The 50,379-nt window shown below is 61.9% G+C and carries 55 protein-coding genes and 4 tRNA genes (1 of these 59 running past the window's edge); 35 read left to right on the forward strand and 24 right to left on the reverse strand.

Going from position 1 to position 50,379, the window contains the following annotated elements:
• Together IE125_RS17695 and IE125_RS17700 are read left to right on the forward strand one after the other, a co-directional pair.
• Positions 1 to 2,418 carry the 3' portion of a hypothetical protein gene (locus IE125_RS17695; RefSeq protein WP_189445999.1) on the forward strand. It extends 9 nt beyond the left edge of the window, so the window shows 2,418 of its 2,427 coding nt (coding positions 10-2,427); the start codon falls outside the window, past its left edge; the stop codon is at positions 2,416 to 2,418.
• Positions 2,418 to 3,029, forward strand: a complete 612-nt coding sequence (locus IE125_RS17700) for a DUF4376 domain-containing protein (RefSeq protein WP_189446000.1) — start codon at positions 2,418 to 2,420, stop codon at positions 3,027 to 3,029. The genes IE125_RS17695 and IE125_RS17700 overlap by 1 nt, the downstream gene beginning before the upstream one ends.
• Positions 3,030 to 3,073: 44 nt before the next feature.
• Here the strand turns inward: IE125_RS17700 and IE125_RS17705 are convergent, their stop codons facing one another.
• Complete coding sequence (locus IE125_RS17705) at positions 3,074 to 3,403, reverse strand: YegP family protein (RefSeq protein ID WP_189446001.1); 330 nt, start codon at positions 3,401 to 3,403, stop codon at positions 3,074 to 3,076.
• 247 nt (positions 3,404 to 3,650) lie between these two features.
• Between IE125_RS17705 and IE125_RS17710 the strand changes: the two genes are divergently transcribed.
• Genes IE125_RS17710 through IE125_RS17730 form a run of 5 tightly spaced genes read left to right on the forward strand, consistent with a single transcriptional unit; the run spans position 3,651 to position 8,765 of the window.
• Entirely contained in the window at positions 3,651 to 4,820 is a 1,170-nt protein-coding gene (locus tag IE125_RS17710) for a phage tail sheath protein (protein WP_189446002.1), read from the forward strand.
• Positions 4,821 to 4,857: 37 nt separating this feature from the next.
• On the forward strand, positions 4,858 to 5,370 hold the full coding sequence (locus tag IE125_RS17715; protein ID WP_189446003.1) for a phage major tail tube protein: 513 nt from the start codon (positions 4,858 to 4,860) through the stop codon (positions 5,368 to 5,370).
• Positions 5,371 to 5,428: 58 nt separating this feature from the next.
• A complete protein-coding gene (locus tag IE125_RS17720) occupies positions 5,429 to 5,782 on the forward strand; it encodes a phage tail assembly protein (RefSeq protein ID WP_189446004.1) in 354 nt (117 codons plus the stop codon).
• 26 nt (positions 5,783 to 5,808) lie between these two features.
• Positions 5,809 to 5,940, forward strand: coding sequence for a GpE family phage tail protein (locus tag IE125_RS17725; protein WP_189446005.1), 132 nt, complete (start codon positions 5,809 to 5,811; stop codon positions 5,938 to 5,940).
• Between the two features lie 11 nt (positions 5,941 to 5,951).
• Positions 5,952 to 8,765, forward strand: coding sequence for a phage tail tape measure protein (locus tag IE125_RS17730; RefSeq protein WP_189446006.1), 2,814 nt, complete (start codon positions 5,952 to 5,954; stop codon positions 8,763 to 8,765).
• Here IE125_RS17730 and IE125_RS17735 read toward each other — a convergent pair whose 3' ends face one another.
• Complete coding sequence (locus IE125_RS17735) at positions 8,766 to 9,224, reverse strand: hypothetical protein (protein WP_189446007.1); 459 nt, start codon at positions 9,222 to 9,224, stop codon at positions 8,766 to 8,768.
• 14 nt (positions 9,225 to 9,238) lie between these two features.
• Between IE125_RS17735 and IE125_RS17740 the strand changes: the two genes are divergently transcribed.
• Complete coding sequence (locus tag IE125_RS17740; RefSeq protein WP_189446008.1) at positions 9,239 to 9,682, forward strand: phage tail protein; 444 nt, start codon at positions 9,239 to 9,241, stop codon at positions 9,680 to 9,682.
• Positions 9,679 to 10,698: a phage late control D family protein gene (locus tag IE125_RS17745; protein ID WP_189446009.1), complete on the forward strand. Its 1,020-nt coding sequence runs from the start codon at positions 9,679 to 9,681 to the stop codon at positions 10,696 to 10,698. Before IE125_RS17740 ends, IE125_RS17745 begins: the two co-directional genes overlap by 4 nt.
• Positions 10,699 to 10,725: 27 nt before the next feature.
• Here the strand turns inward: IE125_RS17745 and IE125_RS17750 are convergent, their stop codons facing one another.
• Together IE125_RS17750 and IE125_RS17755 are read right to left on the reverse strand one after the other, a co-directional pair.
• Positions 10,726 to 11,586, reverse strand: coding sequence for a hypothetical protein (locus tag IE125_RS17750; RefSeq protein ID WP_189446010.1), 861 nt, complete (start codon positions 11,584 to 11,586; stop codon positions 10,726 to 10,728).
• 460 nt (positions 11,587 to 12,046) lie between these two features.
• Positions 12,047 to 12,397, reverse strand: a complete 351-nt coding sequence (locus IE125_RS17755) for a LexA family protein (RefSeq protein WP_189446011.1) — start codon at positions 12,395 to 12,397, stop codon at positions 12,047 to 12,049.
• A gap of 227 nt (positions 12,398 to 12,624) precedes the next feature.
• Here IE125_RS17755 and IE125_RS17760 point away from each other — a divergent pair, with 227 nt between their 5' ends.
• The 3 genes from IE125_RS17760 to IE125_RS17770 are packed head-to-tail and all read left to right on the forward strand — an operon-like array spanning position 12,625 to position 14,883.
• Entirely contained in the window at positions 12,625 to 14,091 is a 1,467-nt protein-coding gene (locus IE125_RS17760) for a PAAR domain-containing protein (protein WP_189446012.1), read from the forward strand.
• Positions 14,088 to 14,474: a hypothetical protein gene (locus tag IE125_RS17765; RefSeq protein WP_189446013.1), complete on the forward strand. Its 387-nt coding sequence runs from the start codon at positions 14,088 to 14,090 to the stop codon at positions 14,472 to 14,474. Before IE125_RS17760 ends, IE125_RS17765 begins: the two co-directional genes overlap by 4 nt.
• A 7-nt stretch (positions 14,475 to 14,481) precedes the next feature.
• A complete protein-coding gene (locus IE125_RS17770; protein ID WP_189446014.1) occupies positions 14,482 to 14,883 on the forward strand; it encodes a hypothetical protein in 402 nt (133 codons plus the stop codon).
• A 159-nt stretch (positions 14,884 to 15,042) separates the two neighbouring features.
• Here IE125_RS17770 and IE125_RS17775 read toward each other — a convergent pair whose 3' ends face one another.
• Together IE125_RS17775 and IE125_RS17780 are read right to left on the reverse strand one after the other, a co-directional pair.
• Entirely contained in the window at positions 15,043 to 16,821 is a 1,779-nt protein-coding gene (locus IE125_RS17775; protein WP_189446015.1) for an ATP-dependent nuclease, read from the reverse strand.
• A gap of 101 nt (positions 16,822 to 16,922) precedes the next feature.
• Positions 16,923 to 17,555: an XRE family transcriptional regulator gene (locus IE125_RS17780; RefSeq protein WP_189446016.1), complete on the reverse strand. Its 633-nt coding sequence runs from the start codon at positions 17,553 to 17,555 to the stop codon at positions 16,923 to 16,925.
• A 111-nt stretch (positions 17,556 to 17,666) separates the two neighbouring features.
• Here IE125_RS17780 and IE125_RS17785 point away from each other — a divergent pair, with 111 nt between their 5' ends.
• The 12 genes from IE125_RS17785 to IE125_RS17840 are packed head-to-tail and all read left to right on the forward strand — an operon-like array spanning position 17,667 to position 23,019.
• Entirely contained in the window at positions 17,667 to 17,861 is a 195-nt protein-coding gene (locus IE125_RS17785; RefSeq protein ID WP_189446017.1) for a hypothetical protein, read from the forward strand.
• A gap of 21 nt (positions 17,862 to 17,882) precedes the next feature.
• Entirely contained in the window at positions 17,883 to 18,086 is a 204-nt protein-coding gene (locus tag IE125_RS17790) for a ribbon-helix-helix domain-containing protein (RefSeq protein ID WP_189446018.1), read from the forward strand.
• A 49-nt stretch (positions 18,087 to 18,135) separates the two neighbouring features.
• Positions 18,136 to 18,324 (forward strand): hypothetical protein, encoded by a 189-nt coding sequence (locus tag IE125_RS17795; RefSeq protein WP_189446019.1) that lies wholly within the window; start codon positions 18,136 to 18,138, stop codon positions 18,322 to 18,324.
• On the forward strand, positions 18,321 to 18,584 hold the full coding sequence (locus tag IE125_RS17800; RefSeq protein ID WP_189446020.1) for an Ogr/Delta-like zinc finger protein: 264 nt from the start codon (positions 18,321 to 18,323) through the stop codon (positions 18,582 to 18,584). The genes IE125_RS17795 and IE125_RS17800 overlap by 4 nt, the downstream gene beginning before the upstream one ends.
• Before the next feature lie 17 nt (positions 18,585 to 18,601).
• Positions 18,602 to 18,988 (forward strand): hypothetical protein, encoded by a 387-nt coding sequence (locus IE125_RS17805; protein WP_189446021.1) that lies wholly within the window; start codon positions 18,602 to 18,604, stop codon positions 18,986 to 18,988.
• 13 nt (positions 18,989 to 19,001) lie between these two features.
• Positions 19,002 to 19,424, forward strand: a complete 423-nt coding sequence (locus IE125_RS17810) for a hypothetical protein (RefSeq protein ID WP_189446022.1) — start codon at positions 19,002 to 19,004, stop codon at positions 19,422 to 19,424.
• Positions 19,421 to 21,787, forward strand: coding sequence for a replication endonuclease (locus IE125_RS17815; protein WP_189446023.1), 2,367 nt, complete (start codon positions 19,421 to 19,423; stop codon positions 21,785 to 21,787). Before IE125_RS17810 ends, IE125_RS17815 begins: the two co-directional genes overlap by 4 nt.
• A gap of 36 nt (positions 21,788 to 21,823) precedes the next feature.
• Positions 21,824 to 22,039, forward strand: a complete 216-nt coding sequence (locus tag IE125_RS17820) for a hypothetical protein (protein ID WP_189446024.1) — start codon at positions 21,824 to 21,826, stop codon at positions 22,037 to 22,039.
• Positions 22,032 to 22,247 (forward strand): TraR/DksA C4-type zinc finger protein, encoded by a 216-nt coding sequence (locus IE125_RS17825; RefSeq protein WP_189446025.1) that lies wholly within the window; start codon positions 22,032 to 22,034, stop codon positions 22,245 to 22,247. The genes IE125_RS17820 and IE125_RS17825 overlap by 8 nt, the downstream gene beginning before the upstream one ends.
• Positions 22,237 to 22,452 carry a hypothetical protein gene (locus IE125_RS17830; protein ID WP_189446026.1) on the forward strand — a complete coding sequence of 72 codons (216 nt, stop codon included), beginning with the start codon at positions 22,237 to 22,239 and terminating at the stop codon, positions 22,450 to 22,452. Before IE125_RS17825 ends, IE125_RS17830 begins: the two co-directional genes overlap by 11 nt.
• A gap of 10 nt (positions 22,453 to 22,462) precedes the next feature.
• Positions 22,463 to 22,744 (forward strand): hypothetical protein, encoded by a 282-nt coding sequence (locus IE125_RS17835; RefSeq protein ID WP_189446027.1) that lies wholly within the window; start codon positions 22,463 to 22,465, stop codon positions 22,742 to 22,744.
• Positions 22,741 to 23,019 (forward strand): helix-turn-helix transcriptional regulator, encoded by a 279-nt coding sequence (locus IE125_RS17840; protein ID WP_189446028.1) that lies wholly within the window; start codon positions 22,741 to 22,743, stop codon positions 23,017 to 23,019. The genes IE125_RS17835 and IE125_RS17840 overlap by 4 nt, the downstream gene beginning before the upstream one ends.
• Here IE125_RS17840 and IE125_RS17845 read toward each other — a convergent pair.
• Together IE125_RS17845 and IE125_RS17850 are read right to left on the reverse strand one after the other, a co-directional pair.
• Positions 22,985 to 23,950, reverse strand: a complete 966-nt coding sequence (locus IE125_RS17845) for a tyrosine-type recombinase/integrase (RefSeq protein WP_189446029.1) — start codon at positions 23,948 to 23,950, stop codon at positions 22,985 to 22,987. The two genes, IE125_RS17840 and IE125_RS17845, sit on opposite strands and share 35 nt — an antisense overlap.
• Positions 23,951 to 24,044: 94 nt before the next feature.
• Positions 24,045 to 24,120, reverse strand: a tRNA-Thr gene (locus tag IE125_RS17850).
• 179 nt (positions 24,121 to 24,299) lie between these two features.
• Here IE125_RS17850 and IE125_RS17855 point away from each other — a divergent pair.
• Positions 24,300 to 25,877, forward strand: coding sequence for an EAL domain-containing protein (locus IE125_RS17855; RefSeq protein WP_189446030.1), 1,578 nt, complete (start codon positions 24,300 to 24,302; stop codon positions 25,875 to 25,877).
• Positions 25,878 to 25,891: 14 nt separating this feature from the next.
• Here the strand turns inward: IE125_RS17855 and IE125_RS17860 are convergent, their stop codons facing one another.
• Both IE125_RS17860 and IE125_RS17865 read right to left on the reverse strand, forming a co-directional pair.
• Positions 25,892 to 27,415 carry an efflux transporter outer membrane subunit gene (locus tag IE125_RS17860; RefSeq protein ID WP_229809197.1) on the reverse strand — a complete coding sequence of 508 codons (1,524 nt, stop codon included), beginning with the start codon at positions 27,413 to 27,415 and terminating at the stop codon, positions 25,892 to 25,894.
• Between the two features lie 124 nt (positions 27,416 to 27,539).
• On the reverse strand, positions 27,540 to 28,664 hold the full coding sequence (locus tag IE125_RS17865) for an AI-2E family transporter (RefSeq protein ID WP_189446031.1): 1,125 nt from the start codon (positions 28,662 to 28,664) through the stop codon (positions 27,540 to 27,542).
• A 691-nt stretch (positions 28,665 to 29,355) separates the two neighbouring features.
• Here IE125_RS17865 and IE125_RS17870 point away from each other — a divergent pair.
• The 4 genes from IE125_RS17870 to IE125_RS17885 all read left to right on the forward strand — a co-directional run bounded on the left by IE125_RS17870 (position 29,356) and on the right by IE125_RS17885 (position 33,390).
• Positions 29,356 to 29,607, forward strand: a complete 252-nt coding sequence (locus tag IE125_RS17870; RefSeq protein ID WP_189446032.1) for a hypothetical protein — start codon at positions 29,356 to 29,358, stop codon at positions 29,605 to 29,607.
• Positions 29,604 to 29,807: a hypothetical protein gene (locus IE125_RS17875; protein ID WP_189446033.1), complete on the forward strand. Its 204-nt coding sequence runs from the start codon at positions 29,604 to 29,606 to the stop codon at positions 29,805 to 29,807. Before IE125_RS17870 ends, IE125_RS17875 begins: the two co-directional genes overlap by 4 nt.
• Before the next feature lie 146 nt (positions 29,808 to 29,953).
• Positions 29,954 to 30,430: a hypothetical protein gene (locus IE125_RS17880; protein ID WP_189446034.1), complete on the forward strand. Its 477-nt coding sequence runs from the start codon at positions 29,954 to 29,956 to the stop codon at positions 30,428 to 30,430.
• A gap of 473 nt (positions 30,431 to 30,903) precedes the next feature.
• The gene (locus IE125_RS17885; RefSeq protein WP_189446035.1) at positions 30,904 to 33,390 is read left to right on the forward strand and encodes a bifunctional diguanylate cyclase/phosphodiesterase; all 2,487 of its coding nucleotides are present in this window, start codon (positions 30,904 to 30,906) and stop codon (positions 33,388 to 33,390) included.
• Between the two features lie 118 nt (positions 33,391 to 33,508).
• Here the strand turns inward: IE125_RS17885 and IE125_RS17890 are convergent.
• The 6 genes from IE125_RS17890 to IE125_RS17915 all read right to left on the reverse strand — a co-directional run bounded on the left by IE125_RS17890 (position 33,509) and on the right by IE125_RS17915 (position 37,798).
• Positions 33,509 to 33,584: transfer RNA gene (locus IE125_RS17890), tRNA-Thr, on the reverse strand.
• A 26-nt stretch (positions 33,585 to 33,610) separates the two neighbouring features.
• Positions 33,611 to 33,685: transfer RNA gene (locus IE125_RS17895), tRNA-Gln, on the reverse strand.
• A gap of 8 nt (positions 33,686 to 33,693) precedes the next feature.
• Positions 33,694 to 33,769, reverse strand: a tRNA-Phe gene (locus IE125_RS17900).
• A 114-nt stretch (positions 33,770 to 33,883) separates the two neighbouring features.
• Positions 33,884 to 34,156 (reverse strand): oxidative damage protection protein, encoded by a 273-nt coding sequence (locus tag IE125_RS17905; RefSeq protein ID WP_189446036.1) that lies wholly within the window; start codon positions 34,154 to 34,156, stop codon positions 33,884 to 33,886.
• 50 nt (positions 34,157 to 34,206) lie between these two features.
• A complete protein-coding gene (gene mutY / locus IE125_RS17910) occupies positions 34,207 to 35,292 on the reverse strand; it encodes an A/G-specific adenine glycosylase (protein WP_189446037.1) in 1,086 nt (361 codons plus the stop codon).
• A 118-nt stretch (positions 35,293 to 35,410) separates the two neighbouring features.
• Positions 35,411 to 37,798: an AsmA family protein gene (locus tag IE125_RS17915; protein ID WP_189446038.1), complete on the reverse strand. Its 2,388-nt coding sequence runs from the start codon at positions 37,796 to 37,798 to the stop codon at positions 35,411 to 35,413.
• Between the two features lie 282 nt (positions 37,799 to 38,080).
• On the opposite strand from IE125_RS17915, the gene hisB reads away from it, so the two are divergent.
• The 4 genes from hisB (at position 38,081) to hisF (ending at position 41,038) form a co-directional block, all read left to right on the forward strand.
• Entirely contained in the window at positions 38,081 to 38,674 is a 594-nt protein-coding gene (hisB, locus tag IE125_RS17920) for an imidazoleglycerol-phosphate dehydratase HisB (protein ID WP_189446039.1), read from the forward strand.
• Positions 38,675 to 38,735: 61 nt separating this feature from the next.
• Positions 38,736 to 39,377, forward strand: a complete 642-nt coding sequence (hisH, locus tag IE125_RS17925; RefSeq protein WP_189446040.1) for an imidazole glycerol phosphate synthase subunit HisH — start codon at positions 38,736 to 38,738, stop codon at positions 39,375 to 39,377.
• A gap of 114 nt (positions 39,378 to 39,491) precedes the next feature.
• On the forward strand, positions 39,492 to 40,268 hold the full coding sequence (gene hisA, locus IE125_RS17930) for a 1-(5-phosphoribosyl)-5-[(5-phosphoribosylamino)methylideneamino]imidazole-4-carboxamide isomerase (protein ID WP_189446041.1): 777 nt from the start codon (positions 39,492 to 39,494) through the stop codon (positions 40,266 to 40,268).
• Positions 40,265 to 41,038 (forward strand): imidazole glycerol phosphate synthase subunit HisF, encoded by a 774-nt coding sequence (gene hisF / locus IE125_RS17935; protein WP_189446042.1) that lies wholly within the window; start codon positions 40,265 to 40,267, stop codon positions 41,036 to 41,038. Before hisA ends, hisF begins: the two co-directional genes overlap by 4 nt.
• A gap of 109 nt (positions 41,039 to 41,147) precedes the next feature.
• Here the strand turns inward: hisF and IE125_RS17940 are convergent, their stop codons facing one another.
• The 3 genes from IE125_RS17940 to IE125_RS17950 form a co-directional block, all read right to left on the reverse strand.
• Positions 41,148 to 41,915 carry a DUF3298 and DUF4163 domain-containing protein gene (locus tag IE125_RS17940; RefSeq protein ID WP_189446043.1) on the reverse strand — a complete coding sequence of 256 codons (768 nt, stop codon included), beginning with the start codon at positions 41,913 to 41,915 and terminating at the stop codon, positions 41,148 to 41,150.
• A gap of 93 nt (positions 41,916 to 42,008) precedes the next feature.
• Positions 42,009 to 42,599: a YjaG family protein gene (locus IE125_RS17945; protein ID WP_189446044.1), complete on the reverse strand. Its 591-nt coding sequence runs from the start codon at positions 42,597 to 42,599 to the stop codon at positions 42,009 to 42,011.
• 186 nt (positions 42,600 to 42,785) lie between these two features.
• Positions 42,786 to 43,088: an MGMT family protein gene (locus tag IE125_RS17950; RefSeq protein WP_189446045.1), complete on the reverse strand. Its 303-nt coding sequence runs from the start codon at positions 43,086 to 43,088 to the stop codon at positions 42,786 to 42,788.
• 108 nt (positions 43,089 to 43,196) lie between these two features.
• Between IE125_RS17950 and IE125_RS17955 the strand changes: the two genes are divergently transcribed.
• Positions 43,197 to 43,892, forward strand: coding sequence for a type 1 glutamine amidotransferase (locus tag IE125_RS17955; RefSeq protein WP_308430164.1), 696 nt, complete (start codon positions 43,197 to 43,199; stop codon positions 43,890 to 43,892).
• 3 nt (positions 43,893 to 43,895) lie between these two features.
• On the opposite strand, the gene mnmH is transcribed toward IE125_RS17955, so the two are convergent.
• The 4 genes from mnmH to IE125_RS17975 all read right to left on the reverse strand — a co-directional run bounded on the left by mnmH (position 43,896) and on the right by IE125_RS17975 (position 48,140).
• On the reverse strand, positions 43,896 to 44,981 hold the full coding sequence (gene mnmH, locus IE125_RS17960; protein ID WP_189446046.1) for a tRNA 2-selenouridine(34) synthase MnmH: 1,086 nt from the start codon (positions 44,979 to 44,981) through the stop codon (positions 43,896 to 43,898).
• Complete coding sequence (gene selD, locus IE125_RS17965) at positions 44,978 to 46,021, reverse strand: selenide, water dikinase SelD (protein WP_373297443.1); 1,044 nt, start codon at positions 46,019 to 46,021, stop codon at positions 44,978 to 44,980. Before selD ends, mnmH begins: the two co-directional genes overlap by 4 nt.
• A 117-nt stretch (positions 46,022 to 46,138) precedes the next feature.
• Complete coding sequence (gene radA / locus IE125_RS17970) at positions 46,139 to 47,515, reverse strand: DNA repair protein RadA (RefSeq protein WP_189446048.1); 1,377 nt, start codon at positions 47,513 to 47,515, stop codon at positions 46,139 to 46,141.
• A 163-nt stretch (positions 47,516 to 47,678) separates the two neighbouring features.
• A complete protein-coding gene (locus IE125_RS17975; RefSeq protein WP_189446049.1) occupies positions 47,679 to 48,140 on the reverse strand; it encodes a copper resistance protein NlpE N-terminal domain-containing protein in 462 nt (153 codons plus the stop codon).
• 205 nt (positions 48,141 to 48,345) lie between these two features.
• On the opposite strand from IE125_RS17975, the gene hisC reads away from it, so the two are divergent.
• A complete protein-coding gene (gene hisC / locus IE125_RS17980) occupies positions 48,346 to 49,398 on the forward strand; it encodes a histidinol-phosphate transaminase (RefSeq protein ID WP_189446050.1) in 1,053 nt (350 codons plus the stop codon).
• Positions 49,399 to 49,419: 21 nt separating this feature from the next.
• Here the strand turns inward: hisC and IE125_RS17985 are convergent, their stop codons facing one another.
• Positions 49,420 to 50,160, reverse strand: coding sequence for an SDR family NAD(P)-dependent oxidoreductase (locus tag IE125_RS17985; protein WP_189446051.1), 741 nt, complete (start codon positions 50,158 to 50,160; stop codon positions 49,420 to 49,422).
• Positions 50,161 to 50,379: the final 219 nt, after the last annotated feature.

The following is a 50,379-nucleotide window of genomic DNA, read 5'->3' on the forward strand; positions in this document are numbered from 1 at the left end:
GTCTTCACTATCACCGACGCCGGCCGCGCCGCGCTGGTCGACCCGGACAACAACGGCACCAACGCCGTCGTCATCGCCGAGGTCGAGCTGGGGTCCGGGCGTTACGCACCAACGAAGGATCAAACCGAGCTCAAGGCGCCAATCAAGCGCGTCGACACCATCGCCGGCAAAACGGTCTCCGACGACACACTTCACGTCACCGTGCAGGACGAGACGAATGATGCCTATCAGGTCGGCGAGATCGGCCTGTTCACCGATGCCGGCGTGCTGTTCGCGGTCTACTCCCAATCAGACTGGATCATCGAGAAAGCCGCGCCGGCCACGCTGCTGCTCGCCACCGACCTGGTCATCGAATCGCTCGATGTCTCGAGCATCACTTTCGGCGATGCCGCGTTTCTCAATCCCCCTGCATCCACCACAGTCAAAGGCGTGCTGGAACTCGCCACGCAGGAGGAAGTCGACGCCGGTACCGACCGGTTGCGCGCGGTCGTTCCGCGAACCCTGAAAGCCTTCATCGACAAGGTGCTCAAGGCCTACGCGACGGTGAAACAGCTCACCGATCACGCGGCCAGCCGCGACCACCCCGCCGCCAATACCAATAACCAGGGCATGGTCGAACTCGCCACCTACGCCGAGACCAAAGAGGGGCAGGACAATGCCCGCGCCGTCACGCCGGCTGCAAACAAGGCCGCACTCGACCAGCACCGTACCGAGATCGGCGCACACGATGCCGATCGTATCTCGCTCGGCAGCCTCGCCAAGCTGGGCGATCCAAAGACCGTGCAGGCCGCGCTCGCCGCACTGGGAACGGCCGCACTGGTAGATGAAGCCTCGTTTCGAGATGCCAGTAATCTCAACACCGGCAAGATACCCAAGGCCCGACTATCAGGCAGCTACGATATCGACGTGTCGGGCAGTGCCGGCGACGCTTCCAGGCTCGGTGGCCAACCGCTTTCGGCGCTGGTTCGCAACAACGTCGATGCCATGCAGTCCCTGAGCGGACCGCTAACCGTTAACACCAGCGGGCATTTCGACGACGGCAATGATTACGGCATCAGAATCGTGGCCTTCGAGCCCACCCTGCTACTGTTCGACAAGTCGACGAACGCTGGCATGGGCGCGCTGTACTACAACGGCGGCAGTCTGGTCGTGAAGGTCGATGCCGACGGCGACAGCGTCGACGATGTCAGCGGATGTGTGAACGCCTTCCAGTTCGCCGAGAACTACGCCCGGGCGTTTGGCTCGCTCGGCGTCGGCGGTGCGGTACCAGGCGGCTCATTCGACAACGGTAGCGCCATTGCTTTGGCTGATAACGACTCGGGTATCCGCGGCGCCGGCGATGGCAAGATCGAAACTTGGGCCGACAACCAGCGACAGGTAGTCGTCACCAAAGGCGTCGTTCGCGTCGATAATCAGCTCGTTGTCTCTTCCGCGCTGACCGCCGACTCCAGCGGCATCAAGTTGGTTACCGATCTCGCGTTGGCCAACAAGAACATTACCGGCGTCAACAAGATCGTCATCAATGATGACGGTTTTGGCGAGGGGTTCATGCTGCCCAACTGGGAGTTTTCGGAGAGCGGTGGATCTGCCTACGTCAGGGACAGCAAGAACAGCCATATCGTCATGGAATTTGCGCCCAATTATGTGAGAGCGGTAGACGGACTGGCCGTTGGTACTGCCGCAACAGCCAGCAAAACGTTCTGGAATGGTGCCGCTGTCGCTCTTGGCGATGATGATTCCGGCATTCGCGGAAGCGGTGACGGCCAAGTAGAAATCTGGGCAAATAATGATCGCAAGGCCTATTTCACGTCCGATCTGGCAGTGATCTATCCCGAGTTGGTGATATCGAGTAGCAAGATCCGGCTCGGATCCGGCGGCACCACGAATTGGGACGGTATCGTCTACGACGAAGGCGACAACACCCTGGCGTTCTATGCCGATCAGGAGCCCGGCAAGGACACACCCCGCGTATTGCTCGGGCCCGGTTGGGTCGAAGCCGGCGGCGACAGGCTGCTGAAAGAGAGAGATTACGACGCCACGAAGATCACCAATGGCGGCGCCCGACTCTCAGTTTCGAGCGGCGGCAACGTCGACTATCACGATGGCAACGACTATCGATTCCGCATCCGGCCCAATGGACGCATCGACCGAGCCGATGGGGGCATCGACAGCAACCTGATGAATATCAGTGTGGGGGGAGTGGGCACTTACGCACTGCTCAACAACAAAGCGAACAAGCGCTTGCAGCCGGGCGACACCATCGGCGGTAGCAATCTCGAGTACACGTCTCTACGCCCCGTCGACAAAGGGCTTTCCGGCGAAAGCCCCAGTGGGACATGGCGCTGTATGGGCCATACCTATGACGCGGACGCCAGCTACGCCGAAGAGCGCGCGTCACTTTTCGTGAGGATCTCCTGATGAGCGATACCCAAATGGCTGAAGCGATCGAAGAGACCGTGACGTTGCCAAACTGGCGCAACCCGGTCGCCAATCCCGATGGAACGATTGATTGCGAGATCGAGCACGGGCGGTTCGGCTGGATTCCGTTCACCGCCTCGGCAGCCGATGTCGAGGCCCTCGGCCCAGCGCTCCACGACGCCATCACCCTATCTGGCCAGGAGATTCCCAACCGCGTTACGCCGATTGGAGAGATCGCCGACCGCAAACGCGCCAAGATAGAAGCCGCCCTCTCAGCCGCACTCGCCGCCGGTATGGCCTACACGCTACCCGACGGCACCGAGGACGTAATCCAAACCCGCCCGGACCAGGACGAAGCCAACCTTTTGGGCCTGGCCATCGAGGCCCGCGACCGACGCACCGCCGGCGAGACCGGCGCGGTCATGTCTCTGCGTGCGAAGTCCAATGCCGTCTACTCGCTTACACCCGAACAGATGATCGCGCTGACCGATGCCGCGAAAGAGTTCAAGCAAACGCTGCTGGCGAAGTCTTGGCAGCTCAAGGATGCAGTCAGCGTCGCCGAGACTGCGGGGGATCGAGAAGCGATCGAAGCCGTGAGGTGGGGAGAGTGATAGGAACCGGACCAGCCGCCACTGGTCCGGTTAGCTGAGCCAGCTCAGGTGTTGTCTTTCGTTGGGCCCTTGCCATTGGTCTTGCAGGACTCGATGCCGTTATCGCGTCCCGCGGTCGAGGTATACATCTCGCTGGTTCCGATGACCTGCCCGTTCGCCGCCTTCAAATTGAAATAGGGGCTGTTATCCCTCGCGGTCTTCTTCTCGTAGCGAGCATCGTTACCGCTGTTGGTTCGACATGACTCGATGCCGTTCTCGGCAGCGCCTTTCGACTCATAGGACTCACTACTCAGAATCGTTTCGTGATTGCCCGCCTTGAGGACGAAGTGATATTTACCGCTGGCTTTCTTATCGAGGACGTAATAACCGGACATGCTCTACTCCCGTTACTGGTTTCGAAGATGAACAAGGATCCCGATGCATCTGGAATCTTCGCCACCCAAGCAATACGCCTCAGCGTTACACAGTGCAATGCAATAAATAGTCTGTAGCGCTCCCCCCTCGACCCGACATCTGTAAGCCCCCGACTGACAGACCCACCCGCTGGCCGCCCTCTCCCACGCGGGGCAACGTGTCGGCACGTCCGCATGGACCTTTCCGCACACCGCCCAGGAGCCGCCCATGGCCGATTACCATCACGGCACGTCAGTCACCGAGATCAACGAGGGGACGCGCACTATCCGCGTCGTGTCGACGTCGGTCATCGGGCTGGTCGCCACCGCCGACGATGCCGACGCCGTCACTTTCCCGCTCGACACCCCCATCCTCATCTCCAACGGCACCACCGCGCTCGGCAAAGCCGGAACCTCTGGCACTCTCGCCCGCTCGCTCGATGCCATCTTCGACCAGACCACGCCGGTCATGGTGGTTGTCCGCGTCGCTGAAGGCGCTGATGCCGACGAGACTAAGGCTAACGTCATCGGCGGCGTGAACGAATCCGGCCGCAAGACAGGTATCCAGGCGCTGCTCGCCGCGCAGGCCCGCTTTGGCGTCAAGCCGCGCATCCTCGGCGTGCCCGAGCTGGACGACCAGGATGTCGCCGCCGAGCTCATCAGCGTCGCCCAGAAGCTCCGCGCGTTCGCCTACGTCTCCGCCTACCAGTGCACCAATGTCGAAGAGGCGTCGATGTACCGCCAGGCATTCGGCGCGCGCGAGGCAATGGTCATCTGGCCCAACTTCACCGGGTTCGATACAGAGACCGAACAGACCCGCGACCTCTCCGCCGTCGCTCGCGCCCTGGGCCTGCGCGCGAAGATCGACCAACAGACCGGCTGGCACAAAACGCTCTCGAACGTGGTCGTGAATGGCGTCACCGGCCTGAGCGCGGACGTCTATTGGGATCTACAGGATCCGAACACCGACGCCGGCATTCTCAACGCCGCCGACGTGACGACGCTCATCAATCGCGACGGCTTCCGCTTCTGGGGCTCACGCACTTGTACCGACGACCCGCTGTTTGCCTTCGAGAACTACACCCGCACCGCCCAGGTATTGGCGGACACGATGGCCGAGGCGCATCTCTGGGCCATCGACAAGCCCATGACCCCCAGCCTCGCCCGGGACATCATCGAAGGCGTGAACGCCAAGTTCCGTGAACTCACCCGCCTGGGCTACCTGCTCGGCGGCCAGGCGTGGTTCGACACCGAAGTGAACACCGCCGAATCGCTCAAGGGCGGCAAGTTGTACATCGACTACGACTACACCCCCGTTCCACCGCTCGAGCACCTCGCCCTGCGCCAGCGCATCGTCGACCGCTACCTCGCCGATTTCGCGTCGCGCGTCGATGCCTGAACCGGCTCGTCATCGGGAACCGTAAGGAGAAAGGAACATGGCACTACCCCGCATCATGAAGGACTTCAACGCCTTCGGTGACGGCAACAACTGGCAGGGGATGATTCCCTCGCTGACGCTGCCCGAGCTGGCGCGGCGCATGGTCGAGTACGAGGGCGGCGGCATGGATGGCCCCGTCGAGGTCGACCAGGGCCAGGAGCTGATGACGATGGAATGGACCGCCGGTGGGCTGCTCGTCGATGGCCTGTTCGATTCGTTCGGCTCCCCCGTGCACGACGCAGCGATGCTGCGCATGACCGGCAGCTACGAAAGCGACGAAACCGGCGAGGTCATCCCCGTCGAGGTCGTGGTTCGCGGTCGTCACAAGACCATCGGCATGGGCGAGGCCAGCAAGGGCGACAACAACACGATCAGCGTCACCACGACGATCAGCTACTACAAGCTCACCGTCGACGGCGAGGAGATCATCGAGCGCGACGTCCCGGGCTACGTGTTCAAGGTGCGCGGCGAGGATCGCCTCGAGAAGCGGCGCCGGGCACTCGGCCTGTAATTCACCGATACGCAGCCCGACCGACGGTTGGGCTTACCCCTGAACCTGGAGCGACAACATGACCGAGAAGACCACCACCGCCGACATCACCGACACGGCCGCCGAACAGGAAGCCGCCAAGAATCCGAACGAGACCATCATCACGCTCGATTACCCGCTCAAGCGCGGTAGCAATAGCGTCAGCGAGATCACCGTGCGCAAGCCGCGCTCCGGTGCCCTGCGTGGCGTCTCACTGACCGACGTACTGCAGATGGAAGTGACCGCCCTCAACAAGGTGCTGCCACGCATCACCGAGCCCGCGCTCTCCGAGACCGAACTGCGCGACATCGATCCGGCGGATCTCTTCCAGCTCGGCGGTGCCGTCACCGGTTTTTTGCTGCCACGGAAGTACCGCGAGGAAGCGAGCGAATAGCGCTCCCCGATCGCGTCGATGACGCCATGGCGGACCTCGCCATGGTGTTCCACTGGACACCGAGCGACATGGACGACATGCCGCTCGAGGAACTGACCGAGTGGCGAGAGCGCGCCCGCCTCCGCCACGAGCCCCCCAGGACAACCCCGCAACGATAGGACGCCCACCGATGGCCGGAGATCTGAAACTCGACGTCATGCTCCGCGCCATCGACAAGGTGACCAAGCCGCTCAAGAAGATTGCCAAGGGCACCGGCCACACCACCGACGCGCTGCGGGAAAACCGCGAGCAGCTCAAGACGCTCGAACGCGCGCAAAAAGACATGCGCGGGTTCCGCGAACTCAAGCAGCAGTCGCAGGAAAGCGGCCGCGCGCTGAAACAGCAACAGGACGAGATCCGCGATCTCTCCCGCCGGATGAACGAAGCCGGCGCCGATACCCAGGCGCTCGGACGCAAACGAAAGCAGGCCATCAAACAGGCACGCACGCTTTCCCGCCGCTACAAGGATGAGCAGCGCCGCCTGCGCGACCTACGCTCGAGCATGACCCGCGTCGATGGCGTGACCGGCAGCTACAGCGACCAGCAGGCCGAGCTTCAGCGCAGGATCCGACGCACCAACGATCAGATCCAACAGCAGCAACGCGAACTGCGCGAGGTGGCACGCCGGCAGAAGGCCGCGACCGAAGCGACGGATCGATACCACCGCACCATCGGGCGCTCCAATGGCATGCGCAGCGCCGGCATGACCGGCATTGGCGTCGGCGGTGGCGGCGTCTTTGCCCTGAGCGCCCAGGCACTCAGCGCCGAAGCGTCCGGGGCAAAGCTCGCCGCACAGTTTGGCGAATCGAGCGATCTCGGGCTCGACTATCAGGACGTCATCGCCGAAGTCTACGGCGCCGGCCGTGGCGCGGACATGCAGCAGGTCACCGAGGGCGTCGCGGCCGTCGCCGCGGCCTTCGGCTCGCTGGACGATATCGGCCGAACCGGCCTGACCGATCTCACTCGGCGCGCGCTAACCCTTTCGGATGTCTTCGGTACCGACGTCGCCGAGTCGGTCCAGACTGCCCAGCTCATGGTCAGGAACGGGCTGGCCAAGGATGCCAACGCCGCCATGGATCTGCTCGGTGCCGGCTTCCAGCGCGTCTCCGTCGAGATGCGCGACGAGCTACCCGAGATCCTGCACGAGTATTCGACCAACTTCCGCGCGCTGGGCTTTGACGGTAAGCGGGCAATGGGCCTGCTCGTCGACGCAGCCGGCCAGGGCAAGTTCGCTCTCGACAAGACCGGCGACGCGCTGAAGGAATTCACGATTCGCGGCTCGGACATGAGCAAGGCCAGCGTATCCGCCTATGAATCGGTGGGGCTGAACGCCCAGGCCATGTCCGATGCCATCGCCAGCGGCGGCACCTCGGCACGCGATGCCCTACGGCAAACCGCCCAAGCCATTCTCGCGATCGAGGATCCAGCCAAGCGCGCCAACACCGCTATCGCCCTGTTCGGCACGCCCATCGAGGATCTCTCCGTCGACCAGATCCCGAGATTCCTCAAGGGACTGGCCGGCACCGGCGAGGGGCTAGGCGACGTCACCGGCACCGTAGACAAGATGGCTGACGCGCTCGGCGACAACGCCATGTCAGCATTGAAGCGTGTGCAGCGCGCGCTTTCCGGTGAGTTGATCCGCGTCCTGCGCGACGTCCGCGACCAGATCATCGACGTCAGCGATGCCGCGGTGGGATGGATGAAAGATAACCCCGAGCTGGTCTCGATCATCATCAAGGCCACCGCCGCTATCGCCGCGCTCGTCGCGATCTGCGGCGGGCTGACGCTCGTCATCGCTTCACTGCTCGGCCCCTTCGCCGCCTCGCGCTGGGCACTCGAGATGCTCGGCTTGCGCGCCAAGGGCGCCGAGTCGATGCTCGGCAAACTCGCCAGGGGTGGCATCACGGCACTTGGCGGGTCGCTGAAGTGGCTCGGCCGCATCGTTGCCGTGGTCGGTCGGGCATTCCTGCTCAACCCGATTGGCCTCGCCGTTACCGCCATCGCCGGCGCCGCGTATCTGATCTATCGCAACTGGGATGGCATCTCCGCGTTCTTCGCTGATCGCTGGCGCGACGTCAAAGCGGCGTTCGATGAAGGCGTCGGCGGCGTAATGCGCCTGCTGCTCAACTGGAACCCGCTCGGCCTCGTCTACAAGGGCATCATCGCCATTCTGCGTAAGCTGGGCGTCGAGGTGCCGGACAGCATCGCTACCCTAGGCGACGCTATCGTCAACGGCCTGGGCGCGGCGTGGAAGGGCATCACTCGGCTCTGGGACTGGTTCAAGCAGGCACCCGGCAAAGCCATCGGCTACGTGGAGGATCTCATCGGCGACTGGGATCTGATGGGCCAGCTCGAGCAGAAATGGGACGAAGCGATCGCCTACATCAAATCGCTGCCATCACGCATGTGGAGCGCAGGCAAGGACGTTGCGGCCGGCCTCGGCGAAGGCATCAAGAGCGGCGCGTCAGCCGTCGCGGATCGCGCGGGCGACATGGCCGACGGCGCCATCCAAAAAGCGCGCGAGCTGCTTCGGATCAACTCGCCGTCTCGCGCATTCCGTGAGATCGGCGGTCACACCGTCGAGGGGTTCAATCAGGGGCTGGACCAGAAGCGGGACGAACCGGTGAAGCGAGTTGCCGAGATCGCCAGGCGTGTCACCCACGCCGGCGCCGGAATCGCCCTCGGTGCCGCCGCGCTACCCGTTGCCGCCATGCCAGCCATCGATGCCGGTCGCGGCATCCCGGTGGATACTCGCCCGCCCGTCGCCGCGCAGGCGGGTGGAGACGTCCAGATCACCATCGGCGACATCAACGTCCACCCCGCTCCGGGCATGGACGAGCAGGCGCTGGCACGTTACGTCGCTGCCGAGGTTCAGCGGGCGCTGGCAGAAGCCGAGCGCGCCTCTGCATCTCGCACCCGGCGCAATCTCTACGACAACGATTGATCAGTGATAGCGAGGAGGTTTGGTGCGGATGAATTGCGGTGGCTTGGAGGCCTGAATTCTCTTCGCGCGTATTTGAGCTCTGAGGGCTTGGAGGATGAACGCGAGCGTATTGATAAGTGACGCGAGCAGCGCCGAGAAGAGCCCTGCAGCAAGAAACCATGTGGAATCACTCTTGAGATTCGAAAGCGGCGCGAGCAGGAAGGCCAAGAACACCGCGAGGATCGCAAACACGAACGCATCCTGCGCATGCTCGTCGCTCGGATCACGCAAAAGGAAGCCGAACACCGCACCGATCAGTAGGAAGAAAGGTTCCAGTGTGTTTGACCTCGCAAGGCGAACCACATACTCCCGGTCTCCCCCAAAATCGGCAATCAGCACGATACCAAGGCAGAAGAAGAAGAAAACGAACGTCGCTTTCCAGCTTAGAACTGGCTTGCAGTTGAGTATCCGACCCAGCATTCGAGGTTCCCATTATGATGATGGTTTATGGCATGTTCGTTTTCTCGTTATCGACCGCCGCCTATCAAGACTTCAGGCGCCAGACGCAGTGGCGAAACTCCAGCCTGTCGCGGATCGGCAAACGTCCCGCGATCCAGTTCCTCGGCCCCGGTACCGACAGGATCACCCTCGCCGGCGAGCTCTACCCCGAGTTCACCGGTGGCCAGGCGAATCTCGATCAGCTCCGCGCCATGGGCGAACAAGGAGCCGCGTGGCCGCTGATCGAGGGCACCGGCCGCATGTACGGGCTGTTCACCATGGACTCGATGGACGAGGGCAGCGACCGGCACTTCCGCGACGGCGCCGCCTCGCACATCACGTTCTCGCTATCGCTCTCACGCATCGATGACGACCAACGCGAGCGCCTGGGCACCATCTCCGGCGCGGCCCTACGCGCGGTCACCGGGGCGCCGTCATGAGCAACGTCGGTCGCCCGGCTCGCACGCCTGATTATCGCCTCGCCATCGGTGGCGAGCAGGTCACCCCGCGCCTTCGTGGCCGGCTGCAGCGGCTGACGCTGACGGATCGCCGCGGCCTTGAGGCCGACCAGCTCGACCTTGAGCTGACCGATGACGACGGCCAGCTCGCCCTCCCCCGTCGCGGCGTCGAGATCCACGTCGCCATCGGCTGGGTCGGTGAGCCGCTCACCGACCGGGGGACGTTTATCGTGGATGAGGTCGAGCATTCCGGCGCACCGGATCGACTTTCCATCCGCGCCAGTAGCGCCGACTTTCGCGGACAGTTTCCGGTAAAGCGTACGCAAAGCTGGCACCGCACCACGCTCGGCGACATCGTGACCACGCTCGCCAAGCGTCACGGCCTCAATCCCTGCATCTCGCGCGAACTGGATACTGTCAGCATCGCGCACATTGATCAGACCGACGAAAGCGATATCAACTTCCTGACCCGTCTGGCCGAGCGACATGACGCCATCGCCACGGTGAAAGCGGGGAATCTGCTGTTCATCCGCGCCGGCCAGTCGACCACGGCCAGTGGCCTCGAGATCCCGCCGATCATCATTCGCCGGGAGGACGGCGACCGACACCGCTACAGCGTGACCGACCGCGACAGCTACTCCGGCGTCATCGCCGCATGGCACGATACCGACGGTGCCGAGCGTCGCGACGTCATCGCGGGGTCCGACGAAAATCCCAAGCGCCTGCGACCCATCTATGCAAGCAAGGAAGACGCCCTCGCCGCTGCCAAGGCCGAGTGGCAACGCCTGCAACGAGGTATCTCTGAATTTGGCCTGACACTCGCGGAGGGGCGGCCAGACATCTACCCAGAGACGCCGGCACGATGCGTCGGGTGGAAGCGCGCGATCGAAGAGACCGAGTGGTTACTCACCGAAGTGCGCCACGACATAGGTGATAACGGCTACATCAGTAGCCTCCAGTTCGAAACGCAACGTCAAGAGGTTTTAGAAAACCCCTAAGATGAAAAACTGCGAGGTGTGAAATGCCTACTGACGCTTTTCTTTTGCCCTGTGTTCGCGGTGCTGCCATATCGTATGGACTTTACGGTGTAGCCAGCCACTCCATCCAGGAATCGCCCGTGAATAAAGCTCATGACTTAAAAAATCTGTTTTCGGAATGGACTGATCGTAAGAGCCAATAATTTCCGGGAAGTCTGCAAAAACTTTTCGCGTAATTTTTCTCTTCGCGATATCTCGATAGACAAAAGCCGCTCGGCGATAAATCTGCCGCTTTATCTCTTTCTTAGCATCGACATTACATGCACTCGCGATCTCGTAGGCATGCTGCATGATATCTTCATGCACTATTCGGCATAATACTTTCGCACGTTCGATATCTCTTCTATTTTTTGCGGCCCCCATTCGGCCATAGCCTACATTGGCAATGCGTGTCCACAACAGCATTTCGGGAGAGACCACTCGGAAGCGAATAGGTGTACCTCGATAATCCCATTCAATTTCAGCCGAGGACTTTACTAACTCTTTTGCAGTGGCGCCGTAAACGTCTCCCATCACATCAACTGTATAATTATAGCCAGCTGATAAGGACGTGTGCGGTACCTGGATTAGCGCTCGATTTGGCGTGTGGTCGCCGAGTTCTGAAAATCTAGCAGCCCCGTTCCACGATCTTGCAAGGATCTTTATGCTTTCTTCATCGTCAGTGACAATATCCAAATCCGAAGATGTCAGCACCTGATCTTCTCGCACGGTAAACGTGCCATCACCGAATAGAAAGTGCGCCCAAAAAGAAATCGCCTGGCCCCCTATCAGGACCAGGCGACATTGATCTTCAGGCGCCAACTCAGATATCAGTTCCAAAGCTACATCAAGCTGTTCTCTAGCCGACATCCATTTTCTCAGCCAATTTTTGCAACACTACCTCGGCGCACAACGCGGGCATGCTCACGAGCACCATGAAAATATGAGCTGCTACTCGCGGAGCTAGCATCCTGCCGTAGTTCCTGTTTCCGCAAACGTTCTTTCTCCTGCATCCGCAGGACAAAGCAATCACGATGCTCAAGACTCACTTGGGAAACCATAGAAATCACCGAAAAATCAATGAGTTGACCAAATTCTACTTGGTTCACCCCTTCGTAGACTGGCGCTTGCGCCAGTCTACGAAGGGGTGAACCAGTAGTCAATCACTCCGTCACACTGTGAAATACTAAGACGCTGCGTGCGCTACAGCAACCTCTATCTCTAATCCTGTCGGTGCACGGCGCTGTCTATGAGTTAGAGACGTAGTATGTAACCTGGCGGTCCCTCCTCTATGGAAGCATAGGGGACAGCCTAACGGACTCTTAACGCCCTACATCACATACCGTCTCGCCTGGCTCACCACCACGCCCAGCAACACATCATCGCGGACAAATACAGCCTCCCGGCCATGCAACGGTATCAGGCGCAGCCGGCCACCGATGCGCCACACCCGGGCCACCAAATGCCGGCCCTCCAGCTTCGCGATCGCCAGGTCATCATTGCTGACCATCCGGCTCTCGTCGGCAATGAGCACATCGCCTTCGATCAACGACCCTTCGAAACCGGCTTCCTCGCCCAGCTCGACCGCGAAGCAGCTCGCCGGAAAGCGCGCGAGGTCGTAACCAAAAAGCGCCGGATGTCCCAGCCCCATCATCAGTGGTCCCAAGTACTGCACCTGCATTGCTCGCTCACACCCTTTCTCATGGTTCTTCTGTGAAACACAATATCACTGTATATCCAAACAGTTAAAAGAGAAATCCAAGCGGGTGCGGATGGCAATGAGAGAGCCGATGTCGGATGCTCGCGTAGGAAATCGACCATTGCCCCAGCCTGCGGCATGCCGCGCTTTGAGGCTGGCTCCTGGCTTGTAATAGACTCGCCGATAGCGATTCAAATAAGGGGAGCCTAATGTTCAAGCCCGGCGACGGTATGATCCGTCTGGGGGACGCCACCAGCCACGGCGGCAAGGTAATCACCGGTCAGCAGAACTACGTGGTCCACGGCAAGCCGGTAGCAGTCGTCGGTGACAAGGTAACCTGCCCCAAGGATGGCCATGGCAGCATCTGCACCATCGTCGAAGGCCACCCCACACTGCGGATCAACGGCAAGCAGGTTGCCTTCCATGGCTGCCACACCTCCTGCGGCGCCGCGCTCGTCTCCTCGATGAGTGGAACCCACATGATCGGCACCGAGGAGGCGAAGAGCCCTCCGGTTCCCCAGCCCGCGTTCTCGCCGGCCGCGGCGGCAGCCGGCAAGGTCATGAGCAACGAGACTGCCGAGAAAGAGAGCCAATCGAAGATCGCTCCGGGGTTCCACGTCGTCCGCGAGGCTGGCTATCGCGACCAGATCAAGCAGGATCTACTCCCCTCGCCCTCTGCCGAAGTCGACGCCATGTTCGAGCGGCTCAATACCCACCTGCCGGACTACGTATTACCCGGCTCGCTGATTGTCCTCAGCGACCCCGAGAACCAGATGTGCATGGCCGAGGAGCAAACGCTGCAGGATCAGGCCCGGCTCGCTCAGCAGACCGTCCAGCAGCTCAAGCCCGCGCAGGCCCAGGTGATGATCGACAACTGGGGCGCGATGATGGAGATCGCGAACGAGAAGGCCGCGCCCGCTGATGCAGAACGACAGGCCAGCATCAGCGAACAAGCCGCTGACGCAATGGGTACCGCATCCACCGTCGGAGGTGTAATCACCGCGGCACTTGATCCTCTTAAATCGGCATCCGCCGATGCGCTGGATGATTTGGCGTCTCTATGGGAGAAAGGGGCGAAGAACGTGGATCAGGCTCTGACCCGAATCATTGCTCCCGCCCAAAAATTCATGGACCAGCCTTTCGATCTCGCCGAAGAAGCTCGGGATCTCAAGGCCAAAATTGGCGTGAAGGGAGACAAGATCCTGCACAGCGTCACCCAGGCACTTGAGGGCTTCAGAAAAAACGGGATACCAACAGTTGGGGAAGGCATTCGCGAAGCCGGGAAATGGGCTGGCACGCTTGATATGACCAATTATGTGCTGATCGCGCTCGACTACGCATCGACGGACCTCACTATCCAGAACGCTTGCAACGACGTTGCATCCAACAAGTCATGTCGGCAGGTACAGTTTGAGGAATATGGTGCCTTCGCTGGACGAACCGGCTTCGCGGCTGCTGGGGCTCAGGCAGGTTCAAGGCTTGCTGCAAACAGTGTTTGTCTTGCAGTAGGCTTACATCCCGTGGGCAGGCTTACCTGCACGATTGCCACGATCGGTGCAGGTGGCGCCGGTGCCTATATAGGGGGTGCGGAAGTGGGCGGCCCCGCAGGCCGCTATGTTGGTGCCAGTATCTATGAAGTCATCTATGGCGATGGTGATTCCAAGGGAACCAAGTGACCGACTTTAATCTGTGGGAAATTCTCGTGATCTGCGGTGCAATTTGCGGCGTCATGACATTTCTATTGGCCGTAGCAGGGCTGCTGCTGGCGCCCATTATCATCGACAGAGCCGACAATGCGCTGTCAGTGCTCTTGCCGAAAAGCGAATCACTCTTCAAGGGATGGCCTGTGTCGATTGGGAGACTGGCCACATATGGACGCTTGCTGCTCCTCAGGCAGTGGTATCAGAAGCGTGTGTTCGAAGGCCGACCAGATAGGGTTGCAGCAGTCGAGTCGGCACCAGCATGGATAAAAGGCGTCACCAAGTGGATCTACGCCCCCTTGATGCCGCTGTGCGCGTTGACGCTGGTGTTTGTGGGCTTAATGAAACTGACAGAGTGAAGGCGAAATGAACGTCGCTCACTCGTCGTGGGAAATCATTTTTGCATTCGGTTGCGCGTTCTTCGGAGGGCTGGCTTTCCTGCTGGGCCTGATCAGTATCATTCTCGCCCCCCTTCTGATCAATAAAGCCGACGACCACTTCTCCTGCTTCACACAGAAAGACGAGATCCTCTTCAAGGGCTACCCAGTATCGTTCGCGCGTATGGGCCGCTACGGCCTGATGCTGATGTCGAGGGCCTTTCCCCGCGCAGCAGCTCGAAACTTCAATAATCGCCCCGATCGACGCCAGGCGATTGCGCAATCTCCCCGGTGGCTGCGCTTGGTGCTGATGTGGATCTATGGGGGGTTCGGTGTTGTCGCGATTTTTGCAGTGCTATTCGGCTTTGCGATGAGTATCACCGGGAAGTGATCAACTATAGACGCAGTGGTCTAAAGTGTGGACCACTGCATCGCACGGCGCCACGTTTATGGCGTGGCGCCGGCGGATCATCGATGCGAAGCTCGCCGATGCGGTGAGCGAATCAGGGGTAGGTGCTGTATAGGGAGAAGCGGCTACACATAAATAGAACTATTTCTCGTCTATCCAAGATATGAAACGACATATTCCACCTGGATCAGGACAGGTCGCTTCTACCCCGTGCGTCCTTAATTTTTCCATATAGCGAATCAGGCCCAGTTCGTCTTTACTATCGTTTCCAATATGGTGTTCAATCGAGCCTAGTGGCCAAACCCAGATATTATATTCCAAAAGCTTGTCATGAATGCGCTCAATGTGCTCTGACGCACCGTCAGTTGTAGCAAGAATGTGATAAGCTTCCTCCGCCGTGCAGGGCGCTTTTTTGCTTTTGGGATGTCCTTTATCATCCAGCAGTATCGAGCCACGCGTTTCCAAATCTTTTAAAATGGCAAGAAGCGCTTTGTAGCTAACGTCCTCCGAGCTTAGAAACTCGCTTGCACTTGCCAGCTTAAAAGCGAAGTCTAAATCGGCCACAAATTTGGATGGGATATCCATGGCACTTAAGACTCTATGCGCTTTTGGAATAAGATCCTTCCCCGCTAGACCAGTAATACCTATGTGATTAACACCAAGCACTTTCCCGTTAAAAAACCGGTATAACAAAGGGATAAGGCGCTGCTCAGTTTTCCCCTCTACTACTAAGACTTTTTCAGAGAAAAAAATCTGAGTAGCTTGGCTCAATGAATAAATCACTTCTTGCAGATGTTCGGGCTTATTAACAACCTCATGCACCGCCTCAGTTAGAGGCTTGCGAACGTAAGTACCAAGATCTGCAGACTTCCTAACTAATACAACTGATGGAGCGATTGACTTGTCAATCAGTTGACCGGAGTGCGTCGAATAGACAACTTGGTAACCTGACTCCGCCAGTATCTTAAATGCTTCGAACAAAACATCTATAGCAAATGGATGAAGATAAAGCTCGGGCTCATCTATCAAAAGCAATCTCGGTGCCGGATTGTCTTCGTTTTGAGAGGATGCACGAATATCAGCTAGCAGCTTAATCAAAGCCATTTGAACGGACCTTTGTGACCCGTGTCCATAATACTGAATTGGCCGACCTATCTCGGCGTCATCCTCATAAATCTTGATAGTGCCAGACCCGAAAAGTTCTTCCATATCTGGGACTGGTATATCCAACTTGACACTTACTCTTGGAAAAAAGCTAGCAACGCTCGCATTCATCCTTTCATCAATTTCATTTAAAGCTGCAAAGCGGTCCACTCCCTCTGCAGATAGCTGTCCCCGCACCACTCCCAAAGAGCTATCAACTTCCTGCTGATGCCGATCTATTATTGAGCCTGACACCTCCTTGAGCAACTTACCAATGGTAGAAGAGGTCTTGGCTTTAGACGCATCCGCTGCAGCGTCATCCATTGCATTTATACGAATAACGTCTGGAAACAGCCTCTTGATAGCGGCATCAATGCCACTAGGATTTTCGTCCCAAATCTCTTCTTCTGGATTATACAAGGCAAGCTTATTGGCTGTAGCCTTAGTACCGGGTTCCTCTTGACTCCTTTTTATCAAGAGCTTTTCTTGGTTAATATACTTTTCAACCCTTCTACGATGTGTATCTCCCAGCCTTGCAAGCGACTGATTTGAAATATTCTTTATCTCAGCAAAAACCACTACGGCAGAATCTTTTTTATTGAAGTCCTGTTCACTTAAAGAGCCGTTAGAAACTAACCACTCGATCGCATTTAGGATATTAGATTTACCAGCATTGTTGTACCCAACCAGCGACGAAAGCGGGCCTAGTGCAACACGGCACTCTTGAGAAAAAGATCTATAGTTATCAATCGACACGCTAGAAATGAAGGATGTCATACTGCCCCCTCGTACCCGGGTCTTCGCCCGATAATCAGTTTATGGATTGTCGATTCGTTGTAGACCCATAAATCTGTTTTTGTAGAAATGTAAATCTCCGCTCAAAAAACCCTACCCACCTTCCGCCACGCCTGCCCAATGATCTCCACGTCCTCGGGCTGCACCAGCTCCCGCTCATAGGCCGGATTGTCACTGATCAGTATCCACGCCCCGCCGGCGACGCGCTGCACGCGCTTTAGTCGTAATTCATCGCCCATACGGAGTAGGAAAACGCCGTCTGGCGTTCGGCGCGCGCGGTTCACCAGCACCTGCTCGTGGTCGCGGATCGTGTCGCCCATGGAATCCCCACGCGCGGTCACCCCGACCACCTGGGCCGGATCCACGGCATCCGCCTGGAACAACTCGACCGGCAGGTAGAACGTCGACTCGATCATCTCCGCGTCAAACAGGCGACCCGCCCCCGCTGCGGCCTCTATGTCGTACATCGGCACGGGTAACGTCCCTTGAAGAGAACCGTTCGGTATACCGAACTCTCCGGAATCCCCAGTCTTACCGGTAACTTCTCCGGTCAAAACATACTGAATATCGACGCCGTGTTCGGCTGCGGCGATCAGGTAATCAGACTTCGGAAGCCTTTGATTACTTTCGTAAAGCATCTGCGTTTTCTTGGTGACACCGACCAGCTCACCAAAGCTGGTCTGACTATGCCCCAATCGGTCTCTTTGCTCGCGCAAGCGATCGCCCGGCGTCCCCATTCGGTATATCACCTCTTGACATGGATACCGTTCGGTTCCATTCTGATTGCACTTAGCGACTTAGCGTGACACTAACCCGGAGCTTACCCCATGGACCCCAAGCCGTCGAAACCTACCCGCAGTCCGCGCGGCGTCGAGAAACCGGTCGCCATGCGATTGATGCCCGCCGAGCGAGGCGAGCTGGAGCGAATCGCCGGTGAGGAAGTCCGTTCCGCTGCCGCGATGGCTCGCATCATTTTCCTGCGCGGGCTTGCCCACTATCGGCAAGACAGCGCCTCCGCCTGATCTGCAAAAGGAATCGCTGCCATGTACCAGGACCCGAAACGCATTCGTCAGCGCTGCACCGTTTACCTCGATCAGTACGAGGCCGACATCATCACCGCCATGGCCAACTACCTCGGCGTTTCCAAGGCCGAAGTGATGCGCCAGATGCTGATGAAGGAAGCCCAGGAAACCCTCGGCATCGATCGCGGCAACGGCACTCACAGTGTCACCGCTCAGGCGTCCTGAGACCAGCGCCGCAACCAGCACCACATCCACCGTGCAAAACGAGGTGCCCATGCCCGAACAGACCATCGATATCGATGAACCACTGGAGCAGACGCTCGAGGAAGTTCGCCAGCAACAGGGTCTGTCGAGCAGAGAGCAGGCTGCGGAGTTTCTGCTGCGCTGCCGTCTGCGCAAGGGAACCCAGTCACTCACGGGCCGGGGAAGAGCCATTTACGCCGTCGAGGGAGAAACGCGTTGACCGATCAGGCGCGACCACGCAACACCTGCCCGCACTGCGGCAGCGTCGCTCGCATCCGCTACTCGGCGCAGATCACGCCCGTCTTTCGCGAGGGCGCTATCGAGTGCCAGAACCTCGAATGCGGCTGGCGCGGCAAGTTCCGCTACGTCTTCACCGACACGCTGACCCCGAGCCTGATACCCAACCCCGAAGTCGATCTTCCCATCACGCCGCACGCGCGTAGATCGCTGCTGGCCCAACTGCTACCCGAAGCCAACTAACCGACCGGAGCAAGCCAATGACACTGGCAACCCTACCCGCTGGCCGCATGGCCGGCCGGGCGCCTCAACTCGACCCGAAAAACGCCGCCACCGGCTATCTGCTGCGTTATTGCAAGGGGCTGGACCGGGCCAGCGCGCTCGAGCATTGCACGCTGTTCCTCATGAGCGAGAACGCGATGAGCGAGTCATCCGCCGAGCTCGCCGCCATTCACGCCAGCGCGGAGCTGGAATCGCTCAATCAGGTGGCATGGCTCGACCTCGATGTCAGCACTACCGATGTCGTCGTGCTGCGCACAGCCGGCGGCGTGCCGATCCCGTTCACCGTTGGCGATCTACTCGCCGCTCGTGAGTTCGCCCGAGACCGGGGCGCGCTGCGCACCGTCAACCAGCGCCCGCTGCAGTAATCCGGAGGTGATCATGGCTGCCGCCCAACCCCTCGCCAAGACTCAACCGCACCTGTCGGTCGTCCAACCGGATGGCCGCGCGGGCTTCGGCGCCCTGCGCGCCGAGCTTCACGCCCGCACCGAAGACAGGGATCTCGCCGAGCTGTGGACCGAGCTGGCAACGCCGGAACGCAAGACCGTGCTGGCCAGCGCCCGCATGGAACCGCGCGATGCCACGCGAAGTGTCGAACACATGGCCAAGTGCGACCGCGATGCCATCCGCGCCGCGATCGGCCGCATGAGCCGCTACGCCCAGCAGCTCCAGAACCGCCTGGAAGAGAGCGGCCGCCCTCACCCGAGCCGGGAGCTCGCCGCCAACGCCCGCCGCGCGCTAAGCGATGGTGACACCCGCGCCGTTCTGCACTGGCTGGATCTGATCGAGCGGGGTGCGAAGTGAGCGCGCAGGAACAGTCCCTCACGTTTGGCACGCCGGAATGCCACCGGTGGCGGCAGGCGTTCTTCGATCGCCTGCCATCACTGGCCGAGCCGCTGGCTGCCGGGTTCGTCACCATTGCTCGCCGCCACGGCAACGCCAACGGTAACCAGTGGCTGAGGCGTCAAACGGCCGCATTGATCGAGCCAGAGCACATCTTCCGCCGTTTCGAGTTCATCGCGAACGATCTACGTCGGGCGTTTGTCGAGATCCGCCGCCAGGGCGACACCACCATCGAGGGCCTGAAGGCCGGGTGTGTCTGGCTGGCCGATGTCGAGAAACGCCTGACGGTCGGCTCGCTCAACGCGACACACGATGACGATGTCCTCGTGGACTACGCCAGGGCGCAGGCGTTGGGCGTCGAGGACGTGCGCAACAAGCTGATCGGCAACATCGCCAACCACAACCGCCGGCTGCGTCTTGGCCTGCTGCCGCCTTCTCGCCGGCTGCCCGCGCCGCAGGGTGAGACGGTCTCGGCGAAGGCTCGTCACATGGCGCTGATGATCGCTCGGGCACCCAACCCGCTGACGCCGCCGGCGCCAAGCATCCCGCTGCTCGCCGTCTTCCGCTGGGAGCGCGCGCCGATCATGACCATCGCGGTCGCCGATGAAATGGCGCTGTCTCAGGCCCGCGAGCGCGCCCGCCTGCACGGCATCACCCCGCCGAGCCCGAAGGCCAAGCGCGCCGAGCAGATCGCGCGGCTGGGGTGTGACAAGTGGTGGCGCCGCAAGCTGCGCCGCATCACAGGCCGTCGTATCGAGCAGGTCATGCGGGAGGCTCGCCGCGTGCATAAACGCGCGGGTATCTACTGCAGTGATCTCACGCTGGAGCGCCGTCGCAGCCAGAAGGTACGCAACCGCGCTCTGCTGGAAACCATCGAGGCGATCAACCAGAACGACCAGACCTACACTCTCGCCGAACTCGCCGAGCTGGGGCTCGCCAACCCGGACCATCGTCGGGCGGAGCTGATGCTGCGCATCCGCGATACGGAAGTCGAGGCCACTCGCCTCGGCCACGTCGGCCTGTTTTTCACGCTGACCACGCCGAGCCGCTTCCACGCGGTGCTGGCAGGGAGCTCGAAGCGCAACCCGAAATATGACGGCAGCACGCCGAGAGACGCCCAGCAGCACCTACAAAAGCTGTGGGCACAGGCGCGCGCGTCACTGGCCCGCGATGGCCTTGGCATCTACGGCATTCGCGTCGTTGAGCCACACCACGACGGAACGCCCCACTGGCATCTGCTGGTATGGGCACAGCCGGACCACGTCGAGGCCGTAACGGAGACCCTGCGGGGCTACGCCGAGGCGGAATCCCCCGAGGAGCTCTACGACCGATTCGGCGCCCGCACCACCGCGCGATTCAAGGTGGAGCGGATCGACCCGAAGCGCGGCACCGCCGCCGGCTACGTGGCGAAGTACATCTCGAAGAACATCAACGGCGAGCAGTTCGCTAGGGCCGGGGTCGAGGGCGATCACCTCGACAGCTACGGCCACGATCTCGCCGATACCGCCCCGCGCATCGAAGCATGGGCGGCGACGTGGGGCATTCGACAGTTCCAGTTTCTCGGCCTGCCGAGCGTCACCGTCTGGCGAGAAGTGCGCCGCCTCACCGAGAAGCAGGAAGACGAGCTCAAGCGCTGGGAAGAAGCCACCAAACCACGCACCTCCATCGCCAGCATTCTGCACCAGATCCGCGACGCGGCCCTCGGCGGTCATTGGGACCAGTTCGTGCGACTCATGGGCGGGCCGAACACGCCGCGCAAGGAGCAGCCGATCAAGCCGTGGTCGATTCCCGCCTACCGGCTCGACAGCGAGGGCGACGGATTCAGCCACGCCACCGGCGAGATCAATCGCGGGCTCATCCAGCGCGGCCGCTACGGCGACGAGATCACCGTCCCCAAGGGGCTGGTAGTGAAGGACCACAAGGGCCGCACGGCGGAGTACCTCACACGCCTGTATCGCTGGGAAGTTCGGCCCAGGCGCGGCGTCGCGGCAGGCGGTTTTTCGGGAGGCGGCGAAGCCGCCGACCCTTGGACTTGTGTCAATAACTGTACGCGGACCCACGTCCGCCGCCTCATCACCCCGACCGAGCCGGACCCGGAAACGCTCGCCGAGCAGGTAAAGCGCTTCAAGGAGTGGCGCGCCAGCGAGGAAGTCCGCGCCGAGATGGAGTCGGTCGCCGAGGAAACCCGCTTGATCCAGGAACAGACACGCCAGCGGCTCGAGCACGACGAAGCCGGCCGGCGCCTATTGGCCGAACGCGGCTACCCCGTACCCCCGCCGGCGCCCTGGGCGGGCGCCGGGGAATTTTTCCCGGAAGGGATCTGACAACAACCGCGCCACGCAGGCGCTGAAGGAGAGACGATGCAAACCCAGCAACACACCGATCGCGCGGTACCGCGCGGCACGCTACAGGACGCCGGCGAGGTCGCCGTGCTGACGCGTAATGCCGGCGAGACACATCACCGCTACGCCATGGTCATCGCGTTCGACAGCGAGGAAGCCCTGCGCAAGGCCGTCACCAACCATCGCTGCGCCTATCGCGACAGCCAGCAGGTGGAGGAGCTCAACCATGGCTGATCTCGCGGACAACGCCGGCAACGTCATCGAGCACCACCTGAATACTGCGCTCGCCCGCCATCGCCTTCCGACCGGCGTGACCACCGATCCCGAATGCGAGGACTGCGGCGCCGAGATCCCTGCCGCGCGCCGCAAGGCCGCGCCGTGGACCCGGACCTGCGTCGAGTGTCAATCCATCCGTGAAGCCAGGGGGCGCCATGTTCGGTGAACGCATCAAACGCCTGACAAATATCGCTGCCCTGCTGATCTTCGCCCTCGCGATCGGCGTTGCTCTTCAGGCCGGAATCGCGCTGGCCTCTCGCATCATGCCTCGCATTGAGGTGATCGAGATCCATGCGACCGATCGCGCCGAGACGGCGGACATGACCATCACCGATCCGCACCCGGCGATGCCGGGCCGGTATCAGTACTGAGAGCTGAACGATGGCTGGCAATCATCACGCCCGCGCCGCGGGCATCCTGTGCCGCGACCCGGTGTTCCGGCTCTACCTCGACCGCCGCGCCCGCGTCAGATTCAGCGCGGACGTGCCGGACGGCACACACACCGAACAGGACGCCGGCGACTGGCTCCGCAAGGCCTGCCAAGTCGGCAGCCGATCGGAGCTCGATACCAACCAGCAAGCCGGCGCGACGTTCCGGCTGATACAGAACCGCTTCAATCGATGGCGAGCTCGCCGTCCAAAAGAACAAGGAGCCCCCTCATGATGAGACATCACCAGGCAGAGATCCTCTACGCGTCGGACGTGGCGCAGCTGATGGGCAAATCCCAGCAGGCGGTTACCAACCTCATCAAGCGGGAGAGCGACGCACTGCCGCCGGGCAGGTTCAAGATCGGGCGCCTTTGGGCGTGGAAACGCTCGCGAGTAATGGACTGGCTCGAGAACCTGGATGCCGAGGAGGCGACAGTGCCAGCAGAGCCGCGCCGGCGCCCTGGCCGACCTCGCGCTACCCCAGCTTCTCCGCGAGCGCTGAGGGGTTGAGGTGGGTATATCGCCTGAGCATCCGGAGATCCTTGTGGCCGGTAATTGCCGCAACTTCCATGATGTTCAGGCCCTTCTCAAACAGCCGCGACGTGGCCTCATGCCGCAGGTCGTGGAAACGAAGCCCCGCCACTCCAGCGCTTGCACAGCTCTTCTCAAAGTAATGCGTCACCGTGTCCGGTCGCAGCGAGAAGAGCTGGCCATCCATTCGAGCGGGTAACTCGGCAATCGCTGCTCGAGCAGCCCGCGATAACGGTACCGCCCGGCTCGTGCCATTCTTCGTCTCGGCCAGGTAGGCTACGCTCCCCCGCACGTCCGACCGTTTCAGCCCTATCAGCTCGCCCCGCCGCATGCCGCTCTCGACGGCCAGCGTTATCAATCGCGGCATCTCGCCGTGAAGCGCGCCTGCTGCCTCCATAAGCCCGGCCAGCTCATCATCCGTTACGCGGCGCTCTCGGTCCTTGTTCAGTTTCGGCTTGCGAATCTTCGCGCACGGATTGTCGACCGGCATACCCCACTCCTTGATCGCGATAGTGTAGAGGTGCGATAGCAACGCCAGATCACGGCGGACCGTCGAACCTGACGCAACCTCGAGACGCTGGTCGCGATACAGCGCGACATCTGATGAGCGAAGCGTCGACAGCGTGAACCGACCAAGATCTCGCGCGAGGATCGCGAGCCGCGACCGCTCGTTCCGATAGCTCTTCTTGTGGACTGAGATCTCGCGCTCATATCGACCGAGCGCATCGCCAATCGTGAGTGCATCAGCCTCGCGCGTGTCGACGAACCGTGCCTGGCTCATCTCGGTCTCGATCTGCTTTGCCCACCGTTCGGCTTGGGCCTTCGTATCAAACGTGGCGCTGAGCTGGGGATAGCCTTTCTTGCGGACGATCGCTCGCCACGAACCCGAGCGTTTTTGAAACGTAGCCATGGCTCTACCTGCGGAGATGTACCGCGAGTGTGCCAAATACTGGATAAAAAGGAAGTGTTTCAGGAGGAAATCGGGCTACAGCCCTTGATGTGCCTGGTGCCGGTGAGAGGATTCGAACCTCCGACCTACGCATTACGAATGCGTTGCTCTGCCGACTGAGCTACACCGGCCAGGCGGCGCCTATCATAATCAGCTCGCTGCCGCGGGACAACCACGAATACGTGCCGCCGGGTGTCGATCTGAGCCGGCGCGCGCGCCGCAGCTGAAGGCCTGACGCTTTTGCGCGACGGCGCTGGCCTGCATTAGCGAGACGTGATATCCGTGACGCACCGATGACCAGGCCGACGACATGCCTCTACCTCAATTGCGCCGGCGGCGGCGACCCTTTCACGCCCTGCTGCCCTGGCTGGCAGCGCTGATCCCGCTGCTGCTGGGCCTTCCTTTCCTCTACTGGCAGGCCTCGCAGACCTTGAAGCGCCAGGCGCAGGACAACGTCGACGAAACACTGACCAAGATCGAGCAGATCTTCGATTATGCGCATACCGCGACCGAAAGCGTGGCCAGCTGGGTTGGCGCTCGCTGCGAGGATGCGGTGCTGCCGCTGCGACAGCGCAGCATGGCGACGCCCTACGTGCGCTCGCTCAATCTCGTGCAGAACGGCACTATCTACTGTACTTCGCTGCGCGGCGACACCCATGAACAGGAGCAGTTGACTACCTACACCGGTGGCACGCTGAGACTGATGATAGGTAACCGGGTCACGCCAGCACGCGCCGTGCTGATTCTGCGCCATGCGACACCCGCGGGGAGCGTGCTGGCCGGCATCGATAGTCAGTATCTGAGCAATGCCCTGCAGCTGGCCAGCCAACCCGTGCCGCTGACGCTGCGCATCGGCGAAACGCGACTGAGCGCCAATGGCACCACCAGCCGGGTGCGTCCGCGAGACGCCTCCTCGCTGCTGGCCGTGGAAACCTCCTCGCACTATCCGTTCTCGATCACGGCGGCGCTACCGGCGAACGGCGCCTGGCACTTCATCTGGCGTCATTTCACGCCAACCTTCGTGCTCATCGTGGCGCTCGGCGGCATTTGCGGCCTGGCCACGAACAGGTTGAGGCAGCGGCGCAATTCGCCGCTTCGCGAGATGCGCCGAGCACTGCGCGAGGGCGAGTTTCGACCGTTCTATCAGCCGATCGTGGATCACGGCGCGCGGCGCTGGAAAGGTGTCGAAGTGCTGATGCGCTGGGATCACCCTAGCGAGGGAATGATCCCGCCGGACCAGTTCGTGCCGCTGGCTGAACGCGGCGGGCTGATCGTGGAGATGACTCGCGAGCTGATGCAGCAGGTCGGCCGAGAGCTCACTCCTCATGTCGAAGCGCTGCCGAGCGATTTCCACATTGGCATCAATGTCTCAGCCGAGCACTGCAACGGCTCGGCCCTCATCGACGACTGCCGGGATTTCCTGTCGCGCTTCCCCGGCGGACAGATTGCGCTGGTCCTGGAGCTGACCGAACGAGAATTGCTGGTGCGAAGCGAGCATACCGATCATCTCTTCGCGCAGCTTCATCAGCTCGGCGTGCGCATCGCACTGGACGATTTCGGCACCGGCAACGCGAGCCTGGCCTATCTACGCCAGTTCCGCGTCGACTATCTGAAGATCGACCGCAGTTTCGTCCAGATGACCGACGACGACGCGCTATCGCAGCATCTGCTGGATACCATATTGACGCTATCCAGCCGGCTGGAACTGGATACCGTCGCCGAGGGTGTCGAAACGACGGCACAGCGCGACTATCTGACCCGCCATGGTGTGCGCTATCTGCAGGGCTTTCTCTACGCGCGCCCGATGCCGCTGGCGAATCTGCTGGAAACCCTCGCCCATCCGCCAGCGGCCGACATCCCCGAGCACGCCACCCACGAGCCAGCCTGAGGCGTTGCCGCTGCTCAGCGCTCCGGGCTGTCCACCACGGTGGGGGCTGACGGGTTGGGCGCGTCAGGGAAGCCGCTGCTGCGGTGAGGCACGGTCGGGTCGAGCGAGAGCCCACCGCCGAGCGCCTGGACCAACTGTACGGAGCGGTCCAGCCGCTGACTGTTCAACTGCGTGAGGCTCTGCTCGGCGGTCAGCAGCTGCTGTTCGCTGCTGAGTACCTGGAGATAGTCCGCGAGCCCGGCGCGATAGCGCTCCTCGGAGAGCTGGTAAGCGCCACGCGCGTTGTCCACGGCCTGCTGTTGACTCTGACGCTGCTGGTTGACCGACTGCAGCGTGGTGATGTCGTCGGCGACTTCGCCCAGGGCGGAGACGATGGTCTGGTTGTACTGCGCGACGGCCAGATCGTAGTCGGCGTCGGTACTGTCGAGGTTGGCGCGCAGTTGGCCGCCTTCGAAGATCGGCAGAGAAATCGCCGGCGTCACGCTGCCGGACTTGGCCGCCTCGCTGAAGAAATAGTCGCCCAGGACGGACTTGAAGCCGGCCATCGCCGACAGGTTGATGTTGGGGTAGAACTGCGCCTTGGCCTGCTTGATCCGCTGCGAGGCGGCTTCGACCCGCCAGCGGGCGGCGACGACATCCGGACGGTGCCCGATCAATTCGGCCGGTATCACGCTGGGCAACGCCAGGATCGCGGGCGATAGCGCATCCGGTCGGGGAATGTCCTGACCTCGGTCCGGACCCTTGCCGAGTAGAATCGCCAGCGAGATGCGTTCACTGCGAATCGACTGCTCGGCAGACTCCAGCGATTGCCGCGCATTGGCGACGGTGACGCGGGACTGTAAGCTGTCCGACTGGTTGTTGAGCCCCGCTTTCATCAGCTCGTCGTTGATGTCGTTGATGCGCTCCGCGCGGTCGAGCTGGCGCTGTGCGACATCGCGCATGGCATAGGCATCGGCCAGGCTGACATAGGCCCGTGCCACGTTGACCGATAGCGTCAGCTTTGCCGCCTGGAATTCGATCTCCTGCGCGCGGGCCGAACCCAGCGCCGCTTCCCAGGCGGCACGGTTGCCGCCCCAGAGATCCAGATCGTAATTGAACGAGAGCAGCGCCGAGCGCGAGGTCGAGTAGAAGTTGCCCTGCCCCATTGGATCGTCGACTTCGGAAACCCGAGAGCGTGATATCTGCGCCGAGGCATCCACGGTCGGCAGCGTGCCGGCTCGCGCGGCGGCAATGGCCGCGTTGGCGGAGCGAAGTCGCGCCTGGGCCACGGCAATGTCGGGCGAGTCGCTGAGTGCTTCCTTGACCAGCGAGTCCAGCTCGGGGTCACCAAGCTGCCGCCACCAGTTCTGCTGGGGCCAGGCGGCCGGCGTGACCGGCGAGTCACCGATCACCTGAGCGGCACTCAGTCGGCTGATCGGCGTCAGCGTCTGATGCGGCTCGATATCGCCATAGCTGGCGCAGCCAGCCAACACGCCTGTCGCCACAGCGACACTGCACCATTTGAGCGCCGCCAACCCCATCGAATTCGACTCGGACATCCCTGTTCTCTTGCATCCATCAACGTTTATCGCCTGTCGGTCACGATAAGACCCGACACAGGCCAATTTAATTAGCATTCTAACAACATGCGAGGCATCGGCATAGCCGCGTCATGGCGGATGATCACTCGTCGCCACGGGCTCGCGACCGATCCGTCCGCGCCTCCTGATGAGCGAGTGTCTGCCGCAAGGTCTCGGCATCGTCCGTCTCCTTCTCGTGACGAAACAGCGACCAGGCCACGATGAACAGTGCGGCGATCAGCGGCCCCAGAACGAAACCGTTGATACCGAGCAGCGTCATGCCGCCGACAGTCGAGATGAGAACCACGTAATCCGGCAACTTGGTCTCCTTGCCGACCAGCGGCGGCCGCAGCAGATTATCGACCAGGCCGATCACGACCACCCCGACGAAGACGAGAATCAGCCCGCGCGTATAGTCACCGCTGAGCAGTAGATAGGCGGCAACGGGGACCCAGACGATCGCCGAACCGATCGCCGGCAGCAGGGAAAGAAAGGCCATCATCACGCCCCACAGCAGCGCCCCCTCGATACCCAGCGCCCAGAACGCCACGCCGCCAATCGCGCCTTGCACGACGGCGATGATCACGTTGCCCTTGACCGTGGCTCTCACGACGGCAGTGAACTTGTCCGTCAGTTTGTAGGTATAGGCATCGCTGAGCGGTGCCGCTTCGCGAATCCGCCGACCCAGCGAACGCCCGTCACGGAAGAGAAAGAAAAGGAGGTAGAGCATGATGCCGGTACTGACCAGGAACTGGAGCGTGTTCTGGCCGATGCTCAGCATGTGCGTGGCAATGATCTGACTCCCCTGCTCCAGCGCCGAAGCGAGGCGGTTACTCAGATCGGAGAAACTGCCGATACCGGCGGTGCCCATCCAGTCCTGGACCGTGGGCGGGAGAGAGTCGCGCAGGCTTTGTATATAGCCACTGAAGTCGATCTCGCCGTTGTTGATTCGCTGATAGACGCTGGCGCCCTCGCGCACCATACCCATGAAAATCAGGCTCATCGGGATAATGACGATGAACACGCAGGCCATCACGCTGATGAACGCAGCCGTGTTGCGTCTGCCGTGAAGGCGGGACTCCAGTCGTCGATGCATAGGCTGAAATAGAATCGCCAGAATGACGGCCCAGAGGATGGCACCGTAGAACGGTAGCAATAGCCAGACGAAGGCGATCGACACCAGCGACAGCAGCAGAATAAAAGCCTTGTGTTGGCTCAGCGGACTCATGCGAGGGTTCCGAATCGGCAGGACAGTGCGCTCAGCATAGCGGCCCTGACGACTCAGCGTTCAAGGAAGTGATACCAACGGCGAGAACACTAACGACAATATCGGTCACCGTTAGCACCCGGGCATGACGAAAGCGCATCGAGCAGACGCGGTACAAAAGTCCGGTGAGGAAAGACCGGCGGCCAAACCATGACAACCACCATGGTTGCGGCAAAGCCATGGAAAGAGAGCGCCAAGCCTCACGGCTAGGCGCCGGTTCCGCAGCCGTCCTGGCGCTGACCGAGCCTCCTGCTCTACCATCCGTGGGTTGCGGCAAGTTCCCTTGCCCGCATCGCCAGTTTCTCGACAAAAGATGACAGAGTCTTGTCAGTAAGAGCGCGGTGTGACGCGGAATGCGACTCTCGGTCGCACCGTTACAATAATTTTCAAAAAATCCCGACACCCTCAGCGTCTTGCGTTTCAACATGTTACTGATTAGGTCTTAACACAAGATAATAGACTGGGCGCGGCCTACTGGTACAACCCTTGTACAGATAAAACCGATGTGCCAACATTCGATTGTCGGGCCGGCAAGGAGTGCCGGTAACCGTGACAAGGAAGCCACGTCGCCTCTCATGGCGAAAAGTCATAAACGGCGAGGATGCCGGATGATCCAGTCGCTCGGATCATCTCAGCCAAGGAGGGCTGATTCATGCCACACACGATTTCCTGCACACGTTGCGGTCACGCACAGATCGCACCTATCGACAGTGCTGACGACTGGGACGAGATCAACTGCAGCGAATGCGGTGATTTCCTCGATACCGTGGGTCATTGCCGGGAGCGTCTACTGCCTGCCTATCACCTGCAGACGCTCAACCAGAGCCGCGCGCTGATTCTGCAACTGGCGCGCGAGAACCAGGCGCTGAACGATCACCCGCTGTCACAGAGGATCAGCGCATGATCAAGGTCACGCTTGATCTCACCTGCTCGGTCTGCGGCCATCAGCAATTCTATCTGCCCGTCAGACACGAGGAAGGTGCCAACGTAAGCTGCGCCAACTGCACTGCTTTCAAGTGCAAGACGCTGGATCTCGAGAAGGCGCTGAAGGCTATCGGCCGGCCGAGCCGGATAGCGAGCCAGGCAGAGAGACCTGCAGCCTGACAACTGTCAGTCATCGTTGAAAACGCCCGCCTCCGCGGGCGTTTTCGCGTGTTGCCCACCTTGATCCGCTTGCTCTCGATCAAGGCGCTCGGCGCCGGTCATCGATACGGTGGATCGCAATCTTCCAGCAGAACGGGTTTCCAGGCATGGCCGATATCGAGCAATTGAAGGCACGCATTCGCGAAGAGGTCGAGGCATCACGCCAGCGGCAGACCGAATTCACACAGCAGCTGATCAGGCAGCGGGACCGGCTGACGACACTGCTCGAACAGATTATCGACTGGGTCGACGCACTGGACATTGACCAATTGGAGATTACCCGTCGTTCGCTGACACAAACCGTCGAGCGGTTCGGCGAGCCGCACTCGATAACACTCTCCACGCTGGAAATCTCCTTCGGCGCCTGCAAACTGCACGTCAAACCCGAAGAGCAGTATTTGACTGGCCATCGCACGCTGATGTACAGCACCGCTGACGAGGAGGACGTGAAAGAGATCCTGCACGCCGAGGAGAATTATTACTACGCCGATCTACAGTTTGGACAGAAACGCCACCTCTCGCAGTATTCACCGCTGATCGCGGAAAACTTCTACAAGCTCCTGTTCGCCTGGCTGAGAGTGTGATCGGCGGTCACGCAGCCTCGGATACCCGATCAAAAAGAAGGCCTCGAGATAACTCGAGGCCAAACCGTTTCGCGGGAACCGAAACTTTCCGTAGCGTAACCCATTGAGTTCCTTGCCCATCCGCCGTCGAGGTGCCGTTTACCTTGCCAATTCGTGAGATCCACTCAGCGTAGCCACCCGCGCTCTGCGCTCGTCGTCAGCTCGCCGATCAAGGCTCTTGCCAATCGATCCTTCATCTGTCCATCCTCTCGCCTGCCCCCCCCTACCCCGCGCCCGTTCCATCCGCCAGCCTCTCGATGATCGTCTGCGGAATATCGCTGCGACCAACGTTAGGCGACACTGTTGAAACAGCAAAAGTCTCGAGACAAATCGCCGTATTCGGCTAAAAATGCTTAGGAATTGAACGATAACAAAATGTAACATTAGCAAAACCGCAATCCCCGAGAGCGTGAGTGCTCTCGAAGGACAACCACATGTTCGACCGTTGGAATCTCTGGCTGATCGCGCTCTCCTATGTCGTTGCGACATTGGCCTCGTTTACTGCGCTGGAACTCACTCGTCAGGTCCGGCACGCCGCCGTGGCCATCATGCGCCGGATCTGGCTCTGCTGCGGCAGTTGCGCCATGGGTCTCGGTATCTGGTCGATGCACTTCGTCGGCATGCTCGCGTGGAAGCCCGCGGACGCGATGAGCTATCAGGCAGGGCTGACGCTGATCTCGCTGCTGCTGGCCATCGCCAGCTCGGCCCTGGCATTGAGACTGGCCGGCGACAGCAGAACCCGATCGTGGATGCTGTTGCCCGGTGGCCTGGTCATGGGGGCCGGCATTGCGCTCATGCACTACACCGGGATGGCGGCGATGGATATGGGCGGCATGGATTGGGCTTACGACGTGCCGATTTTCATCCTCTCGATCCTCATTGCGATCGTGGCCGCGACCGCGGCGCTCTGGCTATTTCGCGTCCATAGCGAGCGCGCGACACAGAGTCAGTGGCACTACCGACTGCTTTCGGCCGCCGTCATGGGCTTCGCTGTCTGCGGCATGCACTACACCGGCATGGCAGCCATGCAGATGGAGGCACATCCGTTCATCGTCGAACAGGCCGCGGCCGACTCCGACACGCTCTGGTTGGCGGTGTCGATCGGTACCGCGACGCTCATGATCCTCGGCTTCACGCTCGTTCAGCTCCTCGCCGATGGCAAGCTCAGCGCGCAGATCAAGATGGGGCGTGAACTGCAGCAGCTGCTGGACAGCACCCATCGCACGCTCGATCTGGAACGCCTGCAGGGCCGCGTGATGCTGAACGCGATCGACGATGGTGTGCTGACCATCGACCAGCACGGTGTCGTTCAGCACGCCAACCCGACGGCGCTGACGTTGATCGGTGTCAGCGAGGAACGCGCTATCGGGCAACCATTCGGCCGTCTCTGCCGCTTACGCCACGAATCTGAAGACCGCGCGATCCCCGATCCGCTCTCGCCAGTGCTCGATCACGGCAAGGTCGTGCATCTCTATTCGCAGATCCAGCTCGAATCGTGGGACCAACACCAACATTATATCGACCTCAAGGCTTCGCCTTTGCGTGCGGCTCACGCCGAGGTGATCGGCGCCGTCGTCATCCTGCGAGATATCTCGTTTCGCCGAGAGATGATGGATCAGCTCGAGCACCAGGCCATGCACGACAGTCTCACCGGGCTGCGTAACCGTCGCGCACTCGACCAGGAGATGCTGCGCTACCGCCACCGACTGGATAGCGATAACGACTTTCTACTTTTCCTCGACCTCGATCACTTCAAGGTGATCAACGACAGCTGCGGTCACAGCGCCGGTGACGAAGTGCTGTGCGATTTCGCCAGGCTGCTGCTCAGCCACTTCGAGGCCAAGGATTTCGTGGCGCGGCTCGGCGGCGACGAATTTGCCGTACTGATCAACGGTCGGCTGATCGAGGCCGTACTGGGCAACGTCGAACGGCTGCGCCATGCAGTGACCGCCTACACTTACGAGCACAAGGGGCGTCGCTACGGCCTCGGCGTCAGCATCGGGCTGGTGGCAATGAATCGTCGCTTTCGCACCACCGAAGAAGTGATGATCGCAGCCGATCGCGCCTGTTACAGCGCCAAATGCGCCGGCCGCAACCGACTGAAGGTCTACGAGGAGGGCGATCGTCAGGCACTTCAGCGCGAGCACGAAGCCTTATGGATGCCGCGATTGAAGGAAGCCCTGCGCAACGACAGGTTCGTGCTTTACGCCCAGCGTATCGATCCCGTGACGGCCGACGCTACGCAAGAGCAGCCCCATCAGTATCATGAGATTCTGCTGCGCTACGTCGATGATCAGGGCCACCATGTGCCACCAGGCGTCTTTCTGCCGGTCGCGGAGCGCGGCGACCTGATGCCGGAAATCGATCGTTGGGTGATTCACCACACATTCATTCTGCTGTCGAAACGGCTGGAAGCGCTATCCGGGCAAGAGCGATTTGCCATCAACCTTTCCGGCCAGAGACTGGGCGATGACAGTTTCGCTGCCTGGATTATCGAGCAACTGAGTCTGTTCAGCATTCCCCCCTCGATCATCTGCTTCGAGATCACCGAGACCGCCGCCATTTCAGGATTCGACAGCGCACGCCGGTTCATGGAAACGCTCAGCCATCACGGCTGCGACTTCGCGCTGGACGACTTCGGCAGCGGCATGTCGTCATTCGCTTATCTGGCCGCGCTACCGATCAAGCAGATCAAGATCGATGGCTCCTTCGTCCGTGAGCTGGTCGACAACGACGTCAACCGCGCGATCGTGTCGTCGATCAGCGGCATCGGCCGAAGTCTAGGTCTGAAGACGATCGCGGAATTCGTCGAGGATGACCAGATTCTGGCGGGCCTGCGGGAGCTGGGCGTCGACTTTGCTCAGGGCTATGGCATCGACCGCCCGAGCGAGGCCAGCTACCGGTTCGGGGAAAGCTCGTAGGTGCAGCCGGCTAGTCATGAACGGCCTTTGGCCACGCATGCCGAAAAACCACACACAAAAAAACCGCCCATTGAGGCGGTTTCTTTTTCAGGTTAACCCTGAGAATCTAGACATTCGATGGTGCCGACACCAGGAGTCGAACCCGGGACCTACTGATTACAAGTCAGTTGCTCTACCAACTGAGCTATGTCGGCAAGGTCGACGCCTAGAACATTGGCGATGGCTGGGGTAGCAGGATTCGAACCTGCGCATGCCGATACCAAAAACCGGTGCCTTACCACTTGGCGATACCCCAGCATTGGATGGTGGCCAGAGACGGAATCGAACCGCCGACACGGGGATTTTCAATCCCCTGCTCTACCAACTGAGCTATCTGGCCCTCGCCAACGGGGACGCATTAAACCAGTAAGCCGTTTGGGGGTCAAGCCTTTTTATTTCAAAAAGATGTGGACCACTGGCGATCCGATCTCCCGGGGCAGAGCCTGCGTGAAACTCACTGGCTGAACGGGACGTAACCCTCGGCCTGATCGGTATCGCGATTGTCCAGAAAACGCTCCATCTGCTCCATGAGGTAAGCGCGCGCCTCAGGGTCGAGCATGTTCAGGTGCTTTTCGTTGATCAGGCGCGTCTGCTGGGCCTGCCACTCTTCCCAAGCTCGCTTGGAAACACTCTGTTGAATCTCCTGCCCCTTGGCGCCAGGCAGTGGCGGAAACGGCAGTGCCTCGAGTTCCTGTTGATACTTGCGGCAGAAAACGGTCTGCGCCATGAAAGCCTCCTTGGGGGGCAAAGTGATCTAGGTGAACGTCATACGTCGCGCTAATCGGCTAGCGTAGCGCGCTGCGCGAGCTTCGCGAGCAGCGACTTGACCGGCGCGGCCAGACCGACGTCTCCCGGCTCGGCGGGGTCGATCCAGATCCGCCCGGGCTCGCCGACCGCGCCGGTTGCACGATCGTCGGAGATTCGCGCCGGCCGCGGGGTGATCTCCAGGCGAAAGTGCGTAAATGTGTGCGTGAACGTCTGCCACGCTGTGGCGAGATGCGCGCCGTGGTGACGCTCTGCGAGCCACGCCTTGAGCGCGTTTTCATCGTCGAATTGCGGAAAGCCCCACAGGCCTCCCCAGAGGCCGCTGGGTGGGCGCTGCTCGAGCAGAAAGCGGCCGTCATCATCCTGCAGGAGCAGCATCTGCGTGCGTCGGGTCGGCAGCTCCCGTCTGGGCTTACTGCCCGGGTAGCGGCGCTCCTCCCCCGCGGAATGCGCGAGGCAGACATCCTCGAACGGGCATAGCAGGCAGCTCGGCTTGCCTCGCGTGCAGATCATCGCGCCCAGGTCCATCATCGCCTGGGTGTAGTCGGGCAAGCGCGTCTGGGGCGTGTAACGCTCCGCCAGTGACCAGAGCGCCGCCAGCACTTCGGTCTTGCCAGGCCAGCCGTCGATCGCATGCAGCCTGGCCAGTACGCGCTTGACGTTGCCGTCGAGAATCGCGGCTCGCCTGCCGGTGCTGATGCTGACGATCGCCCCTGCCGTGGAGCGCCCGATGCCCGGCAGCGCCGTCATGGCGTCGAGGTCGTGCGTCGGGAATTCACCCTCGTGTTCGTCGACCACGACCTGGGCCGCCTTGTGCAGATTGCGCGCTCTCGCGTAATAGCCAAGCCCGGTCCAGAGGTGCAGTACGTCGTCCTGCGGCGCGCCAGCCAGCGTTCCGACGTCGGGAAAGCGCGCCATGAACCGCTCGTAATAGGGTATGACCGTAGCGACCTGCGTCTGCTGCAGCATGATCTCGGAGACCCAGACCCGATAGGCGGTCTTGTCGAACTGCCACGGCAACGTCTTGCGCCCGTGCGCATCGAACCAGTCGAATACGCGTTGGCGAAAGGCGTCAGCCGAGAGGGCGATCTCTGCCAAACGGCACCTCTTGTGAAAACGGGAAACATGACAAAACGAGAAGTGTGATAACGCAGGCTCGAATCGGGAAGACAGACGCCGACATCACATCGGCATTCTGAGGGCATCAGAATCGAAACTACTGAAACAAGTCGCGAATCTTGTTGCCAATCTTCTCGGATGCACCCTCTCCCAGCTTGTCGTCGATTTTCTGGCGGGTCTTGTCGTCGAGCTTGTCATCGAGCACCTCGTCGACACGATCACCCGCCTTGCGCTTGGCTTCGCTGGTCGCCAGCGACCCGAGCGACTGCTGAAACGCCTCGCGATCGAATCCGCACCACTGTCCGGGAGCGTCATCGAGGCTTCCCTGGCAACGAATCGGGAAATCGACTTTCGCCAGTCTCGGATTGACGCTGCAGGCGGCCTGATCGGCGGTGTCGACGAAACGCGCCGAAGCACGATAGTCGATGCGGCTAGTCACCAGGTTGACGTCTCCCTTGCCGCTGACCGCAATGCCGGGAATGGCGACCTCGAGATCGTCATTGTGAGCGACACCGTCGGTGACTGTCACACTGGCCTGGAGCCGGTCGAATGCGGTGTCGTCGCTCCACTCGCGCTGTGACTGCTTGCCACTCAAGGTGGCCACCGCCGTGCAGAGCTGGCGCGAGATGTTGACGTCGAGCATGGCGCCATCGGTCACCTTGAGTGCCGCCTGCCCGTCGAGGTTCTGTTTCAGGCCGTCGAGCGTGTTGGTACGCGAGTCGAAGTCTCCCTGCAGGTTCAGCGTGCCACGCAGCGGCGACATCTTGCCGCTGACATCGGCGTAGAGCGGCGCAAGGTCGACGCCCTGGAAGCGCTCGGTGAACGAGAGCGCGATCGGTGTCTGCCCCAGATCCAGTGCGCTCGACGCCTTCAATGATCCGCCGTAGAGGTTGGCGGAGAGCGAGTCGATGCGCTGCCGACCGCCGCTGCCGCTGCTTTTCAGATCGACATCGGTCAGCTTGGCGCCCTTCGCCGTCAGCGAGTCGAGAGCAAGATGCCCCTCCTGGCGAAGCGATGAGAGCCAGTCGACAGGCAGCAGCTGCGCGCCCTCGGCCGCCGCGACAGCGGGCGCGATACCGATCGTCTGCAGCCAGGCCGTGCTCTTGTCAGCGGCGGCCGCGTTCTCGCCCTTGCCGTCAGCGCTATCTGCCGGTGGCAGATAGCGATCGAGATCGAGCCGGTCGCCGACCAGGTCGAAGTCGACCGCGCGACCGTCGAACGCGGCTCCCACCGAGCCCTTGAGATGCGTCTGGTCGAGCGTGAGATCGAGATCATCGAAGGCGATCCGCTGTCCGTTACCGCTGAACGAGCCAGTCAACGACAGCGCGCTCAATGCCTGATCGTCGGCGCTATTCGGCGCGATGCCGAACCGGGTCAGCCAGTCGCGCAGCGACAGCGGCGCGAGCGCGATCCGACCCTGGTAGGTCGGCGCACTATCGAGATCGGCAACATCGACGTTACCGCTGAGGTCGAGGCCATCGTCGCCGGTCAGCGCGAGATCGTTCAGCGCCGCCGTATGCGCACGCAGATCGGCGACGACGTTGGCCTTGAGGTCGAGTGAAAGCGGCGCCTCCTGCATCGCGGGATGATAGAGCGAGGCGCCGAGCTGGAGTCCATTGGCGCGATACTGCTGCACCTGCGTATCGGCGACCAGGGTCGCGACCTTCAGATTGAGACGCTGGGCCTGTTCGGCCAGCTCGGGCAGCATCGCCTGGCCATCCAACGTGACGCCCTCGAAGGTGTAGCGGCCGGCGGCGAGATCCATGCGCATCTGACTCTTCAGCTGAACCTTGCCGTTGAGCTGCGGCTCGGTACCGTCGACATCGAACGAGAGCTGAACCGGGAACGCGGACTGCGGGCTGACATTGCTGCTCTTCAGGCCCAGATTCGCCAGCGTGACATCCAGCGCCCGCTGACGGTCGACGTAGTGCACTTGGCTATTGGCGACCTGGACGTTCGCGATATCGAAGGCCACCGGCTGGCTCTCGCCCTGCTTCAACCCCGGCCCTTTCGAGGCTGAGGGCTGCGACACGTCACGACTTTCTGGCGAGTCCTCACGAGACTCGCTCTGCGCCAGTCGGTCCAGCAGCACCTGCCAGTTGCCGCGCCCCTGATCATCGCGAGCCAGATTGAGGCGCATCCCATCGAGAATCAGCCCATCGACGGAGACATCGCCGGTCAGCAGTGGCGCGAAGGCCACGCTGATCTCCGCGCGGTCGAAGCCGACAAAAGGTGCGCTCTGATGCGACTGCTCCGGCAGCCATGCCTGGGCATCTTCGACGCTGACGCCGATGCGCGGGTAGAAGGACCAGGAGAGCGGGCCATCGAGACTCAGCTCGAGACCGCTCTGGGCCTTGACCGCCTCGATGATGCGCGGCTTGAGATCATTGGGATCGAAAAAGGTCGTGATGTAGACCACCGCCACGACGACGAGAATTCCCAGGACACCGACCGCCGCCAACAGCGCTCTGACCAACCCCTTCATTCGCCCCCTCCCGCTTCGATGCCGCGAATCGTGCCGCTGCGCGGTTGTGCTGATGGTGCCCCATCCACCCGGAATCCTTTCCCGATCGACGTGGATTCACCTGATGATCTGTCGTGCTGTCCGGCTTCCGGCATGCCTTGAATGCTCTCCCTGACGGCGCCGCGGCCGGCCCTGGCCGCGCGGTTCGGATATCGCCTGCAATGCCCGCCATTGTAGCGGATGCCGGGGCCGATTCTCTATAATGGCCGATTCTCGCCAATCGCATCGGGGGACTCCCAACGCATGTCCGAGCGCATCGCTACGGTGTCACGCCAGACCAAAGAGACGCAGATCACGGTGACGGTCGATCTGGACGGCAGCGGCCGTCTGGAATGCCAGACCGGCGTCCCGTTTCTCGACCACATGCTCGATCAGGTAGCTCGCCACGGCATGATCGATCTCACCATCGACGCCAAGGGCGACCTGGAAATCGATGCCCACCATACCGTCGAGGATCTCGGCATCACGTTGGGGCAAGCGTTCGCCCAGGCGATCGGTGACAAGCGCGGCATCCGTCGTTACGGTCACGCCTATGTGCCGCTCGACGAAGCCCTGTCACGCGTGGTGATCGACTTCTCCGGCCGCGCCGGGCTGTTCATGAACGTCGAGTTCACCCGTGCCAGTATCGGCAATATCGACACCCAACTGTTCTGGGAGTTCTTCCAGGGCTTCGTCAACCACGCTCAGGTCACGCTGCACATCGACAACCTGAAGGGCTTCAACGCCCATCATCAGGCCGAGACCATCTTTAAGGCATTCGGCCGGGCGCTGCGTGCCGCGGTCGAACAGGACCCGCGCATGGCCGGCCAGATGCCATCGACCAAGGGCAGCCTATGAGTACTGGCCCGGTCCCGATATCCGCGAACCTGCCATCCACGACGCCAGCGAGGACCGCACGATGACGATTGCCGTAATCGATTACGGAATGGGCAACCTGCACTCGGTCGCCAAGGCGCTCGAGCATGTGACCCACGAAAACGTCATGATCACTCGAGATCCGCGTTCGATTCGCGGCGCCTCGCGCCTGGTGCTGCCGGGACAAGGCGCGATTCGCGACTGCATGGGCGAACTCCAGCGCACCGAACTCGAAGGGCTGGTGAAATCACTGCTGAGCGAACAGGCCAAGCCGCTGCTGGGGATCTGCGTCGGCCAGCAGATGCTGTTCGAGCGTAGCGAGGAAAACGGTGGCGTCGAGTGCCTCGGCTTTCTACCCGGTCGGGTCCGGCACTTCGGCAAGCATCTGACCGCAGCCGACGGCGAACGCCTGAAAGTCCCGCACATGGGCTGGAACCAGGTGGCGCAGCATCACGATCATCCGCTCTGGCATGGCATCGACGACGGTGCGCGTTTCTACTTCGTCCACAGCTATTTCGTGGAAGCGGCCGAGGATGCCGACATCTTCGGCACGACCGATTATGCCGGTGCCCAGGCGCATGTCGTGACCGGGCGCGGTACGGTATTCGCGGTGCAGTTCCATCCCGAGAAAAGTGCGAAGGATGGCCTGCAGCTGCTGGAAAATTTCGTGACCTGGACGCCCTAACGTCAGGTTCGGCCCGTACCATTCACGGGCTTTCATCTTTTCATGCGCTCGCACGAACGAGCGCCGTGCCGGAAAGGCCAGATCGCCCCGGTACGATGCAGAGGATTCGACGACATGCTGGTGATTCCCGCCATCGATCTGAAAGACGGACAGTGCGTGCGCCTGAAACAGGGCCGCATGGACGACGCGACGTCCTACGGTGACGACCCGGTCGCGATGGCGGCCCGCTGGGTCGAGGCCGGCGCGCGCCGCCTGCACCTGGTCGATCTCAACGGTGCCTTCGAGGGCAAGCCGGTCAATGGCGACGCGGTCACCGCCATCGCGCGCGCCTACCCCGACCTGCCGATTCAGATCGGCGGCGGCATTCGCAGCGCGGAGACCATCGAGCACTACCTGGCGGCCGGGGTGAGCTACGTCATCATCGGCACCAAGGCGGTCAAGGAGCCGGACTTCGTCGGCGAGATGTGTCGCCGCTTCCCCGGCCACGTGATCGTCGGTCTCGATGCCCGAGACGGTTTCGTGGCGACCGACGGCTGGGCGGAGGTCTCGACCGTCAAGGCGGTGGATCTGGCCAAGCGCTTCGCCGATGACGGCGTCTCCTCGATCGTCTACACCGACATCGCACGTGACGGCATGATGCAGGGGGTCAACGTCGAAGCGACCGCCGCGCTCGCCCGCGACGGCGGTCTGCCGGTGATCGCTTCCGGGGGCGTGACGGATCTCGAGGACATCCGCGCGCTGGCGAAGGTGGCCGACAGCGGCATCATCGGCGCCATTACCGGCCGAGCCATCTACGAAGGCTCGCTCGACGTGGCCGAGGCGCAGGCCCTGAGCGACACGATCCAGCGTGACGGCACCCAGGACAAAGCCGAGGGAGGCACCGCGTCATGAGTCTGGCCAAACGCATCATTCCCTGTCTCGATGTCGACGCAGGTCGCGTGGTCAAGGGCGTCAACTTTGTCGGTATCCGCGATGCCGGCGATCCGGTCGAGATCGCCAAGCGCTACAACCAGCAGGGCGCCGACGAAATCACGTTTCTCGATATCACCGCCAGCCACGAGGATCGCGACACGACCGTCGAGATGGTCGAGCGCATCGCCGGCGAGGTCTTCATCCCGCTGACCGTCGGCGGCGGCATTCGCCGCTGCGAAGATATCCGCACCATGCTCAATGCGGGTGCCGACAAGATCTCCATCAACACCGCTGCGGTCACCAATCCCGACTTCGTGCGCGAAGCCGCCGAGCGCTTCGGTAGCCAGTGCATTGTTGTCGCGATCGACGCCAAGCGCGTCAGCGGCGACGACGAGCCGCCGCGCTGGGAGATCTTTACTCACGGCGGTCGCCGCCCCACCGGCCTGGATGCGGTCGAGTGGGCGCGCAAGATGGTCGACTACGGCGCCGGCGAGCTACTGCTGACCAGCATGGATCGTGACGGCACCAAGGTGGGATTCGACATCGGCGTGACTCGCGCGATCAGCGACGCAGTCGAGGTGCCGGTGATCGCCTCCGGCGGGGTCGGCAACCTCGATCATCTCGTGGCCGGCGTCAAGGAGGGCGGCGCCGATGCGGTGCTGGCCGCCAGCATCTTCCACTTTGGCGAATACACGATTCCCGACGCTAAGCGCTACATGGCCGAGCACGGTATCGAAATGCGCCTGTAGACGCCTGCCCATCGATGCGAAAACGCCGCCCCGACGCTGACCGGAGGCGGCGTTTTTCTCGCCAATAGAGGGTGCTCGAGAGCGTGGCCGGGCTCGAGCCGGGCTTCGCTCAGGGCAGATAGCGCGACTTGAATACCCCCTCCAGATCCCCGTAAGGGATGGTCAGCACCGGCTGCCCGGTCGCATAGGGAGCGAGGTCGTAGACCTGATACTTGACCACCAGGTCATCCTCGAGCGGGGCCGCGTTGTCGGAGACCGAAAACGGCCACTGCACTTGCGATAGACCGCGCGCCTGATCACTCGAGAGCCAACGCTTATGCGCGCGTGCCAGCGCCGCCTCGTAGGCCGGACGTTGTCCGGGTAGCAGCATGTCATCGAGATCGACAGGCTGCCGGGTATCGCGATCGATCACCAGATACTCCGTCAGCGGCAGTCCGTGCGCGCCGCCGCTGAAAAGGTAGCCGTCGAGCTCGATGACCAGCAGATCGTCATGATCGGCGATCACCTTCGCCTTGAGGTCGGCCTCGTAGGGCGGCAATGCCGGAGAGTCCTGGTGGGCTTCACGCGAAGCGGCGAACACTTCATTGGCGAAGGCCTCGAAATCGTCGGCCTGACTCACGTTGGGTGAGTCGCTGAGACCGCTCGCGAGCGAGAAGAGCCGCTGCTCCAGGGCGCGGGAGAGCTCGGGGTCATCGGGAAAGCGAAGATAGGCCGCGTTGACGTTGGCACAGCGATCTCCCTCGCAGCCGGGCTCATGGGCGCTCCTTACCACCGGCTCGGTGCGCAGCGAGTCACCGGCCCATCCTTCAAGGGTCTGGCACCCTGCGAGCAACAGCGCCGTCATGGCGAATGCCGTCGTCGTCAATGTCCGCTGCATGTCGTTTCTCCTTGAAAACACACCTATCTTCCCTGAGCCAAGCTTATCAGCGTAGCCGGTCTCCGGCCGATCGCTACCCGAACCAGCCGCGCCTCAGGCCAGCGTCAACCCCAGATTGCTGATGCCCTGGTTGCGCCCAAGCGTTCGCAGCGCGTCGAGATGCTTGAGCTGTGGATCCTCCTGGATCGCCTCGAGCACCGCTGTCTGGAAGTCACGCTCGTCCTGCATCAACTCATGCTCGCGGAACAGCGCGTTGAGACGCTCGGCGTCTTCGCTGCCCTCGGTCATCTCGATGAAGGCCCTCACGCCATTTCGCGACACCTGACTGACATCGAGAACAGATTCGGGCGCATCGCCGCGCAGCGTATCCAGCAGCGTGGTCAGCGCCATGATCGTCTCGGTTGCCCGACGCGCGCCGAAGCTGTCGTCGGCTTCCGGCGGCTCCGCTGCGGCGAGTTTCTCCGCCTGCTTGTCGAAGTCGATCTTCGCCGACTTGACCTTGAGCCGCTCCCACACCAGGTCCAGCACGTTGTTCAGGACGCGCGGATCCCCGCTGCCGCTCATGCTGGCATACAGGGCGTAATTGGGCACCAGACGCTCGGTCAGCGCCGCCATGAAGGCGATGCTCTGACGCGTGTCGAGATGGCGTAACTGGGCGTTGAAGCCGCCCCCAGCTTGAGACATGAACGCTCCGATACGAGGGATCTCCCTCTGTGATGGCTTGAACAGCGTCTTGCGGTGACAGACGCTTGCAATGATGAACTTCCGCCGTGACGGACGCTCTTGCCCCGATTGCGCCTCGAGACGACAGAACTGCGCGATGACGAATTACGCCAGCGGCCACCCGGCAGGCATGCACGTACGCTGACGCTAATCCGGCCAGATCAGATGCGCAGGCACCCTGCCGCTGGCATCGAAGATGACTCCCTCGGCGCGCAGTGCCGCGTGCTGACGTGCTGCGCCACCGTGATCGGCGATACGCCGCGTCGCGCCGATGACACGATACCACGGCAGCAAGTGTCCCTCGGGGAGCTGCCGCATGGCGGTCCCGACAAGACGCGCTGTCGCCCCCTCGGTCATCGAGGCGATACGACCGTAGGTAGTCACACGGCCGACGGGGATCTGCGCGACCACGGTGAAGATCTGCTCGAGGATTTCCGCGCGAATGGCCATGAGACTTCAGCCCCCCCTGTCTGTTTTCGACCACATCCGTATGCCACCACACCTGTTTGGCTACCACAGCGCCTGAAGAGTACGGGGGCCGAGGTTGTGGAGACGCGTGTGCGCCCCCATCATGGCAATATCATGCATATCTATTTTCTTCAGCATGGCCCGCTGCTCGGCGCCGGCCGCTTCGCGGACTGGCTGACCGGCATGGGCCACAGCTTCAACCACTGTCGCCTCGACCTGGGCGAACTGCCGCCGCCGCTGGCCAACTGCGATGCGCTGATCGTGCTAGACGCGCTCGCACCGCCCGAGTCGGCACTGCTCAAGCGCGAATGCAGGTTGATCGAGCGGGCCCTCAAAAGCAACAAGCCGCTGCTCGGTGTCGGCTTCGGCGCCGGACTGATCGCCGAAGCGCTCGGCGCCATCTTTTCGCCCGCCGTGCAGCCGGAGATCGGCTGGCAGACGGTAACCCTTGCCGACGAGAGCCCGTTCGATCTGCCAGAGCAGTTCGAGGCCCTGCAGTGGCATCGCGATATCTTCGGCCTGCCCGACGAGGCGCTGCCGCTGGGCGGCACCGTCGGCGCGCCGGTCCAGGGCTTCGCCTGGGATCTCGGCCGCGTCGTCGCGCTCCAGTGCCACCTCGAACTGACGGCTCAGGCCACCGTCGCGCTCTGCGACCACGATTTACCCGCCGCCGGCAAGACACCTTACGTTCAGACCCGAGACGAGATCCTGCGCGAGCCCAAACGCTTCGATCGTCAGGCGGCCCTGCTGGATCGCGTCATGACACAGTGGCTCGGCGGCCACTAGCGCCTAGCCAGCGTGGTCGCGCTCCCACTGCCGAGCCACTTCGAGACAGCTCTCCCAGTCCCCCACGTGGAGCGTCGGGCGCGGCTGGTTGTCGATCTGATGGCGATACATCGGGTCGTAGTACTCTTGCAGCAGCGGCGCCAGCCACGCTTCATGGGCAACACTGCCCACGCCATCGCGATGGGCATCGAAGGCTCGCTGCTGCGCGGCGACCAGGCGCCCGAGACGCTCGCTACCGAGACGCTTACCGAGCCGCCTGAGCGCGCCGGAGAGCTGCTTGCGAAACAGGAGCTCGCCGAGATGATCGCCATAGTCACGCCGATACAGCGCACGCAGATCGTCGATATAGTCCTTGCGAATCTGTTCCAGACGCCACTCCAGCGGCATCTCCACGCGGATGCAGGGCGCGGCCTTCATCGCCTGCCAGAAGGTGGCCGGAATCGCCAGGCGGCCGATACGCTGTGACTCGTCCTCGACCACTCTGGCCCGAGGCAGGCGCATCAGATCGAGCGCCAGACCATGTTCGAAATCGATCTGGGACGGCCCGACCAGAGGATGCTGGCCGAACGCGGATCCCTTATGACGCGCGTGTCCCTCGAGATCGACGCCACTGGCCAGTTCGTTGACCAGCGCCGTCTTGGCACAGCCGGTCAGCCCGGCGATCAGCAGTAAGGGGGCCGCGCTGTGGGCCTCGAGCGCCTCGATGAGGCGGTTGCGCATCGCTTTCCAGCCACCGCGAATCCGCGGCAGTGGATGCCCGCGCGCCGCGAGCCATTGCTGCGAGATTTTCGATCGCATGCCGCCGCGAAAGCAGTAGAGAACGCTCTCCGGATGATCGCTGATGGCACGTTCCCAAGCGGCAAGACGCGCCTCCCGGCGCTCGCCGGAGACAAGCTCATTACCCAGGTCAACCGCCGAGGCCTGCCCCGCCTGCTTGTAGCGGATCCCGACCTCGCGCCGCTCGGCATCGTCCATCAGCGGCAGATTGACCGCCCCCGGCAGCGCGCCGGCGGCAAATTCGATCGGCGCTCGGACGTCGATCAGCGGCCGGCCGAGCAGGGACAGCTCGGCCTCGATCCATTCGCTCAACCTCTCACCTCGATCAGCGCATCGCCGCCGCGGGTGCTGACACACTCGCCGAAGGCTTCGAGCTTAAGCTGGTACTGACGCCCGACACGTTCGACGTCGTCCGCCCAGGCGGGGTCGACCGCAATCAGCAGGCCCCCCGAGGTCTGAGGATCGCAAAGCCACTGCCAGTGCGCCGCATCCATCTCCGGCAACGCCTTGCCGATCGCTTGCCGGTTGCGGCCCGTGCCACCGGGTACCGCACCCTGGCGTCGATAGGATTCCGCTTCGGCCAGCCGAGGCAGCTTGGCAAAGTCGAGCTTCGCCATCACGTGACTGGCGGCGCAGATTTCGCTGAGATGGCCGGCCAGCCCGAAACCGGTGACATCGGTCATCGCATGCACTCCCTCGATCCTGGCTAGGTCGCGACCGATCTCGTTGGCGATCAGCATGGTTTCCCGCGCGAGTCCCTGATGGCCCGGCTGCAGAAGGCCCTGCTTCTCTGCTGTCGTCAGCATGCCGACGCCGAGCGGCTTGGTCAGATAGAGCAGATCACCCGGCTTGGCACCGCTGTTGAGCTTGAGGTGCTCGAGATCGACCAGGCCGTTGACCGATAGACCGAAAATCGGCTCCGGCGCATCGATGGAGTGGCCGCCGGCCAGGGCCAGGCCGAGCTCGCGGCAGACAGTCTGTGCGCCGGAGACCACATCGCCGGCCACCTCGCCGGGAAGCTTGTCGATCGGCCAACCCAGAATGCCGAGCGCCATGATCGGCTCACCGCCCATGGCGTAGACGTCGCTGATCGCATTGGTCGCGGCGATACGACCAAAATCGAACGGATCGTCGACGATCGGCATGAAGAAATCGGTCGTGGAGATCAGCCCCCGTCCGTCGCCCAGGTCATAGACGGCCGCGTCTTCGCGGCCCTGATTGCCGACGATCAGCTGCTTGCTGTTGGCACCCGGCCCGGCCTTGGCCAGAATTCGGTCGAGCACGTCGGGGGCAATCTTGCAGCCGCAACCGGCGCCGTGGCTGTACTGTGTCAGGCGAATGGCGCTCATGATCCACTCCTCGTCTCGAACGGTTGGCGACAGCGCCGGCATCGGCGCGCCTTCATAGGCCACCAGTGTAACCGACGACGCACGTCGACTCAGCGTCACGATCACGTAAAGATGCTGACGTCAGAGCGCCTCCAGCGCCTCGGCCAGCTTATCCACTGCGACGACCTGCATACCCGCGGGCGACTGCTTGGGCGCGTTACCGCGTGGCACGATGGCACGCGTGAAACCGTGCTTCGCCGCCTCGACGATGCGCTCCTGTCCGCTCGGTACGGGACGTATTTCACCGGAAAGCCCGACTTCCCCGAAGACTACCAGTTCCCGCGGCAGCGGCCGGTTCTGCAGGCTGGAAACCACGGCGAGCAGCACCGCCAGGTCGGCGCTGGTCTCGAGTACCTTGACGCCACCGACCACGTTGAGAAAGACATCCTGGTCGCCCGTGAACAGGCCACCGTGCTTGTGCAGCACAGCCAGCAGCATGGCAAGCCGGTTGTGATCGAGACCGACCGCGACACGTCTCGGATTGCCGAGGGCCGACTCATCGAGCAGCGCCTGAACCTCGACCAGAATCGGGCGAGTGCCCTCCCACACCACCATCACCAGACTGCCGGAGGCCTGTTCCTCGCCGCGCGACAGGAAAATGGCGCTGGGGTTTTTTACCTCCTTGAGCCCGAGCTCGACCATCGCGAAAACGCCCAGCTCGTTGATCGCGCCGAAGCGGTTCTTCTGTCCGCGCAGCGTGCGAAAGCGCGAGTCGCTGCCGCCCTCCAGCAGCAGAGAGGCATCGATCATGTGTTCGAGCACCTTGGGGCCGGCCAGCGTGCCGTCCTTCGTCACATGACCGACCAGCATCAATACCGTATTGCTCTGCTTGGCGAAGCGCGTCAGCGCGGCGGCGGACTCTCTGACCTGAGCGACACCACCGGGCGCCGAGCCGATATCTTCGAGATGCATGGTCTGGATGGAGTCGATGATCAGCACTTCGGGGCGCTCGCGCTCGGCTACAGCCAGCAGCGTTTCGACACTCGTCTCGGCCAGCATCTTGAGTCCCTGAGTCGGTAGCTGCAGACGGTGCGCGCGCATCGCGACCTGAGACAACGACTCCTCGCCGGTGACATAGAGGACCCGTTTGCTCTGCGCCAGACGACACGCGGTCTGCAGAAGCAGCGTCGACTTGCCGGCACCGGGATGGCCGCCGAGCAGTACCGCCGAACCGGGCACCAGGCCGCCGCCGAGCACCCGATCGAACTCGACGAACGTCGAGCTGAAACGCGGGACTTCGGTCAAGTCGACGCCGGAAAGATCGACGACGTCCCGCGTCAGGGCACCGGCATAACCACTGCGCGCCGAGGAAGGCGATGACGCAGCACCGGGGCGGGCGCCGCTCAGGCGTATCTCGGTCAACGTATTCCACTCGCGGCAGTTGCTGCACTGCCCCTGCCACTTGCTGTACTCGGCACCGCATTCGGTGCAGACGAAGGCACTTTTCGCTTTGGCCACGCGGTCCTCTCTTGATGCAGTCGGTCGTCGATGCGCTCGGTCGTCGCCGGCCATTCACCGGGACGATCGAAATGGCTCAACGCGGGATATCAAAAACGAGATCGGCGATCGACAACGAAGAGGGGCGGCCGAAGCCGCCCCTGAGGTGCTGACGACGCGCCGTTTACTGGCGGGTCAGACGCAGCATCTCGCCGTTTTCGAAGCGACGGCGCTGCGGGTCGATCAGCTCGAGCGTGCTGTCATCGATCTTCTGGAAGTAGTAGATCTGGCCTTCGCCGTTCGGCGTCAGCTCATAGACCGTAGCCTGCGGATCGACGGCGGTACCGGTCATCGTCTCCCACTGGCCCTGGTACTGCTCGGGGTCCGGATTCTGCGGATGATTCTGGTAGTCGGCCTCGAGCGTGAAGGTGCGCTCGGCAGCAGGCGAGGACTCGGTCCCGTTGAGGTTGACGGTCAGATCGATGCCATCACAGCTACGGCAAGGCAGGGTGCCCTCGTAGGTGGTCGTGGTCGCAGCCGCGGAGCCGGTGTCGGCCGCACCGGACTCGGTCTGCGTACCACCGCTGGCACAACCGGCCAATACGGCTACCGTGGCGGCGCTGGCCAGCAACGTCCTGATCTGCATATTGGTTCTCCTTACACTTCTGGGCCATACAGGCCGCTTGGGCGGCCACGTGCCTACAGGATAGCGGTAACTCCAGCGCCTGACACCCCATTCGTCGCCGAAGACGGATGGCCAAAGCACTGGCTCCCACACCGGCAGCCGCTTGCACGCCCGCAGTGAAGGCGCCACTATGGCTGCCCATACCCGCCGTACGCCCCGAGAGATCATGAGTCAATTCTGGAGCCCTGCCGTTCGCGCGCTCACCCCTTACGTTCCGGGCGAGCAGCCACGCGAGAAGCTGATCAAGCTCAACACCAACGAGAACCCCTACGCGCCGTCGCCTGCGGTCGAGGGCGTGCTGCAACGATTCGCCGTCGATCATCTCCGCCGCTATCCCGACCCGGAATCCACCGCGCTTCGCCAGGCGTTGGCCGAAGCGCATGGCGTCGAACCGGAGCAGGTCTTCGTCGGCAACGGCTCGGACGAAGTGCTGGCGCTGGCGTTTCAGGCATTTTTCTGCCAATCCCGGCCGCTGCTGATGCCGGCAATCAGCTACAGTTTCTATCCGGTCTACTGCAAGCTATACGACATCGCCTACCGCACGCTGGCCCTGGATGACGACTGGCGAATCTCGCTGGACGCCTTCGAGGCGGATAATGGCGGCGTCGTCTTCGCCAATCCCAACGCCCCGACCGGCCATGGGCACCCGCGTCAGGCAATTGCCGCCCTGCTCGAGCGGATTACCGAGAGCGTCGTACTGGTCGACGAGGCCTACGTCGATTTCGGCGGCGAGAGCGCCGTTCCGCTGGTCGATACCTATCCAAACCTGCTGGTCACAGGAACGCTGTCGAAATCGCGCAGCCTGGCGGGACTCAGAGTCGGCTACGCGATCGGCTCGAGCGAGCTTGTCGAGGGGCTGCAGCGAGTGAAGAACTCGTTCAACTCCTACCCAATCGACATGCTCGCCAGTGAGATAGCCATCGCCTCGCTCAAGGACACGCCGCACTTTCAGGCAACCTGCCAACAGGTCATCGCGACGCGCGAGTGGGTCCGTCAGCAACTCGAATTGCTCGGTTTCGAAGTCCTGCCATCGCAGACCAACTTTCTCTTCACCCGCCACACGAGACATGCCGGCGAACATCTTTTCGGCGAACTGCGCGAGCGTAAAATCCTGGTGCGCCATTTCAACAAGGATGGTCTCAGCGACTTTCTGCGCATCTCCATCGGCACCGACGATGAGATGACGAGCCTGGTCGAGGCGCTGAGGACGATCGTCTGATCGAAAGACCCTGCGTCCCCGCTACCAGGGGACCGGCTTTCCTGCCCAGTCCCAGAAACTGCCGCTCTCCTCGGGGCGGCGTTTCGACATGACGTCGGTCAGTCGTGCGGCAACGAAGTCCGGCGTGAAAAGCTTGCCCTCAGGCACGCGTGCCTGAAAGGGTTTCGAGAGCGCCGTGTCGGTGGTACCTGGATGCAGACAGAGCACGATGGCGCGCCGATTCTCTCGCTTCAGTTCGATCGCGGCGGTCCGCATCAGTTGATTATGCGCAGCCTTGCTGGCCCGGTAGCCGTACCAGCCGCCGAAGCCGTTGTCCGCGATGGAGCCCACCCGTGCCGACAGGCTGGCGGCGATGACAGGATGCGAGCCTTTCAGTGATCGATGCAGCGCCTTGATCACCAGAATCGGCGTTACGGCATTGACGTGAAACAGGGTCGCCAGGGCTTCGGGATCGAGATGCTCGAGACGCTTCTCCGGCCCGATATTTCGCTGGCTGTCGTGAAGCATTCCGATGGCATTGAAAAGCAGATGTATCGGCTCTCCGCCGACGGCACTGGCCAGCGCAGTGCGCCCACTCTCAGTCGTCAGATCGGCCCTCAGCGTTTCGCAGCGAGCGTCATCATGGTCGAAATGACGTCGAGACACGGCAATCACGCGACCGGGACGCTCGCTTTTCAGTAGATGCTCTAACATGGCCCGCCCGATACCTCCGCCGGCACCGGTGACGGTGGCGGTAAAGGAATCCGGTAACTGTCCCAGCATTGACTATCTCGTCGTTCGGGTTTTCGACAGCATAGAACAGGATAGCGGGCATGCACTCGCTCAACTTATCCACAAGCCGTTGAATTCGACGCATCGTTGGAAAGCCCGCATAGATGACGCCATCGATAGCCATTGGCGGCTCGTGGCTCGTATCGTTTTTCTTCCGGACAAGAAAAAACCCCAGCCTTTCGGGCTGGGGTTCGGGATAGATGCCTGACG

It is taken from the genome of Salinicola rhizosphaerae, from assembly GCF_014652715.1.
Taxonomy (GTDB): domain Bacteria; phylum Pseudomonadota; class Gammaproteobacteria; order Pseudomonadales; family Halomonadaceae; genus Salinicola; species Salinicola rhizosphaerae.

Bases quoted from the DNA above. Each gene is read 5' to 3' on its own strand.
- IE125_RS17830 (WP_189446026.1), top strand. From the start codon at position 22,237: ATGTTCGGTGAACGCATCAAACGCCTGACAAATATCGCTGCCCTGCTG.
- IE125_RS17870 (WP_189446032.1), top strand. From the start codon at position 29,356: ATGCCACACACGATTTCCTGCACACGTTGCGGTCACGCACAGATCGCA.
- IE125_RS17790 (WP_189446018.1), top strand. From the start codon at position 17,883: ATGTACCAGGACCCGAAACGCATTCGTCAGCGCTGCACCGTTTACCTC.
- IE125_RS17785 (WP_189446017.1), top strand. From the start codon at position 17,667: ATGGACCCCAAGCCGTCGAAACCTACCCGCAGTCCGCGCGGCGTCGAG.
- IE125_RS17725 (WP_189446005.1), top strand. From the start codon at position 5,809: ATGGCGGACCTCGCCATGGTGTTCCACTGGACACCGAGCGACATGGAC.
- IE125_RS17820 (WP_189446024.1), top strand. From the start codon at position 21,824: ATGCAAACCCAGCAACACACCGATCGCGCGGTACCGCGCGGCACGCTA.
- IE125_RS17700 (WP_189446000.1), top strand. From the start codon at position 2,418: ATGAGCGATACCCAAATGGCTGAAGCGATCGAAGAGACCGTGACGTTG.
- hisB (WP_189446039.1), top strand. From the start codon at position 38,081: ATGTCCGAGCGCATCGCTACGGTGTCACGCCAGACCAAAGAGACGCAG.
- IE125_RS17710 (WP_189446002.1), top strand. From the start codon at position 3,651: ATGGCCGATTACCATCACGGCACGTCAGTCACCGAGATCAACGAGGGG.
- IE125_RS17735 (WP_189446007.1), bottom strand. From the start codon at position 9,224: ATGCTGGGTCGGATACTCAACTGCAAGCCAGTTCTAAGCTGGAAAGCG.
- hisH (WP_189446040.1), top strand. From the start codon at position 38,736: ATGACGATTGCCGTAATCGATTACGGAATGGGCAACCTGCACTCGGTC.
- hisC (WP_189446050.1), top strand. From the start codon at position 48,346: ATGAGTCAATTCTGGAGCCCTGCCGTTCGCGCGCTCACCCCTTACGTT.
- hisA (WP_189446041.1), top strand. From the start codon at position 39,492: ATGCTGGTGATTCCCGCCATCGATCTGAAAGACGGACAGTGCGTGCGC.
- IE125_RS17730 (WP_189446006.1), top strand. From the start codon at position 5,952: ATGGCCGGAGATCTGAAACTCGACGTCATGCTCCGCGCCATCGACAAG.
- IE125_RS17840 (WP_189446028.1), top strand. From the start codon at position 22,741: ATGATGAGACATCACCAGGCAGAGATCCTCTACGCGTCGGACGTGGCG.
- IE125_RS17885 (WP_189446035.1), top strand. From the start codon at position 30,904: ATGTTCGACCGTTGGAATCTCTGGCTGATCGCGCTCTCCTATGTCGTT.
- IE125_RS17860 (WP_229809197.1), bottom strand. From the start codon at position 27,415: ATGTCCGAGTCGAATTCGATGGGGTTGGCGGCGCTCAAATGGTGCAGT.
- IE125_RS17875 (WP_189446033.1), top strand. From the start codon at position 29,604: ATGATCAAGGTCACGCTTGATCTCACCTGCTCGGTCTGCGGCCATCAG.
- IE125_RS17745 (WP_189446009.1), top strand. From the start codon at position 9,679: ATGAGCAACGTCGGTCGCCCGGCTCGCACGCCTGATTATCGCCTCGCC.
- IE125_RS17760 (WP_189446012.1), top strand. From the start codon at position 12,625: ATGTTCAAGCCCGGCGACGGTATGATCCGTCTGGGGGACGCCACCAGC.
- IE125_RS17950 (WP_189446045.1), bottom strand. From the start codon at position 43,088: ATGGCCATTCGCGCGGAAATCCTCGAGCAGATCTTCACCGTGGTCGCG.
- IE125_RS17740 (WP_189446008.1), top strand. From the start codon at position 9,239: ATGATGATGGTTTATGGCATGTTCGTTTTCTCGTTATCGACCGCCGCC.
- IE125_RS17825 (WP_189446025.1), top strand. From the start codon at position 22,032: ATGGCTGATCTCGCGGACAACGCCGGCAACGTCATCGAGCACCACCTG.
- IE125_RS17705 (WP_189446001.1), bottom strand. From the start codon at position 3,403: ATGTCCGGTTATTACGTCCTCGATAAGAAAGCCAGCGGTAAATATCAC.
- IE125_RS17975 (WP_189446049.1), bottom strand. From the start codon at position 48,140: ATGCAGATCAGGACGTTGCTGGCCAGCGCCGCCACGGTAGCCGTATTG.
- IE125_RS17770 (WP_189446014.1), top strand. From the start codon at position 14,482: ATGAACGTCGCTCACTCGTCGTGGGAAATCATTTTTGCATTCGGTTGC.
- IE125_RS17940 (WP_189446043.1), bottom strand. From the start codon at position 41,915: ATGCAGCGGACATTGACGACGACGGCATTCGCCATGACGGCGCTGTTG.
- IE125_RS17755 (WP_189446011.1), bottom strand. From the start codon at position 12,397: ATGCAGGTGCAGTACTTGGGACCACTGATGATGGGGCTGGGACATCCG.
- IE125_RS17720 (WP_189446004.1), top strand. From the start codon at position 5,429: ATGACCGAGAAGACCACCACCGCCGACATCACCGACACGGCCGCCGAA.
- IE125_RS17805 (WP_189446021.1), top strand. From the start codon at position 18,602: ATGACACTGGCAACCCTACCCGCTGGCCGCATGGCCGGCCGGGCGCCT.
- IE125_RS17985 (WP_189446051.1), bottom strand. From the start codon at position 50,160: ATGCTGGGACAGTTACCGGATTCCTTTACCGCCACCGTCACCGGTGCC.
- IE125_RS17750 (WP_189446010.1), bottom strand. From the start codon at position 11,586: ATGTCGGCTAGAGAACAGCTTGATGTAGCTTTGGAACTGATATCTGAG.
- IE125_RS17855 (WP_189446030.1), top strand. From the start codon at position 24,300: ATGCCTCTACCTCAATTGCGCCGGCGGCGGCGACCCTTTCACGCCCTG.
- IE125_RS17775 (WP_189446015.1), bottom strand. From the start codon at position 16,821: ATGACATCCTTCATTTCTAGCGTGTCGATTGATAACTATAGATCTTTT.
- IE125_RS17880 (WP_189446034.1), top strand. From the start codon at position 29,954: ATGGCCGATATCGAGCAATTGAAGGCACGCATTCGCGAAGAGGTCGAG.
- IE125_RS17945 (WP_189446044.1), bottom strand. From the start codon at position 42,599: ATGTCTCAAGCTGGGGGCGGCTTCAACGCCCAGTTACGCCATCTCGAC.
- IE125_RS17915 (WP_189446038.1), bottom strand. From the start codon at position 37,798: ATGAAGGGGTTGGTCAGAGCGCTGTTGGCGGCGGTCGGTGTCCTGGGA.
- IE125_RS17795 (WP_189446019.1), top strand. From the start codon at position 18,136: ATGCCCGAACAGACCATCGATATCGATGAACCACTGGAGCAGACGCTC.
- IE125_RS17865 (WP_189446031.1), bottom strand. From the start codon at position 28,664: ATGAGTCCGCTGAGCCAACACAAGGCTTTTATTCTGCTGCTGTCGCTG.
- IE125_RS17835 (WP_189446027.1), top strand. From the start codon at position 22,463: ATGGCTGGCAATCATCACGCCCGCGCCGCGGGCATCCTGTGCCGCGAC.
- IE125_RS17845 (WP_189446029.1), bottom strand. From the start codon at position 23,950: ATGGCTACGTTTCAAAAACGCTCGGGTTCGTGGCGAGCGATCGTCCGC.
- IE125_RS17715 (WP_189446003.1), top strand. From the start codon at position 4,858: ATGGCACTACCCCGCATCATGAAGGACTTCAACGCCTTCGGTGACGGC.
- IE125_RS17905 (WP_189446036.1), bottom strand. From the start codon at position 34,156: ATGGCGCAGACCGTTTTCTGCCGCAAGTATCAACAGGAACTCGAGGCA.
- hisF (WP_189446042.1), top strand. From the start codon at position 40,265: ATGAGTCTGGCCAAACGCATCATTCCCTGTCTCGATGTCGACGCAGGT.
- IE125_RS17810 (WP_189446022.1), top strand. From the start codon at position 19,002: ATGGCTGCCGCCCAACCCCTCGCCAAGACTCAACCGCACCTGTCGGTC.